The sequence below is a fragment of the Staphylococcus sp. SA22 genome (assembly GCF_054165785.1).
Genome location: NZ_JBSZQY010000011.1, coordinates 1 through 43,248 on the forward strand (window position 1 = coordinate 1; position 43,248 = coordinate 43,248).

General features: G+C 33.1%; 34 protein-coding genes, 2 tRNA genes, 1 pseudogene, 1 riboswitch and 1 other annotated feature. Of the genes and pseudogenes, 28 read left to right on the forward strand and 9 right to left on the reverse strand.

The features are described 5' to 3' along the window. Positions 1-402: 402 nt before the first annotated feature. Genes yaaA through gyrA form a run of 4 tightly spaced genes read left to right on the forward strand, consistent with a single transcriptional unit; the run spans position 403 to position 6,398 of the window. Positions 403-648, forward strand: coding sequence for a S4 domain-containing protein YaaA (yaaA, locus tag ACXQH5_RS09890; RefSeq protein ID WP_001789359.1), 246 nt, complete (start codon positions 403-405; stop codon positions 646-648). Next, the gene (recF, locus tag ACXQH5_RS09895) at positions 645-1,757 is read left to right on the forward strand and encodes a DNA replication/repair protein RecF (RefSeq protein ID WP_000775117.1); all 1,113 of its coding nucleotides are present in this window, start codon (positions 645-647) and stop codon (positions 1,755-1,757) included. Before yaaA ends, recF begins: the two co-directional genes overlap by 4 nt. A gap of 9 nt (positions 1,758-1,766) precedes the next feature. Next, positions 1,767-3,701, forward strand: a complete 1,935-nt coding sequence (gyrB, locus tag ACXQH5_RS09900) for a DNA topoisomerase (ATP-hydrolyzing) subunit B (RefSeq protein ID WP_000255586.1) — start codon at positions 1,767-1,769, stop codon at positions 3,699-3,701. Positions 3,702-3,737: 36 nt separating this feature from the next. Next, positions 3,738-6,398: a DNA gyrase subunit A gene (gene gyrA / locus ACXQH5_RS09905; RefSeq protein ID WP_000819089.1), complete on the forward strand. Its 2,661-nt coding sequence runs from the start codon at positions 3,738-3,740 to the stop codon at positions 6,396-6,398. Between the two features lie 87 nt (positions 6,399-6,485). Here the strand turns inward: gyrA and ACXQH5_RS09910 are convergent, their stop codons facing one another. Further along, positions 6,486-7,298: an NAD(P)H-hydrate dehydratase gene (locus ACXQH5_RS09910; protein WP_000449218.1), complete on the reverse strand. Its 813-nt coding sequence runs from the start codon at positions 7,296-7,298 to the stop codon at positions 6,486-6,488. Between the two features lie 325 nt (positions 7,299-7,623). On the opposite strand from ACXQH5_RS09910, the gene hutH reads away from it, so the two are divergent. The 20 genes and pseudogenes from hutH to ACXQH5_RS10010 all read left to right on the forward strand — a co-directional run. Beyond that, a complete protein-coding gene (gene hutH, locus ACXQH5_RS09915; protein ID WP_000177463.1) occupies positions 7,624-9,138 on the forward strand; it encodes a histidine ammonia-lyase in 1,515 nt (504 codons plus the stop codon). Positions 9,139-9,210: 72 nt separating this feature from the next. Beyond that, positions 9,211-9,426, forward strand: a binding site (T-box leader). A gap of 89 nt (positions 9,427-9,515) precedes the next feature. Continuing rightward, on the forward strand, positions 9,516-10,802 hold the full coding sequence (gene serS, locus ACXQH5_RS09920; RefSeq protein ID WP_000884334.1) for a serine--tRNA ligase: 1,287 nt from the start codon (positions 9,516-9,518) through the stop codon (positions 10,800-10,802). Between the two features lie 646 nt (positions 10,803-11,448). Continuing rightward, positions 11,449-12,144 carry an AzlC family ABC transporter permease gene (locus ACXQH5_RS09925; RefSeq protein WP_000207096.1) on the forward strand — a complete coding sequence of 232 codons (696 nt, stop codon included), beginning with the start codon at positions 11,449-11,451 and terminating at the stop codon, positions 12,142-12,144. Beyond that, the gene (locus tag ACXQH5_RS09930) at positions 12,141-12,470 is read left to right on the forward strand and encodes an AzlD domain-containing protein (RefSeq protein ID WP_000628053.1); all 330 of its coding nucleotides are present in this window, start codon (positions 12,141-12,143) and stop codon (positions 12,468-12,470) included. Before ACXQH5_RS09925 ends, ACXQH5_RS09930 begins: the two co-directional genes overlap by 4 nt. A gap of 204 nt (positions 12,471-12,674) precedes the next feature. Continuing rightward, a riboswitch (SAM riboswitch) is annotated at positions 12,675-12,773 on the forward strand. Between the two features lie 59 nt (positions 12,774-12,832). Beyond that, entirely contained in the window at positions 12,833-13,801 is a 969-nt protein-coding gene (gene metX / locus ACXQH5_RS09935; protein WP_458067204.1) for a homoserine O-acetyltransferase MetX, read from the forward strand. 292 nt (positions 13,802-14,093) lie between these two features. Continuing rightward, positions 14,094-15,032: a YybS family protein gene (locus ACXQH5_RS09940; protein WP_001838601.1), complete on the forward strand. Its 939-nt coding sequence runs from the start codon at positions 14,094-14,096 to the stop codon at positions 15,030-15,032. Positions 15,033-15,046: 14 nt separating this feature from the next. Then, entirely contained in the window at positions 15,047-17,014 is a 1,968-nt protein-coding gene (gene gdpP / locus ACXQH5_RS09945) for a cyclic-di-AMP phosphodiesterase GdpP (RefSeq protein ID WP_001081646.1), read from the forward strand. Beyond that, entirely contained in the window at positions 17,011-17,457 is a 447-nt protein-coding gene (gene rplI / locus ACXQH5_RS09950; RefSeq protein ID WP_000864305.1) for a 50S ribosomal protein L9, read from the forward strand. The genes gdpP and rplI overlap by 4 nt, the downstream gene beginning before the upstream one ends. A gap of 31 nt (positions 17,458-17,488) precedes the next feature. Beyond that, on the forward strand, positions 17,489-18,889 hold the full coding sequence (gene dnaB, locus ACXQH5_RS09955; RefSeq protein WP_000375647.1) for a replicative DNA helicase: 1,401 nt from the start codon (positions 17,489-17,491) through the stop codon (positions 18,887-18,889). A 278-nt stretch (positions 18,890-19,167) separates the two neighbouring features. After that, positions 19,168-20,451, forward strand: coding sequence for an adenylosuccinate synthase (locus ACXQH5_RS09960; protein ID WP_000095328.1), 1,284 nt, complete (start codon positions 19,168-19,170; stop codon positions 20,449-20,451). Positions 20,452-20,880: 429 nt separating this feature from the next. Then, positions 20,881-20,955: transfer RNA gene (locus ACXQH5_RS09965), tRNA-Glu, on the forward strand. 7 nt (positions 20,956-20,962) lie between these two features. Then, positions 20,963-21,035: transfer RNA gene (locus tag ACXQH5_RS09970), tRNA-Asp, on the forward strand. Positions 21,036-21,647: 612 nt separating this feature from the next. Then, positions 21,648-22,349 (forward strand): response regulator YycF, encoded by a 702-nt coding sequence (yycF, locus tag ACXQH5_RS09975; RefSeq protein WP_000101976.1) that lies wholly within the window; start codon positions 21,648-21,650, stop codon positions 22,347-22,349. Positions 22,350-22,361: 12 nt separating this feature from the next. Then, positions 22,362-24,188: a cell wall metabolism sensor histidine kinase WalK gene (gene walK / locus ACXQH5_RS09980; RefSeq protein WP_000871607.1), complete on the forward strand. Its 1,827-nt coding sequence runs from the start codon at positions 22,362-22,364 to the stop codon at positions 24,186-24,188. After that, positions 24,181-25,515, forward strand: coding sequence for a two-component system activity regulator YycH (gene yycH / locus ACXQH5_RS09985; protein ID WP_001060149.1), 1,335 nt, complete (start codon positions 24,181-24,183; stop codon positions 25,513-25,515). Before walK ends, yycH begins: the two co-directional genes overlap by 8 nt. Next, positions 25,516-26,304: a two-component system regulatory protein YycI gene (locus ACXQH5_RS09990; protein ID WP_001104161.1), complete on the forward strand. Its 789-nt coding sequence runs from the start codon at positions 25,516-25,518 to the stop codon at positions 26,302-26,304. Between the two features lie 387 nt (positions 26,305-26,691). Next, positions 26,692-27,492 carry an MBL fold metallo-hydrolase gene (locus tag ACXQH5_RS09995; RefSeq protein WP_000088649.1) on the forward strand — a complete coding sequence of 267 codons (801 nt, stop codon included), beginning with the start codon at positions 26,692-26,694 and terminating at the stop codon, positions 27,490-27,492. A 226-nt stretch (positions 27,493-27,718) separates the two neighbouring features. Beyond that, entirely contained in the window at positions 27,719-30,025 is a 2,307-nt protein-coding gene (adsA, locus tag ACXQH5_RS10000) for an LPXTG-anchored adenosine synthase AdsA (protein WP_000645768.1), read from the forward strand. 367 nt (positions 30,026-30,392) lie between these two features. Then, complete coding sequence (gene rlmH, locus ACXQH5_RS10005; RefSeq protein WP_000704775.1) at positions 30,393-30,872, forward strand: 23S rRNA (pseudouridine(1915)-N(3))-methyltransferase RlmH; 480 nt, start codon at positions 30,393-30,395, stop codon at positions 30,870-30,872. Between the two features lie 321 nt (positions 30,873-31,193). Beyond that, positions 31,194-32,036 (forward strand): annotated as a pseudogene (locus ACXQH5_RS10010) (MrcB family domain-containing protein); the annotation flags it as partial. A 60-nt stretch (positions 32,037-32,096) separates the two neighbouring features. On the opposite strand, the gene ACXQH5_RS10015 reads toward ACXQH5_RS10010, so the two are convergent. Next, the gene (locus tag ACXQH5_RS10015; RefSeq protein WP_001105987.1) at positions 32,097-32,771 is read right to left on the reverse strand and encodes an IS6-like element IS257 family transposase; all 675 of its coding nucleotides are present in this window, start codon (positions 32,769-32,771) and stop codon (positions 32,097-32,099) included. A 221-nt stretch (positions 32,772-32,992) separates the two neighbouring features. Here ACXQH5_RS10015 and ACXQH5_RS10020 point away from each other — a divergent pair, with 221 nt between their 5' ends. Next, positions 32,993-33,508 (forward strand): MarR family winged helix-turn-helix transcriptional regulator, encoded by a 516-nt coding sequence (locus tag ACXQH5_RS10020; protein ID WP_000389384.1) that lies wholly within the window; start codon positions 32,993-32,995, stop codon positions 33,506-33,508. Next, complete coding sequence (locus tag ACXQH5_RS10025) at positions 33,505-33,864, forward strand: rhodanese-like domain-containing protein (RefSeq protein WP_001044921.1); 360 nt, start codon at positions 33,505-33,507, stop codon at positions 33,862-33,864. Before ACXQH5_RS10020 ends, ACXQH5_RS10025 begins: the two co-directional genes overlap by 4 nt. 169 nt (positions 33,865-34,033) lie before the next feature. Here the strand turns inward: ACXQH5_RS10025 and ACXQH5_RS10030 are convergent, their stop codons facing one another. From ACXQH5_RS10030 to blaR1, 4 genes are all read right to left on the reverse strand, one after another. Then, positions 34,034-34,645, reverse strand: coding sequence for a recombinase family protein (locus ACXQH5_RS10030; protein ID WP_000583525.1), 612 nt, complete (start codon positions 34,643-34,645; stop codon positions 34,034-34,036). Positions 34,646-34,771: 126 nt separating this feature from the next. After that, on the reverse strand, positions 34,772-35,350 hold the full coding sequence (locus tag ACXQH5_RS10035) for a recombinase family protein (RefSeq protein ID WP_000690623.1): 579 nt from the start codon (positions 35,348-35,350) through the stop codon (positions 34,772-34,774). A 263-nt stretch (positions 35,351-35,613) separates the two neighbouring features. Further along, positions 35,614-35,994: a penicillinase repressor BlaI gene (gene blaI, locus ACXQH5_RS10040; protein ID WP_001284653.1), complete on the reverse strand. Its 381-nt coding sequence runs from the start codon at positions 35,992-35,994 to the stop codon at positions 35,614-35,616. After that, positions 35,984-37,741 (reverse strand): beta-lactam sensor/signal transducer BlaR1, encoded by a 1,758-nt coding sequence (gene blaR1, locus ACXQH5_RS10045; protein WP_001096396.1) that lies wholly within the window; start codon positions 37,739-37,741, stop codon positions 35,984-35,986. The genes blaI and blaR1 overlap by 11 nt, the downstream gene beginning before the upstream one ends. A 106-nt stretch (positions 37,742-37,847) precedes the next feature. Here blaR1 and blaZ point away from each other — a divergent pair, with 106 nt between their 5' ends. Next, positions 37,848-38,693, forward strand: coding sequence for a penicillin-hydrolyzing class A beta-lactamase BlaZ (blaZ, locus tag ACXQH5_RS10050; RefSeq protein ID WP_000733276.1), 846 nt, complete (start codon positions 37,848-37,850; stop codon positions 38,691-38,693). A 550-nt stretch (positions 38,694-39,243) separates the two neighbouring features. Here the strand turns inward: blaZ and ACXQH5_RS10055 are convergent. Further along, entirely contained in the window at positions 39,244-40,239 is a 996-nt protein-coding gene (locus tag ACXQH5_RS10055; RefSeq protein WP_000838599.1) for a YeiH family protein, read from the reverse strand. 124 nt (positions 40,240-40,363) lie between these two features. Here ACXQH5_RS10055 and ACXQH5_RS10060 point away from each other — a divergent pair, with 124 nt between their 5' ends. Continuing rightward, complete coding sequence (locus ACXQH5_RS10060; RefSeq protein WP_000377738.1) at positions 40,364-41,185, forward strand: LysR family transcriptional regulator; 822 nt, start codon at positions 40,364-40,366, stop codon at positions 41,183-41,185. Between the two features lie 301 nt (positions 41,186-41,486). On the opposite strand, the gene ACXQH5_RS10065 is transcribed toward ACXQH5_RS10060, so the two are convergent. Then, the gene (locus ACXQH5_RS10065; RefSeq protein ID WP_001791613.1) at positions 41,487-41,579 is read right to left on the reverse strand and encodes a type I toxin-antitoxin system Fst family toxin; all 93 of its coding nucleotides are present in this window, start codon (positions 41,577-41,579) and stop codon (positions 41,487-41,489) included. Between the two features lie 470 nt (positions 41,580-42,049). Further along, positions 42,050-42,658 carry a hypothetical protein gene (locus ACXQH5_RS10070; protein ID WP_000793183.1) on the reverse strand — a complete coding sequence of 203 codons (609 nt, stop codon included), beginning with the start codon at positions 42,656-42,658 and terminating at the stop codon, positions 42,050-42,052. Positions 42,659-43,248 lie beyond the last annotated feature (590 nt).

Here is a 43,248-nt window from a genome sequence, read left to right on the forward strand (position 1 = left end):
TGCCCTTTTAGGGCTGGCCAGTAAGGAAGGCTTATAGCCGCAGAACAAACCACCCGTTCACACGGGTGGTTTTGATTTGGCAAAAATAATTCTAGATTCGTATATAAAATAAATTTGACAGCATTTTAAACAGCAAATAAAAGACGCCAATTAAATTTATGACAAATGTATCCAAAATTTAATAAGTGTGCTTATATGCCCTTTAAATTTAAAATTTTAATAGTCAATAACAAGTTGAATACAAAAGTTAAACGCCGTTAAATAGCGTTAAAAAATTGAAAAAGACAGTATTGCCAAAAAATAAGAATTAATTATTTATATGTAAACGGTTTCTACCTCTATTTTAAATGAAATTTGTGACAAAAAAAGGTATAATATATTAATGACATACAAAGAAATGGAGTGATTATTTTGGTTCAAGAAGTTGTAGTAGAAGGAGACATTAATTTAGGTCAATTTCTAAAAACAGAAGGGATTATTGAATCTGGTGGTCAAGCAAAATGGTTCTTGCAAGACGTTGAAGTATTAATTAATGGAGTGCGTGAAACACGTCGCGGTAAAAAGTTAGAACATCAAGATCGTATAGATATCCCAGAATTACCTGAAGATGCTGGTTCTTTCTTAATCATTCATCAAGGTGAACAATGAAGTTAAATACACTCCAATTAGAAAATTATCGTAACTATGATGAGGTTACGTTGAAATGTCATCCTGACGTGAATATCCTCATTGGAGAAAATGCACAAGGAAAGACAAATTTACTTGAATCAATTTATACCTTAGCTTTAGCAAAAAGTCATAGAACGAGTAATGATAAGGAACTCATACGTTTTAATGCTGATTATGCTAAAATAGAAGGTGAGCTTAGTTATAGACACGGCACGATGCCATTAACAATGTTTATAACTAAAAAAGGTAAACAAGTCAAAGTGAATCACTTAGAGCAAAGTCGACTAACCCAATATATTGGACACCTCAATGTGGTTCTATTTGCGCCAGAAGATTTGAATATTGTAAAAGGCTCTCCTCAAATAAGACGACGCTTTATAGATATGGAGTTGGGCCAAATTTCTGCTGTTTACTTAAATGATTTAGCTCAATACCAACGTATTTTAAAGCAAAAGAATAATTACTTAAAGCAGTTACAATTAGGCCAAAAAAAGGACTTAACAATGTTGGAAGTATTAAATCAGCAGTTTGCTGAATATGCAATGAAAGTAACTGATAAACGTGCACATTTTATTCAAGAGCTAGAGTCGTTAGCTAAACCGATTCATGCTGGTATCACAAATGATAAAGAAGCGTTGTCGCTGAATTATTTACCTAGTCTTAAATTTGATTATACTCAAAATGAAGCGGCACGACTTGAAGATATTATGTCTATTCTTAGCGATAATATGCAAAGAGAAAAAGAACGAGGCATTAGCTTATTCGGACCACATCGAGATGATATAAGTTTTGATGTGAATGGCATGGATGCTCAAACATATGGTTCTCAAGGACAGCAACGTACAACGGCTTTGTCCATTAAATTAGCTGAAATTGAGTTAATGAATATCGAAGTTGGGGAATATCCCATCTTATTATTAGACGATGTACTCAGTGAATTAGATGATTCGCGTCAAACGCATTTATTAAGTACGATTCAGCATAAAGTACAAACATTTGTCACTACGACATCTGTAGATGGTATTGATCATGAAATCATGAATAACGCTAAATTATATCGTATTAATCAAGGTGAAATTATAAAGTAACAGAAAGCGATGGTGACTGCATTGTCAGATGTAAACAACACGGATAATTATGGTGCTGGGCAAATACAAGTATTAGAAGGTTTAGAAGCAGTACGTAAAAGACCAGGTATGTATATAGGATCGACTTCAGAGAGAGGTTTGCACCATTTAGTGTGGGAAATTGTCGATAATAGTATCGATGAAGCATTAGCTGGTTATGCAAATCAAATTGAAGTTGTTATTGAAAAAGATAACTGGATTAAAGTAACGGATAACGGACGTGGTATCCCAGTTGATATTCAAGAAAAAATGGGACGTCCAGCTGTCGAAGTTATTTTAACTGTTTTACATGCTGGTGGTAAATTTGGCGGTGGCGGATACAAAGTATCTGGTGGTTTACATGGTGTTGGTTCATCAGTTGTAAACGCATTGTCACAAGACTTAGAAGTATATGTACACAGAAATGAGACTATATATCATCAAGCATATAAAAAAGGTGTACCTCAATTTGACTTAAAAGAAGTTGGCACAACTGATAAGACAGGTACTGTCATTCGTTTTAAAGCAGATGGAGAAATCTTCACAGAGACAACTGTATACAACTATGAAACATTACAGCAACGTATTAGAGAGCTTGCTTTCTTAAACAAAGGAATTCAAATCACATTAAGAGATGAACGTGATGAAGAAAACGTTAGAGAAGACTCCTATCACTATGAGGGCGGTATTAAATCTTATGTTGAGTTATTGAACGAAAATAAAGAACCTATTCATGATGAGCCAATTTATATTCATCAATCTAAAGATGATATTGAAGTAGAAATTGCGATTCAATATAACTCAGGATATGCCACAAATCTTTTAACTTACGCAAATAACATTCATACGTACGAAGGTGGTACGCATGAAGACGGATTCAAACGTGCATTAACGCGTGTCTTAAATAGTTATGGTTTAAGTAGCAAGATTATGAAAGAAGAAAAAGATAGACTTTCTGGTGAAGATACACGTGAAGGTATGACAGCAATTATATCTATCAAACATGGTGATCCTCAATTCGAAGGTCAAACGAAGACAAAATTAGGTAATTCTGAAGTGCGTCAAGTTGTAGATAAATTATTCTCAGAGCACTTTGAACGATTTTTATATGAAAATCCACAAGTCGCACGTACAGTGGTTGAAAAAGGTATTATGGCGGCACGTGCACGTGTTGCTGCGAAAAAAGCGCGTGAAGTAACACGTCGTAAATCAGCGTTAGATGTAGCAAGTCTACCAGGTAAATTAGCCGATTGCTCTAGTAAAAGTCCTGAAGAATGTGAGATATTCTTAGTCGAAGGGGACTCTGCCGGGGGGTCTACAAAATCTGGTCGTGACTCTAGAACACAGGCGATTTTACCATTACGAGGTAAGATATTAAATGTTGAAAAAGCACGATTAGATAGAATTTTGAATAACAATGAAATTCGTCAAATGATCACAGCATTTGGTACAGGAATCGGTGGCGACTTTGATCTAGCGAAAGCAAGATATCACAAAATCGTCATTATGACTGATGCCGATGTGGATGGAGCGCATATTAGAACATTGTTATTAACATTCTTCTATCGATTTATGAGACCGTTAATTGAAGCAGGCTATGTGTATATTGCACAGCCACCGTTGTATAAACTGACACAAGGTAAACAAAAGTATTATGTATACAATGATAGGGAACTTGATAAACTTAAATCTGAATTGAATCCAACACCAAAATGGTCTATTGCACGATACAAAGGTCTTGGAGAAATGAATGCAGATCAATTATGGGAAACAACAATGAACCCTGAGCACCGCGCTCTTTTACAAGTAAAACTTGAAGATGCGATTGAAGCGGACCAAACATTTGAAATGTTAATGGGTGACGTTGTAGAAAACCGTAGACAATTTATAGAAGATAATGCAGTTTATGCAAACTTAGACTTCTAAGCGCTGTGAACTGAACTTTTGAAGGAGGAACTCTTGATGGCTGAATTACCTCAATCAAGAATAAATGAACGAAATATTACCAGTGAAATGCGTGAATCATTTTTAGATTATGCGATGAGTGTTATCGTTGCTCGTGCATTGCCAGATGTTCGTGACGGTTTAAAACCAGTACATCGTCGTATACTATATGGATTAAATGAACAAGGTATGACACCGGATAAATCATATAAAAAATCAGCACGTATCGTTGGTGACGTAATGGGTAAATATCACCCTCATGGTGACTCATCTATTTATGAAGCAATGGTACGTATGGCTCAAGATTTCAGTTATCGTTATCCGCTTGTTGATGGCCAAGGTAACTTTGGTTCAATGGATGGAGATGGCGCAGCAGCAATGCGTTATACTGAAGCGCGTATGACTAAAATCACACTTGAACTGTTACGTGATATTAATAAAGATACAATAGATTTTATCGATAACTATGATGGTAATGAAAGAGAGCCGTCAGTCTTACCTGCTCGATTCCCTAACTTATTAGCCAATGGTGCATCAGGTATCGCGGTAGGTATGGCAACGAATATTCCACCACATAACTTAACAGAATTAATCAATGGTGTACTTAGCTTAAGTAAGAACCCTGATATTTCAATTGCTGAGTTAATGGAAGATATTGAAGGTCCTGATTTCCCAACTGCTGGACTTATTTTAGGTAAGAGTGGTATTAGACGTGCATATGAAACAGGTCGTGGTTCAATTCAAATGCGTTCTCGTGCAGTTATTGAAGAACGTGGAGGCGGACGTCAACGTATTGTTGTCACTGAAATTCCTTTCCAAGTGAATAAGGCTCGTATGATTGAAAAAATTGCAGAGCTCGTTCGTGACAAGAAAATTGACGGTATCACTGATTTACGTGATGAAACAAGTTTACGTACTGGTGTGCGTGTCGTTATTGATGTGCGTAAGGATGCAAATGCTAGTGTCATTTTAAATAACTTATACAAACAAACACCTCTTCAAACATCATTTGGTGTGAATATGATTGCACTTGTAAACGGTAGACCGAAGCTTATTAATTTAAAAGAAGCGTTGGTACATTATTTAGAGCATCAAAAGACAGTTGTTAGAAGACGTACGCAATATAACTTACGTAAAGCTAAAGATCGTGCCCACATTTTAGAAGGATTACGTATCGCACTTGACCATATCGATGAAATTATTTCAACGATTCGTGAGTCAGATACAGATAAAGTTGCAATGGAAAGCTTGCAACAACGCTTCAAACTTTCTGAAAAACAAGCTCAAGCTATTTTAGACATGCGTTTAAGACGTCTAACAGGTTTAGAGAGAGACAAAATTGAAGCTGAATATAATGAGTTATTAAATTATATTAGTGAATTAGAAGCAATCTTAGCTGATGAAGAAGTGTTATTACAGTTAGTTAGAGATGAATTGACTGAAATTAGAGATCGTTTCGGTGATGAGCGTCGTACAGAAATTCCATTAGGTGGATTTGAAGACTTAGAGGACGAAGACTTAATTCCAGAAGAACAAATAGTAATTACTTTGAGCCATAATAACTACATTAAACGTTTGCCGGTATCTACATATCGTGCTCAAAACCGTGGTGGTCGTGGTGTTCAAGGTATGAATACATTGGAAGAAGATTTTGTCAGTCAATTGGTAACTTTAAGTACACATGACCATGTATTGTTCTTTACTAACAAAGGTCGTGTATACAAACTAAAAGGTTATGAAGTGCCTGAGTTATCAAGACAGTCTAAAGGTATTCCTGTAGTGAATGCTATTGAACTTGAAAATGATGAAGTCATTAGTACAATGATTGCTGTTAAAGACCTTGAAAGTGAAGACAACTTCTTAGTGTTTGCAACTAAACGTGGTGTCGTTAAACGTTCAGCATTAAGTAACTTCTCAAGAATAAATAGAAATGGTAAGATTGCGATTTCGTTCAGAGAAGATGATGAGTTAATTGCAGTTCGTTTAACAAGTGGTCAAGAAGATATCTTGATTGGTACATCACATGCATCATTAATTCGATTCCCTGAATCAACATTACGTCCTTTAGGCCGTACAGCAACGGGTGTGAAAGGTATTACACTTCGTGAAGGTGACGAAGTTGTAGGGCTTGATGTAGCTCATGCAAACAGTGTTGATGAAGTATTAGTAGTTACTGAAAATGGTTATGGTAAACGTACGCCAGTTAATGACTATCGTTTATCAAATCGTGGTGGTAAAGGTATTAAAACAGCTACGATTACTGAGCGTAATGGTAATGTTGTATGTATCACTACAGTAACTGGTGAAGAAGATTTAATGATTGTTACTAATGCCGGTGTCATTATTCGACTAGATGTTGCAGATATTTCTCAAAATGGTCGTGCAGCACAAGGTGTTCGCTTAATTCGCTTAGGCGATGATCAATTTGTTTCAACGGTTGCTAAAGTAAAAGAAGATGCAGATGAAGTAAATGAAGATGAACAATCTACTGTATCTGAAGATGGTACTGAACAACAACGTGAAGCGGTTGTAAATGATGAAACACCAGGAAATGCAATTCATACTGAAGTGATTGATTCAGAAGAAAATGATGAAGATGGACGTATTGAAGTAAGACAAGATTTCATGGATCGTGTTGAAGAAGATATACAACAATCATCAGATGAAGATGAAGAATAATAAAAAAATAAGACTTCCCTATATGTAGGGGAGTCTTATTTTTATGCTAGAAAGTAATGCTGTACTATATTCAATGATTAGTAATGATTAACTTTCTAATTGTTTCATTGCGTAAGGTATTTCATTGATAAGTCTTGATGGTGGCACCACATACATATCTTTTGCAAGATTTTCGCCAATAAAACTATGTGTATATGTGGCACTCATAACCGCTTCTTTTAAGTTATCAAATTGACCAACAAAACTTGTAATCATACCAGCAAGTGTATCGCCCATACCACCAGTCGCCATTGCTGGGCTACCGATTGTTAATTTAAAGTCTTCATCTTTAAAGAAAATTTCAGTACCATGTTTTTTAAGTACAACAGTTGCGCCTAAACGATCAACTGCTTCACGATTACGCTCATATGTCTGTTCCTCAATAGGAATACCACTTAATCGCTCCCATTCTTTGAGATGCGGAGTAAAAATCACGCGACATGTAGGTAATTGCGGTTTCAGTTTACTAAATATTGTAATCGCATCGCCGTCTACGATTAAATTTTGATGCGGTTGTATATTTTGTAGTAGGAATGTAATGGCATTATTTCCTTTGAAATCAACGCCAAGACCTGGACCAATTAGTATACTGTCAGTCATTTCAATCATTTTCGTCAACATTTTCGTATCATTAATATCAATAACCATCGCTTCTGGGCAACGAGAATGTAATGCTGAATGATTTGTTGGATGTGTAGCTACAGTGATTAAACCACTACCGCTAAATACACATGCACGAGCCGCTAACATAATGGCACCACCTAAGTTAGCAGATCCACCAATTAATAAAATTTTGCCATAATCACCTTTATGTGAATCTTCTTTACGCTTAGGAATGTTAATAGAATTTAACGTTTCCATAGTGATATAACCTCCCATGTAAAAGCCTTTTCCGAATTTATTCAATTTTAAAAATATATAGTAACTTTTAACAAAATGTATTATAAATTTCTGAATTCATTATTATTTGTCGTTAAATACAATAGAAAATACTATACCTGTATATGCAATTCGTCAATAGATAAATTATTAAATATGCTTACAACAATCTTAATATCCTTTAACGCACTACAATAGTGCTCTGATAATAGGTTATAAATGTACGTAAAAGCATTGTTTCAATAAAAATGAAAACGTATACTTCAAGAAGGATGGGTTACTTAATATAAACAAGGGGGTAACATATATGACTTTATATTTAGATGGTGAAACACTAACTATTGAGGATATTAAATCATTTTTACAACAACAATCAAAGATTGAAATTATTGATGATGCGTTAGAACGTGTCAAAAAAAGTAGAGCGGTAGTTGAACGTATTATTGAAAATGAGGAAACGGTTTATGGTATCACTACAGGTTTTGGGTTATTTAGTGATGTACGTATAGACCCGACGCAATATAATGAATTACAAGTGAATCTGATACGCTCACATGCCTGTGGGCTAGGTGAGCCATTTTCAAAAGAAGTAGCATTAGTCATGATGATTTTACGATTGAATACATTATTAAAAGGTCATTCAGGTGCCACTTTAGAATTAGTGAGACAATTACAATTTTTTATAAATGAACGTATTATACCGATAATCCCACAACAAGGCTCTCTCGGTGCATCAGGAGATTTAGCACCATTATCACACTTAGCATTAGCATTAATTGGTGAAGGGAAAGTATTGTACAGAGGAGAAGAAAAGGATAGTGACGATGTATTAAGAGAATTAAATAGACAACCTTTGAACCTTCAGGCTAAAGAAGGTTTAGCATTGATTAATGGTACGCAAGCTATGACAGCTCAAGGTGTCATTAGTTATATAGAAGCAGAAGATTTAGGTTACCAATCTGAATGGATTGCTGCATTAACGCATCAGTCTCTTAATGGCATTATAGATGCATATCGACATGATGTGCACGCTGTTCGTAATTTTCAAGAACAGATTAATGTGGCAGCGCGTATGCGTGATTGGTTAGAAGGATCAACATTAACGACGCGACAAGCAGAAATACGTGTACAAGATGCATATACGTTGCGTTGTATACCACAAATCCATGGCGCGAGTTTTCAAGTATTCAATTATGTTAAACAGCAATTAGAATTTGAAATGAATGCGGCTAATGATAATCCACTTATATTTGAGGAAGCAAATGAAACGTTTGTTATTTCAGGTGGTAACTTCCATGGACAACCTATTGCTTTTGCATTAGATCATCTTAAATTAGGTGTAAGTGAATTAGCAAACGTATCGGAACGTCGTCTAGAGCGACTAGTAAATCCTCAATTAAATGGTGATTTACCAGCATTTCTTAGTCCAGAGCCAGGATTGCAAAGTGGCGCGATGATTATGCAATATGCTGCTGCAAGTCTCGTTTCTGAAAATAAAACTTTAGCGCATCCAGCGAGTGTTGATTCTATCACTTCATCTGCGAACCAAGAAGATCACGTATCTATGGGAACTACAGCTGCTAGACATGGTTATCAAATTATTGAAAATACAAGACGTGTGTTGGCAATCGAATGTGTTATTGCATTACAAGCAGCAGAGTTGAAAGGTGTTGAAGGATTATCACCAAAAACACGTCGCAAGTATGATGAGTTTCGAAGTATCGTGCCATCCATTACACATGACCGTCAATTTCATAAAGATATTGAAGCGGTTGCACAGTATTTAAAGCAATCAATTTATCAAACGACTGCATGTCACTAAATCGACATGAGTGATGTTTGAAATCGTTACTTGAAAAAGCAAATATAGTTTGCTATATTAAAAATAACTTAATAAGACATTGTTCGTAGGACAAGTAATATATAGTGTTCGATATCAGAGAGCTTGTGGTTAGTGTGAACAAGAATCAACATATATATGAATCTACCTACTTATTTAAAAGAACAATCGGTGATAACCGTTATTTTAGTGAAGTGCAATTTAGGTTTAGCGTATCTTTATAACTTAAATTGTTAAATAGGGTGGCAACGCGTAGACCACGTCCCTTGTAGGGATGTGGTCTTTTTTTATTTTCTAAAAAATAAAGACGTATGTCATTCCATAATAAATGATAATTATTTGGGAAAGGATGAAGGTTAATGTTAGACATTAGATTATTCAGAAATGAGCCTGACACAGTTAAGAGCAAAATTGAATTACGCGGAGATGATCCAAAAGTTGTAGATGAAATTTTAGAATTGGATGAGCAACGACGTAAATTAATTAGTGCAACAGAAGAAATGAAAGCACGTCGTAATAAAGTAAGCGAAGAAATCGCATTAAAAAAACGTAATAAAGAAAATGCTGATGATGTGATTGCTGAAATGCGCACATTAGGTGACGATATTAAAGAAAAAGATAGTCAATTAAATGAAATTGATAATAAAATGACAGGTATCCTTTGTCGTATTCCAAATTTAATAAGTGATGATGTACCTCAAGGTGAATCTGATGAAGATAACGTTGAAGTTAAAAAGTGGGGTACACCACGTGAGTTTTCATTTGAACCAAAAGCACATTGGGATATTGTAGAAGAATTGAAAATGGCTGATTTTGATCGTGCAGCAAAAGTTTCAGGTGCGCGTTTTGTATATTTAACAAATGAAGGTGCGCAATTAGAGCGTGCTTTAATGAACTATATGATTACAAAACATACAACACAACATGGTTATACAGAAATGATGGTACCACAGCTTGTGAACGCAGATACAATGTATGGTACAGGTCAATTACCTAAATTTGAAGAAGATTTATTTAAAGTAGAAAAAGAAGGATTATATACAATTCCAACTGCTGAAGTACCATTAACGAATTTCTATCGTAATGAAATTATTCAACCAGGTGTACTTCCTGAAAAATTCACTGGTCAATCTGCATGTTTCCGTAGTGAAGCAGGATCAGCAGGTAGAGATACAAGAGGATTAATTCGTTTACATCAATTCGATAAAGTGGAAATGGTACGTTTTGAACAACCTGAAGATTCATGGAATGCTTTAGAAGAAATGACAACAAACGCAGAAGCAATTCTAGAAGAGTTAGGTTTACCATACCGTCGTGTTATTTTATGTACAGGTGATATTGGATTTAGTGCAAGCAAAACATATGATTTAGAAGTTTGGTTACCAAGCTACAATGATTATAAAGAAATTAGTTCATGCTCAAACTGTACGGATTTCCAAGCGCGTCGTGCTAACATCCGCTTCAAGCGTGACAAAGCAGCTAAACCAGAATTAGCACATACATTAAATGGTAGTGGTTTAGCAGTTGGACGTACATTTGCTGCTATTGTTGAAAATTACCAAAATGAAGATGGAACAGTAACAATTCCAGAAGCATTAGTACCATTTATGGGTGGTAAAACACAAATTTCAAAACCAGTTAAATAAAGGCTTTAGCTACAAGCTTTAAAAAGTATATATCTACGTATACTTAAAGCAAGGGCAAGATACTTTAAATAATATTTTAAAAAGTGGTGACGAAGCTGTCGCCACTTTTTTTGTGCTGTAAAAGTATAATAGTGAGCCAATACACATAACAACAATAAATTAAGTTTGTGGTTCAATGGGGTGAACGCATTTCATTATAGCAACAATACGGGATAATTATGATGAACTAAAACAATCTAAAGCGTAACAAAATTGAGCAAAAATATTATAGGAAATTAAGCGATAAATAACTGATTTCGTTGATGTAGTATGAGTAATATCGATGCAGTAGGGTAGGGGGGATGATGATTATAAGGGATCGGGACATGAATCAATATCCCAGACTCATCATTAGATATAAAAAATTATAAAATTAGTACTTAAAAACAACTACAAATCCGTAGAAAATATAGAGGTAGTCTTAAATAAAAAATTGAAAATTCTCAAAACTAAAAAGTTGAGACGGAAGTATTTCAAGACATCGGTATGTATAACCTCAGACAAACCGATGTCTAATGTTGTTGCTTAGGGTATAGAACTGTATTAGACTAGGTATATTATTTTTTCGTAATTATATAAATATAAAGTGGCAAAGGAGGTAGTTGAGATGACAACACATTTAAGTTTTAGACAAGGCGTGCAAGAGTGTATCCCTACATTATTAGGTTATGCCGGTGTTGGTATTTCATTTGGTATTGTGGCTTCGTCTCAAAACTTTAGTATTTTAGAAATTATCTTGTTATGTCTTGTTATATATGCCGGTGCTGCGCAATTTATTATGTGCGCATTGTTTATAGCAGGTACACCGATATCAGCGATTGTACTAACTGTATTTATCGTAAATTCAAGAATGTTCCTTTTAAGTATGTCGCTTGCACCAAACTTCAAGACATATGGGTTTTGGAACCGTGTTGGATTAGGTTCATTAGTAACTGACGAAACGTTTGGTGTCGCCATTACACCTTATTTAAAAGGAGAAGCTATCAATGATCGCTGGATGCATGGTCTTAATATTACAGCATATTTATTTTGGGCAATTTCATGTGTAGCTGGGGCTTTATTTGGCGAATATATCTCAAATCCGCAAATGTTAGGATTAGACTTTGCTATCACAGCTATGTTTATCTTTTTGGCCATTGCGCAATTTGAATCAATTACTAAATCGCGATTAAGAATTTACATAGTACTCATTATTGCCGTCATAGTAATGATGTTATCGCTAAGTATGTTTATGCCTTCATATCTAGCAATATTAATTGCAGCCACAATTTCAGCAGCGTTAGGAGTGATGATGGAACGATGATAACTCATATGAACATGTTAATACTTATTTTATTGTGTGGTATCGTAACGCTATTAATTCGAATTATACCTTTTATCATGATTTCAAAAGTGCAATTGCCTGATGTCGTGGTTCGATGGCTATCATTTATTCCGATCACACTATTTACGGCACTTGTCATTGACAGCATTATTCAGCAGACGCCTCATGGTGAGGGGTATACATTAAACATCCCTTACATTATCGCGCTCATTCCGACGGTTATTTTATCTTTAATCACGCGTAGTTTAACTATTACAATTATTAGTGGGATTGTTATCATGGCAGCATTACGATTTTTCTTTTAAAAATAACTGAAAATCATTGAACAGATATTTAAACTTAGGTAAACTGTTAGTAATCAGAAAATTCTGATATACAAATCGTCTATGTTAAGATTGGGAATCGTGTATACGTAAGCGATTTGGCTAACGCATGACAATGATAACAACATTTTAAATGATAAAAGTAATTCATCACTGAATCTCAACTAACACATAACAATTTCATATTTCTTATTGTGAGAAGTTGAGGGACTTGGCCCTGTGATACTTCAGCAACCGACTTTATAGCACGGTGCTAAAACCAACGAGTTACTCGAATGATAAGTATAAAGACTTCTTACTTTTCAATAGGGTGAGAAGTTTTTTTGTTTAAGGAGGAAAGAACAATGACAAATTACACAGTAGATACTTTAAATCTAGGGAAATTTATTACAGAATCTGGGGAAGTCATAGATAACTTGCGTTTGAGATATGAGTATGTCGGTTATCATGGACAACCATTAGTTGTAGTTTGTCATGCATTAACTGGCAATCATTTAACATATGGAACAGATGATTATCCGGGGTGGTGGCGAGAAATTATTGATGGGGGATATATTCCCATTCACGATTATCAATTTTTAACATTTGATGTTATTGGTAGTCCTTTCGGTTCAAGTTCACCTTTAAACGACCCTCATTTTCCTAAAAAATTAACATTAAGAGATATTGTTAGAGCGAATGAACGAGGTATACAAGCGCTTGGTTATGACAAAATTAATATTTTAATAGGGGGAAGTCTTGGAGGTATGCAAGCAATGGAACTACTTTACAATCAACAGTTTGAAGTAGATAAAGCCATTATCCTTGCTGCAACAAGCCGAACATCATCTTATAGTAGAGCTTTCAATGAAATTGCGCGTCAGGCCATTCATCTTGGTGGTAAGGAAGGACTAAGTATTGCACGCCAATTAGGTTTTTTGACATATCGATCATCAAAAAGTTATGATGAACGTTTCACGCCGGATGAAGTAGTCGCATACCAACAACATCAAGGTAATAAATTTAAAGAACATTTTGATTTGAATTGTTATCTGACACTGCTAGATGTATTGGATAGTCACAACATTGACCGAGGTCGCACAGATGTAACGCATGTTTTTAAAAATTTAGAAACGAAAGTCTTAACGATGGGATTCATAGATGATTTGCTATATCCGGACGATCAAGTTCGTACTTTAGGTGAACGTTTTAAATATCATCGTCATTTCTTTGTACCTGATAACGTTGGTCATGACGGATTCTTATTAAACTTTAATACATGGGCACCTAACTTATATCATTTTTTGAATTTAAAGCATTTTAAGCGCAAGTAATAATGTATATATTTTCAAAGAATGAAGCCACTAAATCACAGTTATCATATTCAAAAACATCTAGAGTACATGAAAGTGGAAATGAATTGTAAATCTAAATCAAGCTTGATTGCTATGTAGTGGGATTAAATAATCATGTTGAAAATGAAAGCACACAAAAGCGATTCAAATGAGTATGTTAATTACTTATAAAACATGAAAGTTATTATTCAATTAAATGAAATAGAAGCATACAATCTATAAATTGTTAATTTCCATTAAAGAGGTTAAAATAATAGCTATAGTTAAAAATATGGGAGTGGCTTATGTGTTTTCAAAAATACAACCTAAAGCAACAATAATTGCAACGATTGCGTTGGTATTTGTCGCTTTAGCTTTATATCTAGTGCCTGGTTTAGGACTAATATTTGCATTATTTGCAACCATACCAGGTATCGTTTTATGGAATAAATCAATACAATCTTTCGGGATTAGTGCACTTATTACAGTAATTATAACAACTGTTTTAGGTAATACTTTCGTTTTAAGTGCTATCATATTAGTCTTAATTGCAAGTTTAATTATTGGTCAATTGCTTAAAGAAAAAACGTCTAAAGAAAGAATATTGTACGTAACAACAGTAGCGATGAGCTTAATTTCATTAATCGCTTTTATGTTACTACAAACATTTGTAAGAATTCCACCATCAGCGAGCATAGTAAAACCTTTCAAGCAAACATTACATGAAGCGATTACGATGAGCGGTGCCGATGCGAATATGACCCAAATATTAGAAGAAGGGTTTAGACAAGCGACCGTTCAATTACCAGGTTTCATCATTATCATTACATTTTTAATCGTCTTAATTAACTTAATCGTTACATTTCCGATTTTACGAAAATTTAAAATCGCTACACCTGTATTTAAGCCACTTTTCGCGTGGCAAATGAGCGGTATTTTGTTATGGATATACATTATTGTTATCATATGTTTATTATTTACAGGTCAACCGAGTGTGTTCCAGAGCATTCTTTTAAACTTCCAACTTGTGTTATCATTAGTGATGTATATTCAAGGTTTAAGTGTTATTCATTTCTTTGGTAAAGCGAAAGGTTTGCCGAATGCAGTAACGATTTTACTATTGATTATCGGTACAATACTGACACCTACGACGCATATTGTAGGACTACTTGGTGTTATCGATTTAAGTTTGAATTTGAAGCGAATCATGAAAAATAATTCTAAAAAGTGAATAGAGGTGGAATAATGAATCGGCAGTCCACTAAGAAAGCTTTACTAATACCATTTGTCATCATGATCATCACAGCAATTGTTTTAATGGGTGTATGGTTTATCTTTAATAGTCTTATAGCACTAATTGCATCTATCGTTCTTGTCGTGATGATTATTGTTAGCATCGTTTTATTCAGACAAGCTTTAATGAAAATGGATAGTTATGTAGATGGTTTGAGTGCTCAAATTTCAACAACAAATAATAAAGCAATCAAACATTTACCAATTGGTATCATTGTTTTAGATGAAAATGATCACATCGAATGGGTTAACCAATTTATGACAGATCATATGGAAGCAAATGTCATTTCTGAATCTGTAAATGAAGTATTTCCAAACATTTTAAAGCAATTAGATAGAGTGAAATCCGTTGAAATAGAATATAATCAGTATCATTTCCAAGTACGTTATTCTGAGAATGATCACTGCCTCTATTTCTTTGATATAACTGAACAAGTACAAACAAATGAACTATATGAAAATTCTAAACCAATCATTGCGACATTATTTTTAGATAACTACGATGAGATTACTCAAAATATGAATGATACGCAGCGTTCGGAAATCAATTCAATGGTAACGCGTGTCATTAGTCGATGGGCGACTGAATATAATATATTCTTTAAAAGGTATAGTTCCGATCAATTCGTAGCCTATTTAAATCAAAAAATATTAGCTGACTTAGAAGAATCTAAATTTGATATCTTGAGTCAATTACGTGAAAAAAGTGTTGGTTATCGTGCCCAATTAACATTAAGTATCGGTGTTGGTGAAGGCACTGAAAATTTAATCGATTTAGGTGAATTATCACAATCAGGCCTAGACTTAGCATTAGGACGTGGTGGTGACCAAGTTGCAATTAAAAGTATTAATGGTAATGTGCGTTTCTATGGCGGTAAGACTGACCCGATGGAGAAACGTACTCGTGTAAGAGCACGTGTGATCTCACATGCGTTAAAAGATATCCTTGCAGAGGGTGACAAAGTCATTATCATGGGGCATAAACGTCCTGACTTAGATGCAATTGGTGCAGCAATCGGTGTGTCTAGATTTGCAATGATGAATAATTTAGAAGCATACATCGTATTAAATGAAACTGACATTGATCCAACATTACGACGCGTGATGAACGAAATTGATAAAAAGCCAGAGTTAAGAGAGCGATTTATTACATCAGATGATGCTTGGGATATGATGACATCTAAGACAACCGTAGTGATTGTTGATACGCATAAACCGGAACTGGTTTTAGATGAAAATGTCTTAAATAAAGCAAACCGTAAAGTTGTTATCGATCATCATAGACGTGGTGAAAGCTTCATCTCTAATCCATTGTTGGTATATATGGAACCATATGCAAGTTCGACAGCTGAATTGGTAACAGAGTTACTGGAATATCAACCAACAGAACAACGTTTAACACGTCTTGAATCAACAGTGATGTATGCAGGTATTATTGTAGATACAAGAAACTTTACATTACGAACAGGATCAAGAACATTCGATGCAGCGAGTTATCTACGTGCACATGGTGCAGATACGATTTTAACGCAACATTTCTTAAAAGATGATGTGGATACTTATATTAATCGATCTGAATTAATTCGAACTGTAAAAGTCGAAGATAATGGCATAGCAATTGCGCATGGTTCAGAAGATAAAATTTATCATCCAGTAACAGTTGCACAAGCAGCAGATGAACTGTTAAGTTTAGAAGGTATTGAAGCATCATATGTTGTTGCGAGACGTGAAGATAATCTGATTGGTATATCTGCGCGTTCACTCGGTTCAGTAAATGTCCAGTTAACAATGGAAGCACTTGGTGGCGGTGGACATTTAACCAATGCTGCAACACAACTTAAAGGTGTGACAGTCGAAGAGGCGATAGCACAATTACAACAAGCAATTACAGAACAATTAAGTAGGAGTGAAGATGCATGAAAGTAATTTTTACACAAGATGTTAAAGGTAAAGGTAAAAAAGGTGAAGTTAAAGAAGTACCAGTAGGTTATGCAAATAACTTCTTATTGAAAAAGAATTATGCTGTAGAAGCAACACCAGGTAACCTTAAACAATTAGAGTTACAGAAAAAACGTGCAAAACAAGAACGCCAACAAGAAATTGAAGATGCTAAAGCATTAAAAGAAACTTTATCAAACATTGAAGTTGAAGTATCAGCAAAAACTGGTGAAGGTGGTAAATTGTTTGGATCAGTAAGTACAAAACAAATTGCCGAAGCACTAAAAGCACAACATGATATTAAAATTGATAAACGTAAAATGGATTTACCAAATGGAATTCATTCCCTAGGATATACGAATGTACCTGTTAAATTAGATAAAGAAGTTGAAGGTACAATTCGCGTACACACAGTTGAACAATAAAGTTGGATTGAAATAAGAGGTGTAACCATTCATGGATAGAATGTATGAGCAAAATCAAATGCCGCATAACAATGAAGCTGAACAGTCTGTCTTAGGTTCAATTATTATAGATCCAGAATTGATTAATACTACTCAGGAAGTGTTGCTTCCTGAGTCATTTTATAGGGGTGCCCATCAACATATTTTCCGTGCAATGATGCACTTAAATGAAGATAATAAAGAAATTGATGTTGTAACATTGATGGATCAATTATCGACGGAAGGTACGTTGAATGAAGCGGGTGGCCCGCAATATCTTGCAGAGTTATCTACAAATGTACCAACGACGCGAAATGTTCAGTATTATACTGATATCGTTTCTAAGCATGCATTAAAACGTAGATTGATTCAAACTGCAGATAGTATTGCCAATGATGGATATAATGATGAACTTGAACTAGATGCGATTTTAAGTGATGCAGAACGTCGAATTTTAGAGCTATCATCTTCTCGTGAAAGCGATGGCTTTAAAGACATTCGAGACGTCTTAGGACAAGTATATGAAACAGCTGAAGAGCTTGATCAAAATAGTGGTCAAACACCAGGTATTCCTACAGGATATCGAGATTTAGACCAAATGACAGCAGGGTTCAACCGAAATGATTTAATTATCCTTGCAGCGCGTCCATCTGTAGGTAAGACTGCGTTCGCACTTAATATTGCACAAAAAGTTGCAACGCATGAAGATATGTATACAGTTGGTATTTTCTCACTAGAGATGGGTGCTGATCAGTTAGCCACACGTATGATTTGTAGTTCTGGTAATGTTGACTCAAACCGCTTAAGAACCGGTACTATGACTGAGGAAGATTGGAGTCGTTTTACTATAGCGGTAGGTAAATTATCACGTACGAAGATTTTTATTGATGATACACCGGGCATTCGAATTAATGATCTACGTTCTAAATGTCGTCGATTAAAGCAAGAACATGGCTTAGACATGATTGTGATTGACTACTTACAGTTGATTCAAGGTAGTGGTTCACGTGCGTCCGATAACAGACAACAGGAAGTTTCTGAAATCTCTCGTACATTAAAAGCATTAGCCCGTGAATTAGAATGTCCAGTTATCGCGTTGAGTCAGTTATCTCGTGGTGTTGAACAACGACAAGATAAACGTCCAATGATGAGTGATATTCGTGAATCTGGTTCGATTGAGCAAGATGCCGATATCGTTGCATTCTTATACCGTGATGATTACTATAACCGTGGCGGCGATGAAGATGATGACGATGATGGTGGTTTTGAGCCACAAACGAATGATGAAAACGGTGAAATTGAAATCATCATTGCTAAGCAACGTAATGGTCCAACAGGCACAGTTAAGTTACACTTTATGAAACAATATAATAAATTTACCGATATCGATTATGCACATGCAGATATGATGTAAAAAAAGTTTTTCCGTACAATAATAATCATTATGATAAAATTGTACGGTTTTTATTTTGTTCTGAACGGGTTGATATATGTTAAGTTTGTGTATTGGAAGTGATGAATTAGTGCTGGAAACACCTATGTTAAAGGGTTTTTAGGACGTTTATGACTATTTGTAAAAATGATTTTTCTTTTAAAAAGGCCGAAAATTAATGTTCGATTTTTATTTGCATTATGGTCTCGATATTGGTAGAATATCAAATGGTTAAATGAGAAAAACTTGGAGGTGCTCACATGTCATCAATCGTAGTAGTTGGGACACAATGGGGAGACGAAGGAAAAGGAAAGATTACGGATTTCTTGGCAGAACAGTCAGATGTTATCGCGCGTTTTTCAGGTGGTAATAATGCAGGCCATACCATTCAATTTGGCGGAGAAACATATAAATTACATTTAGTACCATCTGGTATCTTTTACAAAGATAAATTAGCGGTAATCGGTAACGGAGTCGTTGTTGATCCAGTTGCACTATTGAAAGAATTAGACGGATTAAATGAACGTGGCATTCCTACAAGTAATTTACGTATATCTAATCGTGCGCAAGTGATTTTACCATATCACTTAGCACAAGATGAATATGAAGAACGTTTACGTGGTGACAATAAGATTGGTACAACTAAAAAAGGTATCGGTCCAGCATATGTAGACAAAGTTCAACGTATCGGTATTCGTATGGCAGATTTACTTGAAAAAGAAACATTCGAAAGATTATTAAAATCAAACATTGAATATAAACAAGCATATTTCAAAGGTATGTTTAACGAAACATGTCCATCATTTGATGATATCTTTGAAGAATATTATGCAGCAGGTCAACGTCTAAAAGAATTTGTAACAGACACATCAAAAATCTTAGATGATGCATTTGTAGCAGATGAAAAGGTACTTTTCGAAGGTGCGCAAGGTGTAATGTTAGATATCGACCATGGTACATATCCATTCGTTACATCAAGTAATCCAATTGCAGGTAACGTTACTGTTGGTACAGGTGTAGGTCCTACATTCGTTTCAAAGGTAATTGGTGTATGTAAAGCTTATACATCACGTGTTGGTGATGGTCCATTCCCTACTGAATTATTCGATGAAGATGGACATCATATTAGAGAAGTTGGTCGTGAATACGGTACAACAACAGGACGTCCACGTCGTGTAGGTTGGTTTGATTCAGTTGTATTACGTCACTCTCGTCGTGTAAGTGGTATTACAGATTTATCTATTAACTCAATCGATGTTTTAACAGGCCTAGACACAGTGAAAATCTGTACAGCTTATGAATTAGACGGTAAAGAAATTACTGAGTACCCAGCAAACTTAGATCAATTAAAACGTTGTAAACCAATCTTTGAAGAGTTACCAGGTTGGACAGAAGACGTAACAAGTGTGCGTACTTTAGAAGAATTACCTGAAAATGCACGTAAATATTTAGAGCGTATTTCAGAATTATGTAATGTACAAATTTCTATCTTCTCAGTTGGTCCAGATAGAGAACAAACAAACCTATTAAAAGAATTGTGGTAGAACTTTATATAAGTCATACACAATGATTATAAATACATGAGCCTTCTATCTTTATTGGTAGGAGGCTTTTGCTATGTTTGCTTCTGTATCGATTCGATTATTTAGATAAAAATTACTAACGTAAAGGTGGTATTTGCTAGTCATAATTTAAAAGATTAGATGATATTTAACGAAAATTAAGATGAAATACTTGAATGTAATAAGTCTGATGTCGAAAATAGCTATTAAAATAGAGTAGACGTAAGTATAAATGAAAGCATCTAAAATAGAAAAATTTCAAAAATAGCGTAATTATTACAATAAATAGACTGCCAATAAAATGCAATTTTTCACTTATAACATTCTTCAAAAAATAATAGCAAAATTATGTAAAAAATATCTTGTCATGGCAAGATTGGCTGTGCTATAATCTATCTTGTGCTTAAGAACGGCTCCTTGGTCAAGCGGTTAAGACACCGCCCTTTCACGGCGGTAACACGGGTTCGAGTCCCGTAGGAGTCACCATTTTTTAGGTCTCGTAGTGTAGCGGTTAACACGCCTGCCTGTCACGCAGGAGATCGCGGGTTCGATTCCCGTCGAGACCGTACAAATGCCTATCCAAGAGGATAGGCATTTTTTTGCGTTTAATATTATATTAATAAAAGACATATGGACGAATGATAATCATATTGATTTATCTGTTCGTCCATTTTCTTTATAATGTATGAACCTCGAGTAACTTAGTGGTTGGATATGAAAGATAAACGTAGACAATAAAATCTTTATTAGACGTACAAATATATGCTACTGTCAACATATTTCTTCGTTGTGATATGCCACCAATCCTCCATAACATCAATTGTTAAAGTAACGAATAATGATATTTATTTTCTGGGCAATGACGTGCAACTAGAAGTTGCCATTACCCTAATTTTATTATTGGAATAGAGCCCTCATCATTGTGTTAAATATCATTATCACAATCCGCCGTGAGAAACTAATAAAAAATATTAATATATAAGTTTATATTGGAAAATAGAATTAATAGCTTATAAATGGTAAATTATATAATAGGTTACTATACGTTATGAGACGGAAAATGCGCACAATAACAAAAATAGTAAGCGACATCCTGTGATTTTTTACACAAACATAAACGATAAAGAACAAAAAATGATAAAATAATATTAATGATTTAAGAAAAGAGGTTTATGCAAATGGCTAGAAAAGTTGTTGTAGTTGATGATGAAAAACCGATTGCTGATATTTTAGAATTTAACTTAAAAAAAGAAGGATACGATGTGTACTGTGCATACGATGGTAATGATGCAGTCGACTTAATTTATGAAGAAGAACCAGACATCGTATTATTAGATATCATGTTACCTGGTCGTGATGGTATGGAAGTATGTCGTGAAGTGCGCAAAAAATACGAAATGCCAATTATAATGCTTACTGCTAAAGATTCAGAAATTGATAAAGTGCTTGGTTTAGAACTAGGTGCAGATGACTATGTAACGAAACCGTTTAGTACGCGTGAATTAATCGCACGTGTGAAAGCGAACTTACGTCGTCATTACTCACAACCAGCACAAGACACTGGAAATGTAACGAATGAAATCACAATTAAAGATATTGTGATTTATCCAGACGCATATTCTATTAAAAAACGTGGCGAAGATATTGAATTAACACATCGTGAATTTGAATTGTTCCATTATTTATCAAAACATATGGGACAAGTAATGACACGTGAACATTTATTACAAACAGTATGGGGCTATGATTACTTTGGCGATGTACGTACGGTCGATGTAACGATTCGTCGTTTACGTGAAAAGATTGAAGATGATCCGTCACATCCTGAATACATTGTGACGCGTAGAGGCGTTGGATATTTCCTCCAACAACATGAGTAGAGGTCGAAACGAATGAAGTGGCTAAAACAACTACAATCCCTTCATACTAAACTTGTAATTGTTTATGTATTACTGATTATCATTGGTATGCAAATTATCGGGCTGTATTTTACAAATAACCTTGAAAAAGAGCTGCTTGATAATTTTAAGAAGAATATTACGCAGTACGCTAAACAATTAGAAATTAGTATTGAAAAAGTATATGACGAAAAGGGCTCCGTAAATGCACAAAAAGATATTCAAAATTTATTAAGTGAGTATGCCAACCGTCAAGAAATTGGAGAAATTCGTTTTATAGATAAAGACCAAATTATTATTGCGACGACGAAGCAGTCTAACCGTAGTCTAATCAATCAAAAAGCGAATGATAGTTCTGTCCAAAAAGCACTATCACTAGGACAATCAAACGATCATTTAATTTTAAAAGATTATGGCGGTGGTAAGGACCGTGTCTGGGTATATAATATCCCAGTTAAAGTCGATAAAAAGGTAATTGGTAATATTTATATCGAATCAAAAATTAATGACGTTTATAACCAATTAAATAATATAAATCAAATATTCATTGTTGGTACAGCTATTTCATTATTAATCACAGTCATCCTAGGATTCTTTATAGCGCGAACGATTACCAAACCAATCACCGATATGCGTAACCAGACGGTCGAAATGTCCAGAGGTAACTATACGCAACGTGTGAAGATTTATGGTAATGATGAAATTGGCGAATTAGCTTTAGCATTTAATAACTTGTCTAAACGTGTACAAGAAGCGCAGGCTAATACTGAAAGTGAGAAACGTAGACTGGACTCAGTTATCACCCATATGAGTGATGGTATTATTGCAACAGACCGCCGTGGACGTATTCGTATCGTCAATGATATGGCACTTAAGATGCTTGGTATGGCGAAAGAAGACATCATCGGATATTACATGTTAAGTGTATTAAGTCTTGAAGATGAATTTAAACTGGAAGAAATTCAAGAGAATAATGATAGTTTCTTATTAGATTTAAATGAAGAAGAAGGTCTAATCGCACGTGTTAACTTTAGTACGATTGTGCAGGAAACAGGATTTGTAACTGGTTATATCGCTGTGTTACATGACGTTACTGAACAACAACAAGTTGAACGTGAGCGTCGTGAATTTGTTGCCAATGTATCACATGAGTTACGTACACCTTTAACTTCTATGAATAGTTACATTGAAGCACTTGAAGAAGGTGCATGGAAAGATGAGGAACTTGCGCCACAATTTTTATCTGTTACCCGTGAAGAAACAGAACGAATGATTCGACTGGTCAATGATTTGCTACAGTTATCTAAAATGGATAATGAGTCTGATCAAATCAATAAAGAAATTATCGACTTTAACATGTTCATTAATAAAATTATTAATCGACATGAAATGTCTGCGAAAGATACAACATTTATCCGAGATATTCCGAAAAAGACGATTTTCACAGAATTTGATCCTGATAAAATGACGCAAGTATTTGATAATGTCATTACAAATGCGATGAAATATTCTAGAGGCGATAAACGTGTCGAGTTCCACGTGAAACAAAATCCACTTTATAATCGAATGACGATTCGTATTAAAGATAATGGCATTGGTATTCCTATCAATAAAGTCGATAAGATATTCGACAGATTCTATCGTGTAGATAAGGCACGTACGCGTAAAATGGGTGGTACTGGATTAGGACTAGCCATTTCGAAAGAGATTGTGGAAGCTCACAATGGTCGTATTTGGGCAAACAGTGTAGAAGGTCAAGGTACATCTATCTTTATCACACTTCCATGTGAAGTCATTGAAGACGGTGATTGGGATGAATAATAAGGAACATATTAAATCTGTCATTTTAGCACTACTCGTCTTGATGAGTGTCGTATTGACATATATGGTATGGAACTTTTCTCCTGATATTGCAAATGTCGACAATACAGATAGTAAGAAGAGTGAAACGAAACCTTTAACGACACCTATGACAGCCAAAATGGATACAACTATTACGCCATTTCAGATTATTCATTCGAAAAATGATCATCCAGAAGGTACGATCGCGACGGTTTCTAATGTGAATAAGCTGACGAAACCTTTGAAAAATAAAGAAGTGAAGTCCGTGGAACATGTTCGTCGTGATCATAACTTGATGATTCCTGATTTGAGCAGTGATTTTACATTATTCGATTTTACGTATGATTTACCGTTATCAACATATCTTGGCCAAGTACTGAACATGAATGCGAAAGTACCAAATCATTTCAATTTCAATCGTTTGGTCATAGATCATGATGCTGATGATAATATCGTGCTTTATGCTATTAGTAAAGACCGCCATGATTACGTAAAATTAACAACTACAACGAAAAATGATTACTTTTTAGATGCATTAGCAGCAGTGAAAAAAGATATGCAACCATACACAGATATCATCACAAACAAAGATACAATTGATCGTACGACGCATGTTTTTGCACCAAGTAAACCTGAAAAGTTAAAAACATATCGCATGGTATTTAACACGATTAGTGTTGAGAAAATGAATGCTATACTATTTGACGATTCAACCATCGTTCGTAGTTCAAAGAGTGGTGTTACAACCTACAACAATAATACAGGTGTCGCAAACTATAACGATAAAAATGAAAAATACCACTATAAAAACTTGTCCGAAGATGAAGCAAGTTCCAGCAAAATGGAAGAAACGATTCCAGGAACCTTTGATTTTATTAATGGTCATGGTGGTTTCTTAAACGAAGATTTCAGATTATTTAGTACGAATAATCAGTCAGGCGAGCTAACATATCAACGTTTCCTTAATGGTTATCCAACGTTTAATAAAGAAGGCTCTAATCAAATTCAAGTCACTTGGGGTGAAAAAGGCGTCTTTGATTATCGTCGTTCGTTATTGCGCACCGACGTTGTTTTAAATAGTGAGGATAATAAAACATTGCCGAAATTAGAGTCTGTACGTTCAAGCTTAGCGAACAATAGTGATATTAATTTTGAAAAAGTAACAAACATCGCTATCGGTTACGAAATGCAGGATAACTCAGATCATAATCACATTGAAGTGCAGATTAACAGTGAACTCGTACCGCGTTGGTATGTAGAATATGATGGCGAATGGTATGTTTATAACGATGGGAGGCTTGAATAAATGAACTGGAAACTTACAAAGACACTTTTCATTTTCGTGTTTATTCTTGTCAACATCGTGTTAGTATCGATTTATGTTAATAAAGTCAATCGCTCACACATTAATGAGGTTGAGAGTAACAATGAAGTTAATTTTCAGCAAGAAGAAATTAAAGTACCGGCTAGTATATTGAATAAATCAGTTAAAGGTATAAAATTAGAACAAATTACGGGGCGTTCAAAAGACTTTAGTTCTAAAGCTAAGGGTGATTCGGATTTGACCGCAGCAGACGGTGGAAAATTATTGAATGCGAACATTAGTCAATCGGTAAAGGTCAGTGACAATAACTTAAAAGATTTGAAAGATTATGTTAACAAACGTGTGTTCAAAGGTTCAGAATATCAATTAAGTGAAATTAGTTCTGGTTCTGTAAAATACGAACAAACGTATGATAATTTCCCGATTTTGAACAATAGTAAAGCGATGTTGAACTTTAATATAGAAGATAACAAAGCGGCTAGTTATAAACAATCAATGATGGATGACATTAAGCCCACAGATGGTGCTGATAAAAAGCATCAAGTGATTGGTGTGAGAAAAGCAATCGAGGCATTATATTATAATCGTTACTTGAAAAAAGGTGATGAAGTCATTAATGCTAGACTCGGTTACTACTCAGTCGTGAACGAAACGAATGTTCAATTGTTACAACCAAACTGGGAAATTAAAGTGAAGCATGACGGTAAGGATAAAACGAATACTTACTATGTCGAAGCGACAAATAATAACCCTAAAATTATTAATCATTAATATGAATCGTAATAAGCTAGCATTGCAAGCTCATCATATGTGAGAAGCGGTGCTAGCTTTTTGCTGGTACGGTTTATTATGGCTGATGTTTTTGCGTCCTAACTTGCGCATTTATTCATATATTAAGTAGAACCGCATTGTAAAATTAGTGTAACTGTTATTTTAAAAACTTTAGTATTTGCCTAATCATTGTTATAATAATTAGGACATTCATTGCACGTGATTATCAAAATTTAATTATAAGAGACCGGTCGATGAACTAAAGTTACATAATAGGAAAGGTATACAAAACAGCTAATATACTGATAGTTTCTGTAGGGAAAATCGTATATTTGCACTGATGTATATTGCAGTCATATAGAGAGATTGACTGCTTAAATAGAAAGGATGAGCCGCTTGATACGCATGAGTGTATTAGCAAGTGGTAGTACAGGTAACGCCACTTTTGTAGAAAATGAAAAAGGTAGTCTATTAGTTGATGTTGGTTTGACTGGCAAGAAAATGGAAGAATTGTTTAGTCAAATTGACCGTAATATTCAAGATTTAAATGGTATTTTAGTAACCCATGAACATATTGATCATATTAAAGGATTAGGTGTTTTGGCGCGTAAATATCAATTGCCAATTTATGCGAATGAAAAGACTTGGCAGGCAATTGAAAAGAAAGATAGTCGCATCCCTATGGATCAGAAATTCATTTTTAATCCTTATGAAACAAAATCTATTGCAGGTTTCGATGTTGAATCGTTTAATGTGTCACATGATGCAATAGATCCGCAATTTTATATTTTCCATAATAACTATAAGAAGTTTACGATTTTGACAGATACGGGTTACGTGTCTGATCGTATGAAAGGTATGATACGTGGCAGCGATGCGTTTATTTTTGAGAGTAATCATGACGTCGATATGTTGAGAATGTGTCGTTATCCATGGAAGACGAAACAACGTATTTTAGGCGATATGGGTCATGTATCTAATGAGGATGCGGGTCATGCGATGACAGACGTGATTACAGGTAACACGAAACGTATTTACTTATCGCATTTATCACAAGATAATAACATGAAAGATTTGGCGCGTATGAGTGTTGGCCAAGTATTGAACGAACACGATATTGATACGGAAAAAGAAGTATTGCTATGTGATACGGATAAAGCTATTCCAACGCCAATATATACAATATAAATGAGAGTCACCCTATAAAGTTCCGCACTGCTGTGAGACGACTTTATCGGGTGCTTTTTTATGTTGTTGGTGGGAAATGGCTGTTGTTGAAATTAAGGTTCTAGTTGAAATGTAAAAAATAATTCGATATTAAATGTAATTTATAAATAATTTACATAAAATCAATCATTTTAATATAAGGATTATGATAATATATTGGTGTATGACAGTTAATGGAGGGAACGAAATGAAAGCTTTACTACTTAAAACAAGTGTATGGCTCGTTTTGCTTTTTAGTGTGATGGGATTATGGCATGTCTCGAACGCGGCAGAGCAGCATACACCAATGAAAGCACATGCAGTAACAACGATAGACAAAGCAATAACAGATAAGCAACAAGTAACGCCAACAAAGGAAGCGGCTCATCATTATGGTGAAGAAGCGGCAACCAACGTATCAGCATCAGCGCAGGGAACAGCTGATGATACAAACAACAAAGTAACTTCCAACGCACCATCTACAGCAGCTTCAACAACAGTAAACGAAACGCGTGATGTAGATACACAACAAGCCTCAACACAAAAACCAACTCGCACAGCAACATTCAAATTATCAAATGCTGAAACAGCATCACTTTCACCACGAATGTTTGCTACCAATGCACCACAAACAACAACACATAAAATATTACATACAAATGATATCCATGGCCGACTAGCCGAAGAAAAAGGGCGTGTCATCGGTATGGCTAAATTAAAAACAGTAAAAGAACAAGAAAAGCCTGATTTAATGTTAGACGCAGGAGACGCATTCCAAGGTTTACCACTTTCAAACCAGTCTAAAGGTGAAGAAATGGCTAAAGCAATGAATGCAGTAGGTTATGATGCTATGGCAGTCGGTAACCACGAATTTGACTTTGGATACGATCAGTTGAAAAAGTTAGAGGGTATGTTAGACTTCCCGATGCTAAGTACTAACGTTTATAAAGATGGAAAACGCGCATTTAAACCATCAACGATTGTAACGAAAAATGGTATTCGTTATGGAATTATTGGCGTAACGACACCAGAAACAAAGACGAAAACAAGACCTGAAGGCATTAAAGGTGTTGAATTTAGAGATCCATTACAAAGTGTGACAGCAGAAATGATGCGTATTTATAAAGACGTAGATACATTTGTTGTTATATCACATTTAGGGATTGATCCATCAACACAAGAAACATGGCGTGGTGATTACTTAGTGAAACAATTAAGTCAAAATCCACAATTGAAGAAACGTATTACAGTCATTGATGGTCATTCACATACCGTACTTCAAAATGGTCAAATTTATAACAATGATGCATTAGCACAAACAGGTACAGCACTTGCGAATATCGGTAAGATTACATTTAATTACCGCAATGGAGCGGTATCGAATATTAAGCCGTCATTGATTAACGTTAAAGACGTTGAAAATGTAACACCGAACAAAGCATTAGCTGAACAAATTAATCAAGCTGATCAAACATTTAGAGCACAAACAGCAGAGGTTATTATTCCAAATAATACGATTGATTTCAAAGGAGAAAGAGATGACGTTAGAACGCGTGAAACAAATTTAGGAAACGCGATTGCAGATGCTATGGAAGCATATGGCGTTAAGAATTTCTCTAAAAAGACTGACTTTGCCGTGACAAATGGTGGAGGTATTCGTGCCTCTATCGCAAAAGGTAAGGTGACACGCTATGATTTAATCTCAGTATTACCATTTGGAAATACGATTGCGCAAATTGATGTAAAAGGTTCAGACGTCTGGACAGCTTTCGAACATAGTTTAGGCGCACCAACAACACAAAAAGATGGTAAGACAGTATTAACAGCGAATGGCGGTTTACTACATATCTCTGATTCAATCCGTGTTTACTATGATATGAATAAACCGTCTGGCAAACGAATTAATGCTATTCAAATTTTAAATAAAGAGATAGGTAAGTTTGAAAATATTGATTTAAAACGTGTATATCACGTAACGATGAATGACTTCACAGCATCAGGTGGCGACGGATATAGTATGTTCGGTGGGCCTAGAGAAGAAGGTATTTCATTAGATCAAGTACTAGCAAGTTATTTAAAAACAGCTAACTTAGCTAAGTATGATACGACAGAACCACAACGTATGTTATTAGGTAAACCAGCAGTAAGTGAACAACCAGCTAAAGGACAACAAGGTAGCAAAGGTAGTGAGTCTGGTAAAGATACACAACCAATTGATAAAGACAAAGTGATGAATCCAGCGAAACAACCAGCTTCAGGTAAAGTTGTGTTGTTACCAGCGCATAGAGGAACAGTTAGTAGTGGTAGAGAAGGTTCTGATCGCGCATTGGAAGGGAATGCTGTATCAAGCAAGAGTGGGAAACAATTGGCTAGCATGTCAGCACCTAAAGATAGCGCGCATGAGAAACAGTTACCAAAAACTGGAACTAATCAAAGTTCAAACCCAGCAACGATGTTTGTATTAGTAGCAGGTATAGGTTTAATCGCGACTGTACGACGTAGAAAAGCTAGCTAAAATATATTGAAAACAATACTACTGTATTTCTTAAATAAGAGGTACGGTAGTGTTTTTTTATGGAAAAAAGCTATAACCGTTGATAAATATGGGATATAAAAACGGGGATAAGTAATAAGACATCAAGGTATTTATCCACAGAAATGGGGATAGTTATCCAGAATTGTGTACAATTTAAAGAGAAATACCCACAATGCCCACAGAGTTATCCACAAATACACAGGTTATACACTAAAAAATGGGCATAAATGTCAGGAAAATATCAAAAACTGCAAAAAATATTGGTATAATAAGAGGGAACAGTGTGAACAAGTTAATAACTTGTGGATAACTGGAAAGTTGATAACAATTTGGAGGACCAAACGACATGAAAATCACCATTTTAGCTGTAGGGAAACTAAAAGAGAAATATTGGAAGCAAGCCATAGCAGAATATGAAAAACGTTTAGGCCCATACACCAAGATAGACATCATAGAAGTTCCAGACGAAAAAGCACCAGAAAATATGAGCGACAAAGAAATTGAGCAAGTAAAAGAAAAAGAAGGCCAACGAATACTAGCCAAAATCAAACCACAATCAACAGTCATTACATTAGAAATACAAGGAAAGATGCTATCTTCCGAAGGATTGGCACAAGAATTGAACCAACGCATGACCCAAGGGCAAAGCGACTTTGTATTCGTCATTGGCGGATCAAACGGCCTGCACAAGGACGTCTTACAACGTAGTAACTACGCACTATCATTCAGCAAAATGACATTCCCACATCAAATGATGCGGGTTGTGTTAATTGAGCAAGTGTATAGAGCGTTTAAGATTATGCGTGGAGAAGCATATCATAAATGATGCGGTTTTTTCAGCCGCTTCATAAAGGGATTTTGAATGTATCAGAACATATGAGGTTTATGTGAATTGCTGTTATGTTTTTAAGAAGCTTATCATAAGTAATGAGGTTCATGATTTTTGACATAGTTAGCCTCCGCAGTCTTTCATTTCAAGTAAATAATAGCGAAATATTCTTTATACTGAATACTTATAGTGAAGCAAAGTTCTAGCTTTGGGAAAATTCTTTCTGCAACTAAATATAGTAAATTACGGTAAAATATAAATAAGTACATATTGAAGAAAATGAGACATAATATATTTTATAATAGGAGGGAATTTCAAATGATAGACAACTTTATGCAGGTCCTTAAATTAATTAAAGAGAAACGTACCAATAATGTAGTTAAAAAATCTGATTGGGATAAAGGTGATCTATATAAAACTTTAGTCCATGATAAGTTACCCAAGCAGTTAAAAGTGCATATAAAAGAAGATAAATATTCAGTTGTAGGGAAGGTTGCTACTGGGAACTATAGTAAAGTTCCTTGGATTTCAATATATGATGAGAATATAACAAAAGAAACAAAGGATGGATATTATTTGGTATATCTTTTTCATCCGGAAGGAGAAGGCATATACTTATCTTTGAATCAAGGATGGTCAAAGATAAGTGATATGTTTCCGCGGGATAAAAATGCTGCAAAACAAAGAGCATTAACTTTATCTTCCGAACTCAATAAATATATTACATCAAATGAATTTAATACTGGAAGATTTTATTACGCAGAAAATAAAGATTCATCTTATGATTTAAAAAATGATTATCCATCAGGATATTCTCATGGATCAATAAGATTCAAATATTATGATTTGAATGAAGGATTCACAGAAGAAGATATGCTAGAGGATTTAAAGAAATTTTTAGAACTATTTAATGAATTAGCTTCAAAAGTTACAAAAACATCCTATGATAGCTTGGTCAATAGCATAGACGAAATACAGGAAGACAGCGAAATTGAAGAAATTAGAACAGCACAAAAAGATAAGACACTCAAGGAAGTGGAAGCACCTAAAGGAATAATTCCAAAATATAAAAAAGGTGTATCAAAGACTACTAAAAATGATTCAGAAATTGAAAAATCAAATAAAGAGAATAAATTAACCGGTAAAGTTGGAGAAAAATTAGGGTTCTGTTGCAAAGTAAAAAAATATAGCTAACCACTAATTTATCATGTCAGTGTTCGCTTAACTTGCTAGCATGATGCTAATTTCGTGGCATGGGGAAAATCCGTAGATCTGAAGAGACCTGCGGTTCTTTTTATATAGAGCGTAAATACATTCAATACCTTTTAAAGTATTCTTTGCCGTATTGATACTTTGATATCTTGTCTTTCTTACTTTAATATGACGGTGATCTTGCTCAATGAGGTTATTCAGATATTTCGATGTACAATGACAGTCAGGTTTAAGTTTAAAAGCTTTAATTACTTTAGCCATTGCTACCTTCGTTGAAGGTGCCTGATCTGTAATTACCTTTTGAGGTTTACCAAATTGTTTAATGAGACGTTTGATAAACGCATATGCTGAATGATTATCTCGTTGCTTACGCAACCAAATATCTAATGTATGTCCCTCTGCATCAATGGCACGATATAAATAGCTCCATTTTCCTTTTATTTTGATGTACGTCTCATCAATACGCCATTTGTAATAAGCTTTTTTATGCTTTTTCTTCCAAATTTGATACAAAATTGGGGCATATTCTTGAACCCAACGGTAGACCGTTGAATGATGAACGTTTACACCACGTTCCCTTAATATTTCAGATATATCACGATAACTCAATGCATATCTTAGATAGTAGCCAACGGCTACAGTGATAACATCCTTGTTAAATTGTTTATATCTGAAATAGTTCATACAGAAGACTCCTTTTTGTTAAAATTATACTATAAATTCAACTTTGCAACAGAACCAAAAATAGTATCTTAATAATCTTCATTATTGCGACACATTTTAATTTTGAAACGATTAAGAGACTTCCTTTCAAAAGGAAGTCTCTTTTTTATTACTTTAAAAAGTTATTGAAGAATGATATATTTATAAATAGTTAGGCGCCTAACTATTTAAGGAGTGATTTTTTGGAAGATTTTTACTTATTTGACAGTCCTTCAGCCGAAAAGTTAAAAGGTCTAAAGAAAGAATATACTAACTTAGATGTTACTTCGGTACTTACTTATTTTGAAATTCAAAAAGCTTATAAGAAAATAAAAATGAATCATGATGATCTTTTCCAAAAATTCGATTTGTCTGAAAGTAAATTTACGATAATGATGCTGTTGTCTTATGAAAAAGATATGATTTTATCGCCTTCTGATTTATCTCAGAAAATAGGGAGTAAAAAATCTACTATAACTGGAGTTTTGAAGGGATTAGAAAAAAGAGAATGGATTATTAGAATAAAAGTAGCGAATGATAAAAGAAGTAATTATGTTCAATTAACTGATAAGGGACTAAAAAAACTAAAAGCTTTTTTGCCATACAATTATGAAATAGTTTCAAGTATTTTTGATAATTTCAGTGAAGACGAAAAGGAACAGCTTTACTATTTAGCAAATAAACTTAAAATTAATTTGGAAAAGGATGATTTTTTATGAACAAAGTAGAATTTTTAGAAACATTTTTAAGTCTTTATATTAGTCACCATGAAGTACTTAGAGATATGGAAAGTAATGAAAATAAATATGTAGTAATTGATGTTAGAAACGCACCTAAGGAAGTAAAAAAGGACAAAATAAAGAGTTCTATTGAAATTCCTGCTAAAGATCTTAAGAATCAACTGAGTGACTTATCTAAAGAAAAGATATATGTAGTTTACGATTGGACTGGAGGAACTACTTTAGGAAAAGAAGCATTGTTAGAGTTATACAAAAATAATTATGAAGCTTATGAATTAGCTGGAGCATTAGAAGGTTGGAAAGGTATGAAATTACCTTTAGAAAATGTTATATAGTCACTAAAACTTTTCTTTTTTAACCTTCGTTATTGAGAAAAAATATAGAAAAAAAGAGAGGGCAAAAACGCTCTCTCTTATTCCTGTCTTATTATTAAAATCTCATAATACATGATTAACATGTATTTTGGGACGCTGTGAGAAACGCTCATTTGCATTGACAATCCATTTACCAAGATAATCCCTTATCATTTTTAATTCTATAAACTGTCTGTCTTGTAATATTAACTTCTTTCGCAATCTTACTAATTGCTTGTCCTTCTTCTAACATTTCGACAACTCGATGATAGATAACACGTTTTTGAGGATCTTTCGCATTCGGTGAATAGAGTAAAGGACGTCCTTTATATATACCTTTGTCTTTTGCGACTTGAATACCTTGAGCTTGTCGACGTTTACTTTCATTTCTCTCTTGTTCTGAAACCATTGCTAATATTTGAATGATTAGATCTTTCATAAATTTATCTAATAATGGATTGCCAATCACTTCATTCATCATAGGTAAGCTGGTAATCATTAACTGAACGTCTTTTTCTTTTAAATAATTCACAGTTTCAATAATTTCATCATAGTTACGTCCTAAACGATCAATAGATTCCACAACGAATCGGTCTCCCATTCTGACAAAATTGAGGGCTTCTTGAAATACAGGTCTATTTTCTACTGACTTTCCCGACTGTTTCTCTGTAAAGATTTTCTCCACACCAAGCTTCTTTAAATTATCCAATTGTCTTTCTAAATTTTGATCTATCGAAGATACTCTCGCATAGCCTATAATCATTTATTTTCACTCCAAAATTAATATACACCCTAATCATACGTTTTAATTGTTATAATTTCAACAACTTATTTTGTATGATTAGGGTGTATCCTGTCTAATTTTTATCTTTCTTAAAATTTAGTAATATTATTTATCTTTATTTTCTTGGTTATTTAACTTATTGAGATAACGATAGATTGTTGTACGTGAAACTTTCCATTGCTCTGCAATAGTTTTAATTGGTGTTCCATTATCATAAAGTGTTTTGAGTAATTTTAAATCTTGTTTATTTAATTTTTCGGGTCGACCTCCATAGCGTCCTCTAGCACGAGCTGCAATTCGTCCCGCTGAAGAACGTTCTAAAATTAAATTACGTTCAAACTCTGCAAATGCTGCGAATAAATGAAATAACAATTGTCCTGTAGAACTTGATTTATCCATTGTTATATTTTCTTCTAAACTATGAAAACTCACGCCTCGATTATTAAGTTCATTAACTAATATGATTAAATCTTCCATGTTACGTCCTAGTCTATCTAGTCTCCAAACAACAATCGTATCTCCTGACCTCGCAAATTCAATGGCTTTATCTAAACCAGGTCGCTTACTTTTTGAACCACTCATATGATCATTAAATATCTTTTCACAACCATATTGATTTAACTGATCTTCCTGTAAATCCAAGTTCTGTAATCCAGTTGAAACTCTTGCATAACCTATTTTCAAGATACAAACCTCCTATATACATTTTCATTGTATCATAACTTAATTCTAACCATATTTATGAACATAGATTTTCTGTTGGGTTATTGAACACTAAAATATGTATAATAGATATATATCTAGATATAAAAAGAGAGTGTCCAGAAAATAACCATTTTCTGGACACTCTCATATTTAATAATATATTTTAAATGTTATTAACAAAACTAATTTAATAAGAGTCAAGCATAGTTTACATATGTATTATGTTTGAAACATATCTCTAATTACTTTTTACTAATATCATTTAAAATGTCTCGCAATTCTTCAATTTCTTTGTTATTTAATTCTTCATTTTTCGCAAAATTCAGCACTAAACTTTTCATGTCCCCTCCATACAGTTTATTAAGAAAGGTTTTAGCAGTTTTCATTTTAATATCGTCTTCTTTAATATTTGATGAGTAAAAATAAATATTCTCTGATTTGTATCGTTTTATAATCTCTTTTTTATATAGTCTTGTGATTAATGTTCTAATCGTTTTATCGCTAACTTCTTTATATTTTTGAATTTCAACTACAATTTCATTAGCTGATACTGATTTTTTATCCCATATTATATTCATAACATCCCATTCAGCCATAGATATTTCAACTTGCTTATTGGCCATTTAAAACACCCATTTCTTTTAATATTTTTTCACTGATTAATTCAGCATTTTTCCCAGACGGCTTTCCATCTGATAAATGTGTAGCAAAATAATACTTATCATGATTTGTAATTACGTAACCTACAAACCACCCATTATTATACTTCCCGTTTACTATACCTGTACCTGTTTTCCCATACAGTTCATACTTTTCATTTTTCTTAATCAATAATGAAGAAGATAATTGATTCTTTGCTTTTTTACTAAAATGGTTATTTTGTTCCATCATATTTTTAAAAACTATTACTTGTTCAAGATTAGATATTTTCAAACTATCTTCCATCCAATAGCTTTTATAACTTCCCAAGTTTTCATTACCATAATTTAATTGCTTGAGTTGAGCCGCAGTATAGTTCTTTGGTATTTGATTACTAATACGTTCGAAGTACCAATTAACTGAATTTTGCATTGCTGTATTTAAATCTTGTTCCTTATTCCAAGACTCGAAAGGATAATGTTTATGATTCCATGACATACGTGAATTTTTATCACTTATGATATGATGGTCAAGTCCAAACATCGCTAAATAAATTTTATAAGTTGAATCAGGAGAATATCTTTTTCTACTTTCTTTTTCATTATAAATATAGTATTTGTCTTTCTTCATGCTGTACATGACGAAAGATCCACTATTTGAACCAAAATTTTTACTTTCATCTAAAATTTGGTGATCGTTCTGTAAGGGCTTTTTATAATTATAATCAGTTATGGATTGCCCCATCAAAAACTGGCTTTGAATTACCATGAGCAAAAAAGTAAAAATACAAATAAAAATTGGAATTAATTTGGACTGTTTTTTCAAATTGGCTTCTTTTATATTAATTAATCTTCTTTTGAGTAATGACTTTTTACCATTAAATGAATGGCTTAATATATTTTTATTAAAAAATGGAATATTTAATACGGAGTCCATAATAGATTCCGCATAAGTTTTAAATTCATTTTTGTTAATATTATTAAGAACAAATCTATCGGCTTCTACTTCATTGTCATGAATTATCTTTCTTTTTACAATATGTATTAATGGATTGTAACTCATAACAATAGAGAAGATATTAAAGATAATTAAATGTAAAGTATCTCTATTTTTAGCATGAGCATATTCATGCAGTATTATATATTTTAGTCTTTTATCAATTACACTTTTAAAATATGAACTAGGAATCAAAATAATATATTTCCCATACCAAAAAGTTATTGGAGATTGAATAGTCTCTGCTTTTCGAATCACAATATTTTTTTTATATTGATGGTTGAAAAGTATCGTATCTATTTTATTTTTTTCATTTTCGTTTAGATAAAGTGACTGTTTCTTTAAATATTTAAGATATAATAATGATTTCAAAAATTTAAAACTTAAAATAATAACTAAAACTATCCAAACAACTGTGCAGATATTATCAATTGAATCCCAATTAAACTTATGGATATCTGTTGTGAACTCTTGAACAGGTTTGGTGGTATTTATGTTATGGTTCAAGTCGTGTGACTTACTTTCAACTGTGGGCGCTTGATTATTCACATTATTCAATTTTATAAAAGAGAATTTAATTGGGATAAAAGGAATTAATCCAGCAAGCACAGTTAGATACCAAACTTTATAATTTAAACTATAATTAAAATAGCGTTTTAATATGTACTTAAAAAATACTAACAATAGAAATATAAAACAAAAGCTTACTACGCTCGTTATTAGTAATTTAGCCATTTTGACACCTTCTTTCAAATATTTATAATAAACAATTGACACCGATATTACAATTGTAATATTATTTATTTATAAAAATTACAATTGTAATATTGGAGGGTTTATTTTGAAAAAGTTAATATTTTTAATTGCAATTTCTTTAGTTTTAAGTGCATGTAATTCAAACAGTCCACATGCCAAAAAGTTAAATGATTTAGAAAAAAAATATAATGCTCATATTGGTGTTTATGCTTTAGATACTAAAAGTGGTAAGGAAGTAAAATTTAATTCAGATAAGAGATTTGCCTATGCTTCGACTTCAAAAGCGATAAATAGTGCTATTTTGTTAGAACAAATACCTTATAATAAGTTAAATAAAAAAATACATATTAACAAAGATGATATAGTTGCTTATTCTCCTATTTTAGAAAAATATGTAGGAAAAGATATCACTTTAAAAGAACTTATTGAGGCTTCAATGACATATAGTGATAATACAGCAAACAATAAAATTATAAAAGAAATCGGTGGGATCAAAAAAGTTAAACAACGTCTAAAAGAACTAGGAGATAAAGTAACAAATCCAGTTAGATATGAGATAGAATTAAATTACTATTCACCAAAGAGCAAAAAAGATACTTCAACACCTGCTGCTTTCGGTAAGACTTTAAATAAACTTATCGCAAATGGAAAATTAAGCAAAGAAAACAAAAAATTCTTACTTGATTTAATGTTAAATAATAAAAGCGGAGATACTTTAATTAAAGATGGTGTTTCAAAAGACTGTAAGGTGGCTGATAAAAGTGGTCAAGCAATAACATATGCTTCTAGAAATGATGTTGCTTTTGTTTATCCTAAGGGCCAATCTGAACCTATTGTTTTAGTCATTTTTACGAATAAAGACAATAAAAGTGATAAGCCAAATGATAAGTTGATAAGTGAAACCGCCAAGAGTGTAATGAAGGAATTTTAATATTCTAAATGCATAATAAATACTGATATCATCTTATAGTTTGTATTATCGTTGACATCTATAATTTTGATATCAAAAACTGATTTTCCCTCTATTATTTTCGAGATTTATTTTCTTAATTCTCTTTAACAAACTAGAAATATTGTATATACAAAAAATCATAAATAATAGATGAATAGTTTAATTCTAGGTATTCATCAATCGAAAAAGTAACGTATCTTATTTAAAGTGCGTTGCTTTTTTCTCATTTATAAGGTTAAATAATTCTCATATGTCAAGCAAAGTGACAAACAACTTATTTTGTGTGATTAGGGTGTACCCTAAATTATATTGTTCCATAGTTAATAGAAATATTGAAATTTACTATAATTAAACTGTCAAGGTAAGTCGGAATATGCATTGTAAAGCTTGATATGTCAGTAATAATAAAGAAGAATAGGCCTAGTAAGAAAAAGGCTGATCTTTTTTTTGACCGTAGTAATATGGAATGCCTTCAATGTGTTGTGTTTGTTTGTGAGAATCTATATCAATTTTTTAATATACTTATAGTCTAACTATAAAAGTACTTAGCAACAATAAATGTCACAGTTGATAAACAAATAGATACAATAATGACAGCTATTAATGGTTTGAAAGCACGATCTTTTAAGTCTTTAAATGAAACATTTAACCCTAATGCAACCATTGCCATCAATAAGCATATAGTAGTGATATTATCTATAATTTGCATAACCATGTGTGGCAAGGATACATAAGTATGGAATAATGCCATCATGACAAAACCAAGTAAAAAGTAAGGTACATCAATACGCTTTTTTTCATTCTCACTATGCGATTTTTTTCTCATAATTAAAATTAAAATAATACTCAGAGGTATTAATAAAAACACACGTCCCAGTTTTCCTAACAGTCCCATACTCAAAGCCTCTTGGCCTGAGAAGTCTGAAGCAAGAATTACATGTGCAATTTCATGTAAACTTGTACCTGACCAGACCCCAAATACTTCAGGAGATATTGTAAAAATAGAATATATTACAGTATATGCAAGCGAAAATATAGTGCCAATAAGTGCGACAATACCAATACTAATCGCAGAATCTTTTTCTCTAGATTTTAATATTGGAGATACTGCTGCAATAGCTGCCGCGCCACACACCCCAGTGCCAATACCTAATAATAGGATGAGGTTTTTATCTCCTTTAATATATTTATTTAGTAACAACATTAATCCGATACTAAAAAGGATGACTCCAATATCGATTAATACCAAATCGCTACCTTTTCCAATTACATCATAAATATTTAACTTTAATCCATATAATATAATAGCTAATTTCAGTAACCGTTTAGACGAAAATGCGATTCCTGAACGATATGCTTCAGGGTAACCCTTAAAATGTCTATATAGAATCGCAATCAGTATAGCAATTGTTAAAGCACCTATCTTATCTAAAAATGGTAACTTTGAGCCTAATAAACTTATAACTGCGATGATAAATGTGAATAATAAACCATAAATAAAGGCTTTGCTTTTTAAGGACTTCACTTTTTAACTCCTCCTTTATCAAAAGCTTAGCATCGCATAGTTATAACGTAAAATAAATATTAAGTATATTACTCATAACATTTTTGTTATAATAGAGGTATTCAAATGTCAGGAGACCTAGTTAATGGATTCATTAAAAGTTCTAACTGAAGTAGTTAAAACGCAAAGTTTTACTAAAGCTGCAGAAAATTTATATACTTCACAGCCATCAATAAGTCGCGATATTAAACGATTAGAACTGGAATACGATGTAAAAATTTTCGAATTTAGACATTCTAAAATGTCTTTAACAAGTGATGGGGAGAAACTATTTCAATATGCTTTACAACGTGAGCGATTAGAACAAAACTTAAGACACGATTTGAAAATGCAACCTGATATAATTTCAGGAGATTTAACGATAGGGAGTAGTTACACTTATGGCGAATATCGATTGTCACAACATCTTGCTGATTTAGCCAAAAATTATCCTGAATTATACATTCATGTGTATTTAAATAATTCTGATACAGTATTACAACATATTAAGAATAACACTATCGATTTAGGTATAATCGAAAAAGAGGTTCAAAGTAATATTATACACAGTAGACGTATTGCTCAAGATGAAATAGTATTAATTCGTAAAAAATCATCATCTTCAAATAAGTCAATATGTTTTATCAGAGAACGTGGATCAGGGACAAGAGTCTATCAGGAAAATGCGTTATCACAAATGACTTCATCCTCTTATTTAGTAGAAATTAACAACACAAATCTAATTAAAAATATGGTCCACGCTGATAAAGGCTTTTCTATTGTTTCTAAATCAACATTAACACCTTATGATTTAGAAAAGCTAGAAGTAACAAACTTAGACATCAAACGTTATTTCTATTTAGTCATACATAAGGATAAGTATATTGATACGAAGCTTAATGAAGTTATTAAAAATTTGATTTCATGAATTTTGATCTTTGTATTATTTATTCTAAATTTAATGCACGTTCTAATGACAATCTATATAAAAAAAGGATAAACTCTCAATACATAACATTCATAAATTATCCTTTAAATTATTGACAATTAGCGTCAAAATATTGAAACGATACCTTGTAACTGATACTGTACATATCACTTTGCATTTCTTTACTAACCAGTGTTATAATCTATATAACGAAAATGATTAACAATTAATGCACCAATCCCCACACTATTGCAGTAGTGTGGGGATTTTTTCGATGCTGGCTTATAAAGTCGCCTATTAATTATTTGTTGCGTTTACTAAGCCAATAAGTATAATACGCAACAGCACAGCCACTGATGACTGGTGCTATGATGTGAACGAAAATGATTAGCAAAGTAATGCACCTCCTCTCTTCGTCAATTGACGCCTGAGAGATAGGCGACTCTATTATTATACCATCTGTGAATATACAAGCATATCTACTTCCGATAAGTCGTCTTATGTTATATAACTTCGTTTTTTATAGTATCAAGACAAAAGAAGAAACGCAGTTCAAAATCATCACCTAAATTCATTAATCTAAAGAAAAAACGGTGTAATAAATAGTGAATATTATAGTCTATTAAAGAATAGATTTAAAAACACTCTAAAAGGTGCATTAAAGATTTGTAAAACTTTAATATATCTTTTTTAGGTGAAAACTTATGATAATTGTAGGTTCTCTCATTATCTATGATTATTAATTTTAACTGTATCTAGAAAATCATCACCCCAATCACAAATTGAAAATACTACTTTATCAAGATAAGAAAAAAAAACTTGCCCTAAGATTTTATAAAATCTTAGGGCAAGTCAGCTCAATATCTAAATAACTAAAAATACAATATAAGTTAAAGTTTTCGCATCACTTCTTGGTATACCTGCTTTAACAAAAGCATTTTCAACAGCTGATTTCGTAGACTTATCTAACCTATCAATTGCATTAGACATCTTTCTTGAATATTTTTTTACTAGAACAGCATGTTTTCTACTTAATGGTTTAATGATCCAAGATATAGCAGTTCCACCATGTCTCAAAGAAGGTGATAGAGCCTTAATAGCTTTTAAAGTTGCACCGATAGGACCTCTAGGAGTAGGCTTATTTGAGTTTAAAGTCATAGAATTATTAGCAAATACTGAAGAATTTAAAGCACCTTCTTGTTTTGCTAGTAAAACATCATTATCAAAATTAGGATTAAAAGCTCTTTGCTCATCTAGAAACATTTTAAATCCTTCATCATCTCTAGATAAAACTTCCCAAATATATTCTTGTCCTTCTAACAATTCATTGAATTCTACATTATCATTTTCTACTGTTTTAACAACTTCCTTATTTTCTGCAGCATGAACTACAGGTTCAAAACTAGAAAATAATAATGCAGTAGATGTTAGTACCAAAGTATTTTTAATAAAAAAACTTTTTAAATTCTTCATATGACTTTTATCCTCCAATTATAAATGTTAAAATTTTTTATTATTAAATATTATATACATAAAAGGAATTAAATTCATTATGAAAAAAGTAAACAAAGAGTACTTATTGAACTTTATAATTGTAACGTTCTTACTCGGAATAATAATCATACCTATATCCGTATTAGTATTCTCAATACCATTTTTTAGCATAATAGGTTTCCAATCATTAGCAGATAATTTAAATATAAGTTCTTTAATAACAATAAATTGGTATTCAAATAATATGTTTTATAACATTGGCTATATTGCATTATTCTTTATAGTAACTTATCTAATATTTATTTTTCTTGAACTTTTTATAATATTTTTACATATAAAATACAAAAAGAAATTTAATAATATTATCTTATTCATATTCTTTATAACTGCTAATATGATCGTATTAAACTTAATAATTTTGAAGATTTTCTACAACATTCATATAAATTTATATTTTCAAATTTTCATTTATTCTTTATGCTTCTATCTTTTATTTACTCATAAAGAGATTTACAAAATATTTGAAGAAAATAAAAGTAAAAAATAAAAAAATAAAAAAATTAATCTCT

Bases quoted from the DNA above. Each gene is read 5' to 3' on its own strand.
- yycH (WP_001060149.1), top strand. From the start codon at position 24,181: ATGAATAATAAGGAACATATTAAATCTGTCATTTTAGCACTACTCGTC.
- ACXQH5_RS10025 (WP_001044921.1), top strand. From the start codon at position 33,505: ATGAACAAAGTAGAATTTTTAGAAACATTTTTAAGTCTTTATATTAGT.
- rlmH (WP_000704775.1), top strand. From the start codon at position 30,393: ATGAAAATCACCATTTTAGCTGTAGGGAAACTAAAAGAGAAATATTGG.
- ACXQH5_RS09940 (WP_001838601.1), top strand. From the start codon at position 14,094: ATGGGAGTGGCTTATGTGTTTTCAAAAATACAACCTAAAGCAACAATA.
- recF (WP_000775117.1), top strand. From the start codon at position 645: ATGAAGTTAAATACACTCCAATTAGAAAATTATCGTAACTATGATGAG.
- hutH (WP_000177463.1), top strand. From the start codon at position 7,624: ATGACTTTATATTTAGATGGTGAAACACTAACTATTGAGGATATTAAA.
- gyrB (WP_000255586.1), top strand. From the start codon at position 1,767: ATGGTGACTGCATTGTCAGATGTAAACAACACGGATAATTATGGTGCT.
- gyrA (WP_000819089.1), top strand. From the start codon at position 3,738: ATGGCTGAATTACCTCAATCAAGAATAAATGAACGAAATATTACCAGT.
- gdpP (WP_001081646.1), top strand. From the start codon at position 15,047: ATGAATCGGCAGTCCACTAAGAAAGCTTTACTAATACCATTTGTCATC.
- blaR1 (WP_001096396.1), bottom strand. From the start codon at position 37,741: ATGGCTAAATTACTAATAACGAGCGTAGTAAGCTTTTGTTTTATATTT.
- walK (WP_000871607.1), top strand. From the start codon at position 22,362: ATGAAGTGGCTAAAACAACTACAATCCCTTCATACTAAACTTGTAATT.
- ACXQH5_RS10060 (WP_000377738.1), top strand. From the start codon at position 40,364: ATGGATTCATTAAAAGTTCTAACTGAAGTAGTTAAAACGCAAAGTTTT.
- ACXQH5_RS09990 (WP_001104161.1), top strand. From the start codon at position 25,516: ATGAACTGGAAACTTACAAAGACACTTTTCATTTTCGTGTTTATTCTT.
- dnaB (WP_000375647.1), top strand. From the start codon at position 17,489: ATGGATAGAATGTATGAGCAAAATCAAATGCCGCATAACAATGAAGCT.
- blaI (WP_001284653.1), bottom strand. From the start codon at position 35,994: ATGGCCAATAAGCAAGTTGAAATATCTATGGCTGAATGGGATGTTATG.
- ACXQH5_RS09910 (WP_000449218.1), bottom strand. From the start codon at position 7,298: ATGGAAACGTTAAATTCTATTAACATTCCTAAGCGTAAAGAAGATTCA.
- yycF (WP_000101976.1), top strand. From the start codon at position 21,648: ATGGCTAGAAAAGTTGTTGTAGTTGATGATGAAAAACCGATTGCTGAT.
- ACXQH5_RS09995 (WP_000088649.1), top strand. From the start codon at position 26,692: ATGAGCCGCTTGATACGCATGAGTGTATTAGCAAGTGGTAGTACAGGT.
- ACXQH5_RS10030 (WP_000583525.1), bottom strand. From the start codon at position 34,645: ATGATTATAGGCTATGCGAGAGTATCTTCGATAGATCAAAATTTAGAA.
- ACXQH5_RS10015 (WP_001105987.1), bottom strand. From the start codon at position 32,771: ATGAACTATTTCAGATATAAACAATTTAACAAGGATGTTATCACTGTA.
- ACXQH5_RS10070 (WP_000793183.1), bottom strand. From the start codon at position 42,658: ATGAAGAATTTAAAAAGTTTTTTTATTAAAAATACTTTGGTACTAACA.
- serS (WP_000884334.1), top strand. From the start codon at position 9,516: ATGTTAGACATTAGATTATTCAGAAATGAGCCTGACACAGTTAAGAGC.
- rplI (WP_000864305.1), top strand. From the start codon at position 17,011: ATGAAAGTAATTTTTACACAAGATGTTAAAGGTAAAGGTAAAAAAGGT.
- ACXQH5_RS09960 (WP_000095328.1), top strand. From the start codon at position 19,168: ATGTCATCAATCGTAGTAGTTGGGACACAATGGGGAGACGAAGGAAAA.
- ACXQH5_RS09925 (WP_000207096.1), top strand. From the start codon at position 11,449: ATGACAACACATTTAAGTTTTAGACAAGGCGTGCAAGAGTGTATCCCT.
- ACXQH5_RS09930 (WP_000628053.1), top strand. From the start codon at position 12,141: ATGATAACTCATATGAACATGTTAATACTTATTTTATTGTGTGGTATC.
- metX (WP_458067204.1), top strand. From the start codon at position 12,833: ATGACAAATTACACAGTAGATACTTTAAATCTAGGGAAATTTATTACA.
- adsA (WP_000645768.1), top strand. From the start codon at position 27,719: ATGAAAGCTTTACTACTTAAAACAAGTGTATGGCTCGTTTTGCTTTTT.